Source organism: Streptomyces sp. NPDC050658 (genome assembly GCF_044457025.1).
Lineage (GTDB): Bacteria > Actinomycetota > Actinomycetes > Streptomycetales > Streptomycetaceae > Streptomyces.
In genome coordinates, this window is record NZ_JBITGM010000019.1 from 1 (window position 1) to 57,671 (window position 57,671).

At 70.9% G+C, this 57,671-nt stretch carries 43 protein-coding genes (1 of these 43 running past the window's edge); 22 read left to right on the forward strand and 21 right to left on the reverse strand.

The genetic code is table 11. The features are described from left to right. Window positions 1-284 precede the first annotated feature (284 nt). The gene (locus ACIBKX_RS39365; protein WP_363276695.1) at window positions 285-1,220 is read right to left on the reverse strand and encodes an NADP-dependent oxidoreductase; all 936 of its coding nucleotides are present in this window, start codon (window positions 1,218-1,220) and stop codon (window positions 285-287) included. A 138-nt stretch (window positions 1,221-1,358) separates the two neighbouring features. Here ACIBKX_RS39365 and ACIBKX_RS39370 point away from each other — a divergent pair, with 138 nt between their 5' ends. Continuing rightward, the gene (locus tag ACIBKX_RS39370) at window positions 1,359-2,348 is read left to right on the forward strand and encodes a GlxA family transcriptional regulator (RefSeq protein ID WP_399377246.1); all 990 of its coding nucleotides are present in this window, start codon (window positions 1,359-1,361) and stop codon (window positions 2,346-2,348) included. Window positions 2,349-2,486: 138 nt separating this feature from the next. Here the strand turns inward: ACIBKX_RS39370 and ACIBKX_RS39375 are convergent, their stop codons facing one another. Beyond that, window positions 2,487-6,365, reverse strand: coding sequence for a GH92 family glycosyl hydrolase (locus ACIBKX_RS39375; protein ID WP_363276693.1), 3,879 nt, complete (start codon window positions 6,363-6,365; stop codon window positions 2,487-2,489). Window positions 6,366-6,515: 150 nt separating this feature from the next. On the opposite strand from ACIBKX_RS39375, the gene ACIBKX_RS39380 reads away from it, so the two are divergent. The 9 genes from ACIBKX_RS39380 to ACIBKX_RS39420 all read left to right on the forward strand — a co-directional run bounded on the left by ACIBKX_RS39380 (window position 6,516) and on the right by ACIBKX_RS39420 (window position 20,473). Continuing rightward, window positions 6,516-9,470 (forward strand): serine/threonine-protein kinase, encoded by a 2,955-nt coding sequence (locus ACIBKX_RS39380; RefSeq protein WP_363276692.1) that lies wholly within the window; start codon window positions 6,516-6,518, stop codon window positions 9,468-9,470. Window positions 9,471-9,757: 287 nt separating this feature from the next. After that, window positions 9,758-11,191 (forward strand): N-acetylglucosamine/diacetylchitobiose ABC transporter substrate-binding protein, encoded by a 1,434-nt coding sequence (ngcE, locus tag ACIBKX_RS39385; RefSeq protein WP_363276691.1) that lies wholly within the window; start codon window positions 9,758-9,760, stop codon window positions 11,189-11,191. Between the two features lie 205 nt (window positions 11,192-11,396). Next, window positions 11,397-12,311 carry a sugar ABC transporter permease gene (locus ACIBKX_RS39390; protein ID WP_363276690.1) on the forward strand — a complete coding sequence of 305 codons (915 nt, stop codon included), beginning with the start codon at window positions 11,397-11,399 and terminating at the stop codon, window positions 12,309-12,311. A 21-nt stretch (window positions 12,312-12,332) separates the two neighbouring features. Beyond that, window positions 12,333-13,229 (forward strand): carbohydrate ABC transporter permease, encoded by an 897-nt coding sequence (locus tag ACIBKX_RS39395; protein ID WP_363276689.1) that lies wholly within the window; start codon window positions 12,333-12,335, stop codon window positions 13,227-13,229. Between the two features lie 147 nt (window positions 13,230-13,376). Continuing rightward, complete coding sequence (locus tag ACIBKX_RS39400; protein WP_363276688.1) at window positions 13,377-14,639, forward strand: extracellular solute-binding protein; 1,263 nt, start codon at window positions 13,377-13,379, stop codon at window positions 14,637-14,639. A gap of 50 nt (window positions 14,640-14,689) precedes the next feature. Then, a complete protein-coding gene (locus ACIBKX_RS39405; RefSeq protein ID WP_363276687.1) occupies window positions 14,690-15,637 on the forward strand; it encodes a sugar ABC transporter permease in 948 nt (315 codons plus the stop codon). Continuing rightward, on the forward strand, window positions 15,637-16,515 hold the full coding sequence (locus ACIBKX_RS39410; protein WP_363276686.1) for a carbohydrate ABC transporter permease: 879 nt from the start codon (window positions 15,637-15,639) through the stop codon (window positions 16,513-16,515). The genes ACIBKX_RS39405 and ACIBKX_RS39410 overlap by 1 nt, the downstream gene beginning before the upstream one ends. Before the next feature lie 56 nt (window positions 16,516-16,571). After that, window positions 16,572-17,060, forward strand: a complete 489-nt coding sequence (locus ACIBKX_RS39415; protein ID WP_363276685.1) for a hypothetical protein — start codon at window positions 16,572-16,574, stop codon at window positions 17,058-17,060. A gap of 53 nt (window positions 17,061-17,113) precedes the next feature. Then, window positions 17,114-20,473 (forward strand): CHAT domain-containing protein, encoded by a 3,360-nt coding sequence (locus ACIBKX_RS39420; protein ID WP_363276684.1) that lies wholly within the window; start codon window positions 17,114-17,116, stop codon window positions 20,471-20,473. A gap of 53 nt (window positions 20,474-20,526) precedes the next feature. On the opposite strand, the gene ACIBKX_RS39425 is transcribed toward ACIBKX_RS39420, so the two are convergent. Further along, complete coding sequence (locus ACIBKX_RS39425) at window positions 20,527-22,113, reverse strand: protein kinase (protein ID WP_363276683.1); 1,587 nt, start codon at window positions 22,111-22,113, stop codon at window positions 20,527-20,529. Window positions 22,114-22,419: 306 nt separating this feature from the next. On the opposite strand from ACIBKX_RS39425, the gene ACIBKX_RS39430 reads away from it, so the two are divergent. From ACIBKX_RS39430 to ACIBKX_RS39460, 7 genes are all read left to right on the forward strand, one after another. Next, window positions 22,420-23,619: an ROK family transcriptional regulator gene (locus ACIBKX_RS39430; RefSeq protein ID WP_363276682.1), complete on the forward strand. Its 1,200-nt coding sequence runs from the start codon at window positions 22,420-22,422 to the stop codon at window positions 23,617-23,619. A 120-nt stretch (window positions 23,620-23,739) separates the two neighbouring features. Continuing rightward, window positions 23,740-24,852 (forward strand): sugar ABC transporter substrate-binding protein, encoded by a 1,113-nt coding sequence (locus ACIBKX_RS39435; protein WP_363276681.1) that lies wholly within the window; start codon window positions 23,740-23,742, stop codon window positions 24,850-24,852. A 193-nt stretch (window positions 24,853-25,045) separates the two neighbouring features. Next, entirely contained in the window at window positions 25,046-25,834 is a 789-nt protein-coding gene (locus ACIBKX_RS39440; protein ID WP_363276680.1) for an ATP-binding cassette domain-containing protein, read from the forward strand. Beyond that, the gene (locus ACIBKX_RS39445) at window positions 25,831-27,129 is read left to right on the forward strand and encodes a sugar ABC transporter permease (protein WP_363276679.1); all 1,299 of its coding nucleotides are present in this window, start codon (window positions 25,831-25,833) and stop codon (window positions 27,127-27,129) included. The genes ACIBKX_RS39440 and ACIBKX_RS39445 overlap by 4 nt, the downstream gene beginning before the upstream one ends. Window positions 27,130-27,321: 192 nt before the next feature. Next, on the forward strand, window positions 27,322-29,256 hold the full coding sequence (dxs, locus tag ACIBKX_RS39450; protein WP_363276696.1) for a 1-deoxy-D-xylulose-5-phosphate synthase: 1,935 nt from the start codon (window positions 27,322-27,324) through the stop codon (window positions 29,254-29,256). A 391-nt stretch (window positions 29,257-29,647) separates the two neighbouring features. Continuing rightward, window positions 29,648-31,186: an amino acid permease gene (locus ACIBKX_RS39455; RefSeq protein ID WP_399377254.1), complete on the forward strand. Its 1,539-nt coding sequence runs from the start codon at window positions 29,648-29,650 to the stop codon at window positions 31,184-31,186. 72 nt (window positions 31,187-31,258) lie between these two features. Then, the gene (locus ACIBKX_RS39460) at window positions 31,259-32,749 is read left to right on the forward strand and encodes a glycosyltransferase family 39 protein (RefSeq protein WP_363276677.1); all 1,491 of its coding nucleotides are present in this window, start codon (window positions 31,259-31,261) and stop codon (window positions 32,747-32,749) included. On the opposite strand, the gene ACIBKX_RS39465 is transcribed toward ACIBKX_RS39460, so the two are convergent. Next, window positions 32,725-33,132, reverse strand: a complete 408-nt coding sequence (locus ACIBKX_RS39465; RefSeq protein WP_363276676.1) for an NTP pyrophosphohydrolase — start codon at window positions 33,130-33,132, stop codon at window positions 32,725-32,727. The genes ACIBKX_RS39460 and ACIBKX_RS39465 overlap by 25 nt on opposite strands. Before the next feature lie 131 nt (window positions 33,133-33,263). Between ACIBKX_RS39465 and ACIBKX_RS39470 the strand changes: the two genes are divergently transcribed. After that, window positions 33,264-34,361: a hypothetical protein gene (locus ACIBKX_RS39470; protein ID WP_363276675.1), complete on the forward strand. Its 1,098-nt coding sequence runs from the start codon at window positions 33,264-33,266 to the stop codon at window positions 34,359-34,361. 84 nt (window positions 34,362-34,445) lie between these two features. Here the strand turns inward: ACIBKX_RS39470 and ACIBKX_RS39475 are convergent, their stop codons facing one another. The 3 genes from ACIBKX_RS39475 to ACIBKX_RS39485 form a co-directional block, all read right to left on the reverse strand. Then, entirely contained in the window at window positions 34,446-36,581 is a 2,136-nt protein-coding gene (locus tag ACIBKX_RS39475; protein ID WP_363276674.1) for a 3-hydroxyacyl-CoA dehydrogenase NAD-binding domain-containing protein, read from the reverse strand. Then, window positions 36,578-37,804, reverse strand: coding sequence for an acetyl-CoA C-acyltransferase (locus ACIBKX_RS39480; RefSeq protein ID WP_363276673.1), 1,227 nt, complete (start codon window positions 37,802-37,804; stop codon window positions 36,578-36,580). Before ACIBKX_RS39480 ends, ACIBKX_RS39475 begins: the two co-directional genes overlap by 4 nt. 103 nt (window positions 37,805-37,907) lie before the next feature. Beyond that, window positions 37,908-38,594, reverse strand: coding sequence for a TetR/AcrR family transcriptional regulator (locus ACIBKX_RS39485; protein WP_363276672.1), 687 nt, complete (start codon window positions 38,592-38,594; stop codon window positions 37,908-37,910). A 111-nt stretch (window positions 38,595-38,705) separates the two neighbouring features. On the opposite strand from ACIBKX_RS39485, the gene ACIBKX_RS39490 reads away from it, so the two are divergent. Further along, a complete protein-coding gene (locus ACIBKX_RS39490; protein ID WP_363276671.1) occupies window positions 38,706-39,974 on the forward strand; it encodes an NADH:flavin oxidoreductase/NADH oxidase family protein in 1,269 nt (422 codons plus the stop codon). Between the two features lie 234 nt (window positions 39,975-40,208). Here the strand turns inward: ACIBKX_RS39490 and ACIBKX_RS39495 are convergent, their stop codons facing one another. The 3 genes from ACIBKX_RS39495 to ACIBKX_RS39505 all read right to left on the reverse strand — a co-directional run bounded on the left by ACIBKX_RS39495 (window position 40,209) and on the right by ACIBKX_RS39505 (window position 43,125). Beyond that, complete coding sequence (locus tag ACIBKX_RS39495; RefSeq protein WP_363276670.1) at window positions 40,209-41,486, reverse strand: ribonuclease D; 1,278 nt, start codon at window positions 41,484-41,486, stop codon at window positions 40,209-40,211. Window positions 41,487-41,564: 78 nt separating this feature from the next. Further along, window positions 41,565-42,227, reverse strand: coding sequence for a response regulator transcription factor (locus ACIBKX_RS39500; RefSeq protein ID WP_016643199.1), 663 nt, complete (start codon window positions 42,225-42,227; stop codon window positions 41,565-41,567). Between the two features lie 238 nt (window positions 42,228-42,465). Beyond that, window positions 42,466-43,125 carry a DUF3000 domain-containing protein gene (locus ACIBKX_RS39505; protein ID WP_363276669.1) on the reverse strand — a complete coding sequence of 220 codons (660 nt, stop codon included), beginning with the start codon at window positions 43,123-43,125 and terminating at the stop codon, window positions 42,466-42,468. 121 nt (window positions 43,126-43,246) lie between these two features. On the opposite strand from ACIBKX_RS39505, the gene hemE reads away from it, so the two are divergent. Further along, a complete protein-coding gene (gene hemE / locus ACIBKX_RS39510) occupies window positions 43,247-44,314 on the forward strand; it encodes a uroporphyrinogen decarboxylase (protein WP_363276668.1) in 1,068 nt (355 codons plus the stop codon). A gap of 88 nt (window positions 44,315-44,402) precedes the next feature. On the opposite strand, the gene ACIBKX_RS39515 is transcribed toward hemE, so the two are convergent. Next, window positions 44,403-45,791 carry an FAD-dependent oxidoreductase gene (locus ACIBKX_RS39515; RefSeq protein WP_363276667.1) on the reverse strand — a complete coding sequence of 463 codons (1,389 nt, stop codon included), beginning with the start codon at window positions 45,789-45,791 and terminating at the stop codon, window positions 44,403-44,405. 37 nt (window positions 45,792-45,828) lie between these two features. Further along, window positions 45,829-46,785, reverse strand: a complete 957-nt coding sequence (locus tag ACIBKX_RS39520; RefSeq protein ID WP_363276666.1) for a DUF4349 domain-containing protein — start codon at window positions 46,783-46,785, stop codon at window positions 45,829-45,831. Window positions 46,786-46,912: 127 nt separating this feature from the next. On the opposite strand from ACIBKX_RS39520, the gene hemG reads away from it, so the two are divergent. Together hemG and hemQ are read left to right on the forward strand one after the other, a co-directional pair. Continuing rightward, window positions 46,913-48,370 (forward strand): protoporphyrinogen oxidase, encoded by a 1,458-nt coding sequence (gene hemG, locus ACIBKX_RS39525; RefSeq protein ID WP_363276665.1) that lies wholly within the window; start codon window positions 46,913-46,915, stop codon window positions 48,368-48,370. A gap of 4 nt (window positions 48,371-48,374) precedes the next feature. Beyond that, the gene (gene hemQ, locus ACIBKX_RS39530) at window positions 48,375-49,094 is read left to right on the forward strand and encodes a hydrogen peroxide-dependent heme synthase (protein WP_363276664.1); all 720 of its coding nucleotides are present in this window, start codon (window positions 48,375-48,377) and stop codon (window positions 49,092-49,094) included. A 150-nt stretch (window positions 49,095-49,244) separates the two neighbouring features. Here hemQ and ACIBKX_RS39535 read toward each other — a convergent pair whose 3' ends face one another. The 9 genes from ACIBKX_RS39535 to ACIBKX_RS39575 form a co-directional block, all read right to left on the reverse strand. Continuing rightward, the gene (locus tag ACIBKX_RS39535; RefSeq protein WP_363276663.1) at window positions 49,245-50,876 is read right to left on the reverse strand and encodes an alpha/beta hydrolase; all 1,632 of its coding nucleotides are present in this window, start codon (window positions 50,874-50,876) and stop codon (window positions 49,245-49,247) included. 127 nt (window positions 50,877-51,003) lie between these two features. Next, window positions 51,004-51,765 (reverse strand): TIGR04222 domain-containing membrane protein, encoded by a 762-nt coding sequence (locus ACIBKX_RS39540; protein ID WP_363276662.1) that lies wholly within the window; start codon window positions 51,763-51,765, stop codon window positions 51,004-51,006. A 69-nt stretch (window positions 51,766-51,834) separates the two neighbouring features. Continuing rightward, window positions 51,835-52,668 (reverse strand): DUF4142 domain-containing protein, encoded by an 834-nt coding sequence (locus tag ACIBKX_RS39545; protein WP_363276661.1) that lies wholly within the window; start codon window positions 52,666-52,668, stop codon window positions 51,835-51,837. Window positions 52,669-52,990: 322 nt separating this feature from the next. After that, complete coding sequence (locus ACIBKX_RS39550) at window positions 52,991-54,007, reverse strand: TIGR04222 domain-containing membrane protein (protein WP_363276660.1); 1,017 nt, start codon at window positions 54,005-54,007, stop codon at window positions 52,991-52,993. Window positions 54,008-54,064: 57 nt separating this feature from the next. Continuing rightward, complete coding sequence (locus tag ACIBKX_RS39555; RefSeq protein WP_363276659.1) at window positions 54,065-55,381, reverse strand: DUF692 domain-containing protein; 1,317 nt, start codon at window positions 55,379-55,381, stop codon at window positions 54,065-54,067. A gap of 119 nt (window positions 55,382-55,500) precedes the next feature. Then, complete coding sequence (locus ACIBKX_RS39560) at window positions 55,501-56,268, reverse strand: DUF4142 domain-containing protein (RefSeq protein WP_363276658.1); 768 nt, start codon at window positions 56,266-56,268, stop codon at window positions 55,501-55,503. 89 nt (window positions 56,269-56,357) lie between these two features. Further along, window positions 56,358-56,948: a TIGR03086 family metal-binding protein gene (locus ACIBKX_RS39565; RefSeq protein ID WP_363276657.1), complete on the reverse strand. Its 591-nt coding sequence runs from the start codon at window positions 56,946-56,948 to the stop codon at window positions 56,358-56,360. After that, window positions 56,945-57,385, reverse strand: a complete 441-nt coding sequence (locus ACIBKX_RS39570) for a hypothetical protein (protein WP_363276656.1) — start codon at window positions 57,383-57,385, stop codon at window positions 56,945-56,947. The genes ACIBKX_RS39565 and ACIBKX_RS39570 overlap by 4 nt, the downstream gene beginning before the upstream one ends. A gap of 76 nt (window positions 57,386-57,461) precedes the next feature. Then, window positions 57,462-57,671 carry the 3' end of a TetR/AcrR family transcriptional regulator gene (locus tag ACIBKX_RS39575; protein ID WP_363276655.1) on the reverse strand. 477 nt of this gene lie beyond the right edge of the window, so 210 of the gene's 687 nt are visible here — the last part of the coding sequence; its start codon lies beyond the right edge, outside the window; its stop codon occupies window positions 57,462-57,464.

The window sequence follows — 57,671 nt, forward strand, 5'->3', positions numbered from 1 at the left end:
AGAAGGTCTCTGCGGTGGAGGCGGGCCTGTCAAGGGTGGAGCGCAAGCGGAATCGGCGAAGCCGACGCGTAGCGCAGCGGAGCGCCCTTTACAGGCACGCCGGAAGCGCCACACTCCGCAGAAGCCGGGCGGCCCCGGTGACGATCGAAGGCACCGGGCCACCCCAAGCAGCCGCTCGCGCGTCCGCCCTTGTCGGGCCGCCGTTCGGTCCCCCTGTGCTCCAGAGGACCCGGTAGCCCCGGCAAACATCAGTGCCCCTGGCCCACCCCCCGGCCCCCCGCCATTCAAGGCAGCGTCAGGACGATCTTGCCCGTTGTGTGGTTCGTTTCGCCCAGCGCGTGGGCCTTGGCCGCCTCCGCGAGGGGGAAAGTCGCCTCGACGTGGGCGCGCAGCGCGCCCGCCGTGGCCAGTTCCGCTATCGCGTTCATGCCCGCGTGGTCCGCTTCGACCAGGAGGGTTTCCACGCGGACGCCCCGCGCCGCGGCCCGCTCCGCTTCCTCCGGGTCCGTTCCCGGGAGGAGTGAGACGAGGACGCCGCCGGGGCGCAGGACGTCGAGGGAGCGGGCGCGGGTATCGCCGGAGAGGGGGTCCAGCACCATGTCGACGTCCCGGACGGCATCGCGGAAGTCGGCGGCGCGGTAGTCGATGACCTCGTCCGCGCCGAGTGAGCGTACGAAGTCGTGCTTGGCGGCGCTGGCGGTGCCGATGACGTACGCGCCGCGGGACTTGGCGATCTGGACGGCGAGGTGGCCGACCCCGCCCGCGGCCGCGTGGATCAGGACGCGCTGCCCCGCACGGACCGCCGCCGTGTCGACGATCGCCTGGTACGCCGTGAGGGCGGCGAGCGGCAGGGCGCCGGCCTGGACGTGGTCGATCCCGGCGGGCTTGTGCGCGAAGGCGCGGGCGGGGCCCGTCACGTACTCGGCGTGGGAGCCGACGCCGTGCGGGTAGGGCAGCATCCCGAAGACCTCGTCACCCGGCTTGAACAGGGTGACGCCGAAGCCCACGGCCTCGACCACGCCGGAGACGTCCCAGCCGAGTACCAGCGGCAGACGGCCGCCGAGGAAGAGGCCCGTGGACCGGTGCTTCCAGTCGGTCGGGTTCACGCCCGCCGCGCGGACGGCGACGAGGATCTGGCTCGGAGCGGGCGCCGGGCGGGGCAGGGTGACCTCCGCCAGAACCTCGGGCGTCCCGTGCGTGTCCTGGCTGATCGCGCGCATCGTGGCAGTGGGAGTGGCAGTGGCGACAGCAGCGGTAGTCGTGGTGTTTGTCATGGCACCAGCCTCGCCCTCCGCGCCTCCCCGTACCATGGCATGAATGCCAACTTACAACGGGATCGTGCCATGTGTGATCGTGCCATGTGTGATCGTGCCGTGTGTGATCGAGCCGTGCCTTCCGTCCATCGCGTCGTCGTGCTCGCCCTCGACGGGGTCTACCCCTTCGAGCTCGGTATCCCCAGCCGGATCTTTGGCGCGCTCCAGGACCGGTACGAGGTCCTGACCTGCTCCGTCGACGGCGGTCCCGTCGCCACGAACGCCGACTTCTCGGTGACGGTGGGGCACGGCCCCGAGGTCCTCGCGACGGCGGACACGGTGCTGCTGCCGCCCTTCGACGTCTCCCGGCTCTCCCGCGAGCTGCCGCCCCGCGTGGCCAAGGCCCTCGCGACGGTCCGGCCCGGCACCCGGATCGTGTCCATCTGTACGGCCGCCTTCGTGCTGGCGGCGGCGGGACTGCTCGACGGCCGGCCCGCCACCACACACTGGGCCGTCGCCGACGTCTTCCGGTCCTGGTATCCGACGGTCGCGCTCGACCCGGACGTGCTGTTCGTGGACGACGGCGACGTGCTGACCTCGGCCGGCGCCGCGTCCGGCGTCGACGTCTGCCTCCATCTCGTACGGCGGGATCACGGCGCGGCCGTCGCCAACCATGTGGCGCGGGTCTGCGTCGTGCCACCGTGGCGGGACGGCGGCCAGGCCCAGTACATCGAGCACCCGGTGCCCGAGTCGTCGGCGAACGGCACCTCGGCCACCCGCCAGTGGGCCCTGGAGAACCTGCACGAGCCGTTGACCCTGCCGCAACTCGCCGGGCACGCCCGGATGAGCCTGCGTACCTTCGCGCGCCGGTTCAGCGAGGAGGTCGGGATGAGCCCGGGGCGCTGGCTGATCCAGCAGCGCGTGTCCCGGGCCCAGCACCTCCTGGAGACCACCGACCTGTCCGTCGACGACATCGCGGGACGGGTCGGCTTCGCCACCGGCACCTCCTTGCGCGAGCACCTGCACTCCGCGATCGGCGTCTCCCCGATGACGTACCGCCGCACCTTCCGGGGGACGGCCGCGCAGGTGGGGTGAGTCACAGACTTCCACCCGGCGCGTAGACAAGCGGAAACAAGCGGAAACAAGCGGAAACGAGCGGCCCCGACCCGTCGGCGAAGGGGAAGTCGACGAGTCGGGGCCTGGTGGAGTTCGGCCTGAGCCGTCTCCGGTCCGTCAGCTCAGCAGTTCCACCTCCGCCAGCGTCGCCGAGCCGTCCAGGATCAGGCGGTAGCGGTCGTAGTCGCCGGGATCGGACACGGAGAACGCCCGTGTCTGTCTGTCCCAGGCGAAGGACTCGCCCGTGCGCTTGTCCAACTCGGTCCACTTCTCACCGTCGTCGGACCCCTGAAGGACCCAGCCGCGCGGCGCCTTCGCCTTGTCCGTCGACGACGTCAGCGTGTACTGCACGGCCTTCGTCGGCTTCGTCACCGGCAGTTCCACCGGACCGGACTCCGAAGTGGCCTCCGTCGACGATGAGTTGTCGAACAGCGCGCCCTCGCCGGAGATCGCGTCACCGCGCGGCGACGGCACCTTGTCGTCCTGCGTGATCGACGTCGGCTGGGCGTTCCTGCCCGTGCCCCAGGCCGACGGCTTCGGGCCCATGTCGAACTCCAGGACGCCGCCGCGTGCGATCTCCTTGTGGGGCAGGGCAGTTGACGTCCACTTCTTGCCGTTGACCTTCAGGCCCTGGACGTACACGTTCTTCGCGCTGTTCTTCGGGGCCTTCACCACCAGATCGCGGCCGCCGTCCAAGTGAACGGTCATCTTGGTGAATTGAGGGGACCCGATCGCGTACTCGCCGCTGCCCATGACCAGCGGGTAGAAGCCGAGCGAGGAGAAGAGGTACCAGGCCGACTGCTCGCCGTTGTCCTCGTCGCCGTGGTAGCCCTGGCCGATCTCGCTGCCCGTGTAGAGCCGGGAGAGGACCTCGCGGACCTTCTCCTGCGTCTTGGACGGCTTGCCCGCCGCGTCGTACATGTAGGCGGCGTGGTGGGCGACTTGGTTGGAGTGGCCGTACATGCCCATGCGTACGTCGCGTGCCTCGGTCATCTCGTGGATGACGCCCCCGTAGGAGCCGGCGAACTCGGCGGAGCCCGTCTCCGGAGTGGCGAAGTACTTGTCCAGCTTGTCGGCCAGACCGGACCTGCCGCCGTAGAGATTGGCGAGACCGCGTGAGTCCTGCGGGGCCGTGAAGGCGTAGCCCCAGGCGTTCGTCTCCGTGTAGTCGTAGCCCCATACGCGCGGGTCGAACTTCTCCGACGGGACCCGCCAGTCGCCCTTCTTGTCCTTGCCCTGGAAGAAGCCCGAGCTGCCCGGACCGCCCGCCTTGCCGTCGAAGAGCTTCACGTATTCGCGGGCCCGGTTGAGGAAGTAGTCGGACTCCTCCTTGTAGCGCTTCTCGCCCGTCTTCTTGTGGAGCGCCTTGCCCATGCTCGCGATGCCGTAGTCGTTGAGGTATCCCTCCAGGGCCCAGGACAGGCCCTCGTGGGTCTCGCTGGGCGTGTAGCCGAGGAAGGGTGACGTCTCCATGCCCTTGCGGCCCACGCCCGAACTCGGCGGTACGACCGTCGCGTTCTTCACCGCGGCGTCGTACGCGTCCTTCGCGTCGAAGTCCACGCCCTTGACGTACGCGTCGGCGAACGCGACGTCCGACGAGGTGCCCGTCATCAGGTCGGCGTACCCCGGCGAGGACCAACGCGACGTCCAGCCGCCGTCCTTGTACTGCTGCACGAAGCCGTCCACCAGCTCGCCCGCCTTCTTGGGGGTGAGCAGGGAGTACGCGGGCCAGGTCGTCCGGTAGGTGTCCCAGAAGCCGTTGTTCACGTACGGCTTTCCGTCGACGATCTTCGCGCCGGTGTGGGTGGGGGTGTCGGGACCGGTCTGCGGCGAGAACGGGGACGCGTACCGGTACTTGTTCCCCACCTTCTCGAAGCCCGAGTTGGGGTACAGGTACAGGCGGTACAGGGACGAGTAGAGCGTCGTGCGCTGGCCCTCCGTCGCGCCCTCCACCTCCACCTTGCCGAGGATGTCGTCCCAGCTCTTCTGGGCGCTCCTCTTCACGTCGTCGAAGGAGGTGCCCGACGGGATCTCCATGGCGAGGTTGGCCTTCGCCTGGTCCAGGCTGATGAGGGAGGTCGCCAGGCGCAGGTTGACCGTGCGGTCCGCGCCGGGCTTGAAGCGGAGGTAGCCGGTGACGTCGCCGCCACCGCCGCCGTCGAGCTTGCCGCCCGCCGTGACGGGGGCGTCGAAGGTCCCGTACACGAAGAGGCGCGTGGCACCGGTGGACAGCCCGGACTTCACGTCCGAGAAGCCGCTCACCACGCCGCTCTCCTTGTCGAGGGTGAGGCCGCCCTTCTCCGACACGTTGTCGAAGATGACGCTGGCGTCGTCACCGGGATAGGTGAATCGCATCATCGCCGCGTGGTCCGTCGGCGCCATCTCGGCCTTCAGGCCGTTCTCGAAGGTCACGCCGTAGTAGTGCGGGCGTGCCGTCTCCTTCTCGTGGCGGAAGGGCAGCGCACGCTTGGTGCGGGACGCGGACGGGGTGTCCTTGTCGACCGACGGCATCATCTGGAACGTCTGGCGGTCGCCCATCCAGGGGCTCGGCTCGTGGCTCGCGCTGAACGCCTGGATGGTGGGCAGGTTGTCGCCGTTGTTGCCGCGCGCGTAGTCGTAGAGCCAGCTGAGCGAGCCCGCGTTGGTCACCGGCGTCCAGAAGTTGAAGCCGTGCGGGACGGCCGTCGCCGGGAAGGTGTTGCCGCGCGAGAAGCCGCCGCTGGAGTTGGTGCCGCGGGTGGTCGACGCGTAGTCCGAAGGGTGCGCCTTGGGCTTCTCCGGGGCCTTCTCCTTCAGGGATACGTCGTCCACCCAGCCGCGGAACTTCGCCGGGCCCTTGGGCGCGTCGTACGCGACGAGGACGCGGTCGACGGTCTTGCCGCCCGCGACCTGGCCGATCCGCGCGGCCACGTTGTTCCACTGGTTGACGTAGAGGCCCTTCGCGGCGCCCTGGCCCTGCGGGCTCAGCGGGAAGCCGTGCTGGTCCATGGCCTTGAGGTCACTCAGATAGGTGCCGTCGGTGAAGGCCAGGTCCAGTGACACGTTCGTGGCCTGGTAGTCCAGGTCGCCCTCGGCCATCGACGGGAAGATGCGGTACGACAGCTCGGTGTTCCGGCGCACCTCGACGTTCACGTCGAAGACCTTGTTGTACGAGTAGCCGCGGGCGTCCGCCTTGTGGGTGCCGGCGTAGCGCAGGGCGCGCTTGCCGGTGAAGCCAGCGCCCGACTTCGCGGTCGGGGAGCCGCTGGGGCCCCGGTCGACGAGGGAGAGCATGTCCTCGGGCGGCGGGGCGTCGTCGCCGCCGACGGAGAGCTGGACGTCGGCGAGCTGGAGGGCGTCGGACGCGCCGTTGTTGGCGGTGACGTCCAGGCGGTAGTGCGCGTACGCCTTGGAGTTCGCGCCGTCGATGTCGTACTTCTTCGTCTGGTGGCGCTGGGTGAAGGACTCGCCCTTGCGGGTGTCGAGGTCCTGCCAGGTCTTGCCGTCCGTGGAGCCCTGCAGGGTCCAGTCCTTGGGGTCGCGCTCGGCGTGGTCGTTCGCCGAAGTCAGCGCGTACGTCACGACCTTCGAGGGCTCGTCCAGGTCGAACTCCGCCCAGCCCGTGGGGGCGAACGTCAGCCATTTGCTGGTGGGCTCGGCGTCGACGAGGTTCTCCTTGACCTCGCCGCTGCCCGCGTTCTCACCGCTGGCGCGGACCTCGGTGACGTGGTCGTTCACACTTCCGGGGATGCCCGCGCTGAACTCGCCGTTGACTCCGGAGGCGCGCTTCTTGCCGTCGGGGCCCGTCTCCACGGTGTTCAGCCAGTCCGGCTGGGCCTCGCCCTCCTCGAAGGACGAGACGAACTCCTTTGCCGCCCTGGGCGGTTCCTCCGGCTTCGCGAACGCGGCGCCCTGTGAGGTGGCGACGAGCGTGATGGCGGCGGCGCCGAGGACGCCGGCCGAGCGGTGCCGTCTGAGCCGGGGTCCGCGTGCTGATCTGTGGGATCTGAATGGCATCCCCGAGTCCCTCCCTGCGAGTTGGACAACGTTGTCACATCGCTGCGCAAGGTCCAGTAGGGCGCCAAGTGGCCGGTGGTGTCAAGGCTGTTGGAGTGCCTGGCGGGAGTGACGTAGGGTCTCTCGGCGTAACGGGGGAGGTGGGGCTGGGTGAAGCCGCTGGAGGATGGCGATCCGTCGGCCATCGGCGCGTACGAGTTGCTGGGGCGGCTCGGCAGCGGCGGCATGGGGGAGGTCTTCCTCGGGCGTACGGGGGAGGGGCGGCTGGCGGCGGTCAAGGCGGCGCGGTCCGAGCTGGCCCATGATGCCGAGTTCCGGCGGCGGTTCGCCCGTGAGGTCGATGCGGCGCGGCAGGTCGACGCGCGGTTCACGGCGGCGGTCCTGGACGCCGATCCGGGGGCGCGGCGTCCGTGGCTCGCCACGGAGTACATCCCCGGGGTGTCGGTCACCGAGGCGGTCGTACGGAGCGGTCCGCTGCCGGAGGCTCCGCTGCTCGTGCTGGCGGCGGGGGTCGCGGCGGCCCTCGACGCGATCCACCGGGCGGGTCTGACGCACCGTGACCTGAAGCCCTCGAACGTACTCCTCGCGGAGGACGGGCCGCGCGTCATCGACTTCGGCATCGCGCGCTCGGTCGAGCACTCCCAGATCACCCGCACGGGCCAAGTTCCGGGCACACCGGGCTACATGGCGCCGGAGCAGCTGCGGGGCGGCGAGATCGGGCCCCATACGGACGTGTACGCGCTGGGCGCGACGCTGGTGTACGCGGCGACGGGCGAGGGACCCTTCGGGCACGGCGACGTCTTCGCGATGATGTACCGCACGATCGAGGAGCAACCCCACGTCACCGAGGTCCCCCACCCACTCCGCGAGACGGTGACCCGCTGCCTGTCGAAGGAACCAGCACAACGCCCGACGGTGGCGGACCTAAGACTGGAGTTCGAGGTACCGGCGACGCTGCGCTTGGGCGGCCGGGGCGAGTGGCTGCCAAGGGAGTTCGCGACGTTTCCGCTGGGGGCGGCGGGGGAGACGCCGGGGGTGTCGCCGGACGGGAAGCGGCCTGCGGGGCCGGAGGGGGGTTGGTCTGCGGCGCCTGGCGGGGATGCGCTGGCTTCGTCCGGGGACGGTGCAGCGGCTTCGCCCGGCGGGGACACGCCGGCCTCGTCCGGCGGGGATGCGCTGGCCTCGCTCGGCGGCGACGCATCGGCTGCGGGCGGCGGTGACTCGCTGGCTCCGTCCGGCGAGAGTGCGTCGGCTGCGCCTGATGGGGACGCGTCGGCTGTGTCCGGCGGTGGGGCGCCCGCTTCGTCCGGTGGGGATGCGTTGGCCGGGCCCGGCGGGGAACCGGCAGCCGTGCCCGGACCTGCCCCGCTCGGCGGCGGCACGCCTGCCCTGCCCGGCGACGACGCTCCAGCCCTGCTCACCGGTGACGCGCCTGCGCCGTCCGGCGGACCCGCATCGCCCCCGTCCGGCGGACCCGCATCGCCCCCGTCCGACGATGCTCCACCAGCCGCGTCCGCCGCGCTCACCCCGAACTCGGCCGCCACAGCCCCGATTTCCGCTACCCCGAACTCGGCCGCCACAGCCCCGATTTCCGCTACCCCGAACTCGCCCACCACAGCCCCGATTTCCCCCACCCCGTCCTCATCCTCCGCCTACCCCGAACCGGAAGACGCCGTCCCCGCGGCAACCGCGCAGGACGACGACGCCGCGCCCGCCCCGACCGGCACCCCCGCACCCCGCAACCGCCTCTCCCGCCGAGCCCTTCTCGGTGTCTCCGCCGCCGTCGCGGCTGCCGGGGTCAGCGGCACCGTTGTCGCGCTCCGTGGCTTCGGCGAAGGGGAAGGTGGCCCGGAGGGGGGCGCGCCCTCGTATCCCTTCCAGGTCGGGGATCGGCTGGAAGTGGTTCTGCCCAAGGGAGGGGCCTACTCCACGGATTACCTCAAGGACGCCCTGAACCGGTTCCAGGAGGTGTTTCCGGAGGTCGACCTCAGGCGGACCTGGGCTTCCGACGTCAGCGCCGAAGTCATGCCGCGCTTCACCGCGGACGAGGCGCCCGACCTGATCAACAACGCGGGGTCGAACGCCGCCCACCTGCGGAAGCTGGCCTCCGCGCACCGGCTGCTCGATCTCACGCCGCTCCTCGACGCCCCCGCGTTCGGCGGCCCGGAGCGGAAGGTCCGGGACGCCCTCGCGCCGGGGGTCGTGGAGAAGGGGCGGTTGAGGGAGGGGGAGAAGGCCGTGCATGCCCTGTACTACGAGGTCAATGCCTATGGCTTCTGGTACTCGCGTAAGGCCTTGGAGAAGCTCGGTGCCGGGTATCCGAAGACCTGGGACGACCTGCTCGACGTATGCGGGCGGGCCAAGGAGACGGGCATGGCCGGGGTGGTCTATCCGGGGAAGTATCCCTACTACTTCTGGTACGTGATCGCCGCGTCCATCGGCAAGCGCGGGGGGCGGGAAGTGCTGGACGCGCTCTACTCCGGTGACCCCGAGGCGTGGGACGCGGAATCCGTGCTGGACGTGTTCGAGAGCTACCACGAGCTTGCCGTCAAGGGACACCTGTGGAAGGCGTCGCAGGGGTACGACTTCGCGCAGGCCCAGCAGGCCTGGGTGCAGGGCAAGGCACTCTTCATGCCGAACGGCAGCTGGGTGGAGGGCGAGGTCGCCGACCTGACGCCGGCCGGCTTCGACATGGCGGTCGGGCCGCCGCCCTCCGTCGACGCGAGCGACAAGCTGCCCTTCGGCGCGCTGTCCGTCGGGTACGCGAACCCGTTCGTCGTCCCGCGCGACGCCGAGCACCCCGACGCCGCCCTGGAGCTGCTGCGGATCATGCTCGGCCGTAAGGCGGCAGGGCGGTACGAGGCCAGGAACAAGGCGGTTGTCGCCACCCGGACCACCCTGCGGAGCACTGAGCGGTCCGCTCCCGGCACCGCCTCCGCGCGGGCCGCCTTCGAGGCGGCCGGCGGCGACACCTTCGTACTGAAGGAGTTCGATCCGCCGCGGCTCCAGGACCGGATCACCGTCCTGATCGGGGAGATGCTCGTCCCCCGCGCCACTCCCGGCGAGACGGTCGAGCGGATCCAGAGCGCCGTCCTCAACCCATGACCGAATTGTTCACGCGGTGAACGAACCACTCCACGTCTCCGCGAGGTCTCAACTCGGGAAAGACTGCTGGCCGAAGCTGTGTTCGATCTTGCTCTGGCGCCGAAGAGTGGACTATACCTATCGGCACCCTGAGTGGCGGGTGCGAGCCCTTGCCATGGAGTTGTCGCACGTTCAGTACCACCCAAGCTTCAACTGACCCGCGATGTCGGGCCCTTCGCCCCCGGAGCATCGGGTGAGCCGGCGGAGCCCCGCACCGCCTGAGTCCTGGAGAAGGCGAGGACTTGAGCATGGGATCCACCAGCTTCAACCGTCGTGACGTGATGAAGAAGGCGGCGGTCACCGGCCTTCTCGCGGTGCCGGCCGTCGGCGCGCTGACCTCCTGCGCCAGCGGCGGCGGGGACGAGAACAAGGCCGAGAAGGGCGAGAAGTCCAAGAAGAACCCGCTGGGCGTGAAGACCGACGCCGCGCTCGGGGTCTACATCTTCAACGGTGGATACGGCGACAAGTACGCCCAGTTCGTCACCGACATGTACAAGAAGAGGTACCCGAAGTCGGACCCGGAGCAGAAGGCGACCACGAAGATCGCCACCCAGCTCCAGCCGAAGATCGTGCGCGGCAAGCCGACCGCGGACGTCGTCAACAACTCCGGCGCCGACCAGATGAACATCGGCAAGCTGGTGCACAACAAGCAGGTCGCCGACCTCGGCGAGGTGCTCGACGCCCCCTCGTGGGACGACCCGAACGTCAAGGTGCGCGACACCCTGGTGCCCGTGGTCGAGACGATGGGCCAGTTCGGCGGCAAGGAGTGCTACCAGCTCAACATCGCCGTGACCGTCTACGGCAACTGGTACTCCAAGAAGCTGCTCGAGGAGGGGCTCGACTCCGAGTATCCGGAGACCTGGGACGCGATGCTCGCGGTCTGCAAGAAGGCCAAGGCGAAGGGCATTCACGGCTGGAGTTACCCCGGCGGCCACCCCCGCTACATGTTCTTCAGCATGTACGCGATGTTCGCCCAGCGCGGCGGCCGTGACGTCATCACCGCCATGGACTACCTGGAGCCGGACGCCTGGAAGAACGACGCGGTCAAGGACGTCTTCGAGGCCTGGGAAGAGCTCGTCGCCAAGAAGTACGTGCTGACGGGCTTCGACGGCACCGAGGCGCACACGGAGATGCAGACCGCCTGGACCGAGGGCGGCAAGTGTCTCTTCGTACCCAATGGTTCCTGGGTGGAGAACGAGGCGAAGGAGACCACGCCCAAGGACTTCCAGATGACGGTGGGCGCCACCCCGTCGCTGGACTCGGGCGACAAGATGCCGTTCGGCACGCTCTACGCCCCGGCCGGTGAGCCCTTCATCGTCCCGTCCAAGGCACAGAACGTGCAGGGCGGCCTGGAGTGGCTGCGGATGATGTACAGCAAGGAGGCCGCCCTGAACCTGTTCAAGGAGGTCGGCTCGATCCCCGCGGTCAAGGGAGCCATCGACGGCCAGAAGCTGCCGTCCGGTACGGCGAGCGCGCAGAAGGCCATCGACGCGGCCGGCGAGAACGTCGTCATCCCCAAGTTCTACGACTGGTACAACGAGCTGTTCCGCGAGGACTTCAACAACATGATCGCCAAGTTCATGCTGGGCCAGATCGGCACCAAGCAGGCGATGGACACCATGCAGAAGGCGTCCGAGCGGATCCTGAAGGACCCCGACATCACCAAGGTCAAGAAGGCCTGACAGGCAACGGAACCGGGTACGCGGGCGCGTGAGCGAGGCGGGGCGGAGCAGCATGAAGACGGACGGCCGGGTCGACGAATCCCCACCCCCGGGACCCCCGGGGCCTTCGAAGGAGACAGCGGACCGGATACGCCGACCCGAGGCGCCCGGACGGCTGTTGTTCCTCCTTGCGGTGCTGCTGCCGCCCCGCTTCACACCGGAACGCGTGCGCTACGACAGGCGCTACCGGACCCTCGACAAGTACCGCTTCATCGCGGGCTTCCTGGGACTGCCGCTCGCGTTCTACGCCCTGTTCGTCATCTCGCCCTTCGTGCAGGCGATCTACTACTCGTTCACCGACTGGTCCGGCGGCCCGGTCGCGAACTTCATCGGCTTCGACAACTTCACCAAGATGTGGAACGACGAGCGCTTCTGGGAATCCCTGGAGGCCAGCACCTTCCTCGCTGTCGTCGCCCCGCTGCTCACCCTCGTGCTCGGCATGTTCTTCGCCTACATGATCACGTCGGGCGGCCGGCACCGTAAGGGCCAGGCCATCGCGGGCGTCGCGGGCTCGTCGTTCTACAAGGTCGTCTACTTCTTCCCGCAGGTCCTGTCGGTGGCCATCATCGCCGTCGTCTGGGGGCGCGTCCTCAACACCAACAGCGGCCTGATCAACGGCGGGCTGGGCAAGATCGGCATCGACGGGCCCGCCTGGCTCGGCGGCGACCGCAACCTCGGCCTGATCGCCGTACTCGTCGTCCTGTGCTGGAGCTTCGTCGGCTTCTACGTGGTGCTGTTCTCCGCCGCGATGGGCGCGATCCCCAGGGACATCTACGAGGCCGCGCTGCTCGACGGGGCCGGCCGGGGCCGGACCTTCTTCAGCGTGACGCTCCCGCTGATCTGGGACACCGTACGGACCGGCTGGATCTATATGGGCATCCAGGCGCTCGACTCGTTCGCGATCGTCCTGGTGATGGTGCCCGAACACGTCCTGAAGGTGACCCCGGTCTTCCTCTACGAACGGTTCCGGGACGGCCAGTACGGCTATGCCACCTCCATCGGCGTCGTCCTCCTCGTCCTCAGCATGGCGTTCTCGCTGATCGTCATGAGGATCGGGAACCGCGACCGGATCGAATACTGAGACCGCGGGAGCCACAGGATCATGACCACCTCCACCACCGAGCCCCGCACCAAGTCCGCCGACTCGGCCCGCCGCGACGGGAGTTCGACGGGCGGCGCCGCGCTCAACGTCTTCTCGCACGCCTTCCTCGTCCTGTGGGTGGTCCTCGCCGCGGGGCCCCTCGTCTGGGTCGCCCTCACCGCGTTCCGCCCCTCGGTGGAGATCCTCAGCGATCCGATGGGCTGGCCGGCCTCCTTCCACTGGGAGAACTTCACCAACGCGTGGACCAAGGCCAGCATCGGCCAGTACGCCCTCAACTCGCTGATCATCCTGGCGGGTTCGCTCACCGGGACGATGCTGCTCGGCTCGATGGCCGCCTATGTCATCGCCCGCTTCACCTTCCCCGGCAACCGGTTCGTCTTCCTGCTCTTCGCGGGCGGCATGATGTTCCCGGTCATCCTCGCGCTGGTCCCGCTCTTCGCGGTGATGGAGAACTTCGGGCTGTTGGACACCCGGCCAGGTCTGATGATCGCGTACATCGCCTACTCGCTGCCCTTCACCGTCTTCTTCCTGACCTCCTTCTTCCGTACGTTGCCGACGGGCGTCCAGGAGGCGGCGATGGTCGACGGGGCCTCGCACACCCGCACCTTCTTCCAGATCATGCTGCCGATGGCCAAGCCGGGCCTGGTCAGCATCGGCATCTTCAACTTCCTCGGCCAGTGGAACCAGTACCTGCTTCCGCTGCTGCTCAACAACGAGGAGGAGAGCAGCTATGTGCTGCCCCAGGGACTCGCCAACCTGGCCGTGACACAGGGCTATCGGGGCGACTGGGGTGCGCTCTTCGCGGGCCTGACGATCGCCATGCTGCCGGTGCTCGTCGTGTACGCGGTCTTCCAGCGACAGGTGCAGGCGGGGCTCACCGCGGGCGCCCTCAAGTGACCTCCACAGCGGGTGATTTCAGCTTGGCCACGAAAGTGGTCTAGGCCTGTCGCGCCAATTCCGGCCGTGAGTAATGTCGGCGCAACGGCGCCGCGGGGGGCCTTTGCCCGCGTTCAAGTCGACACCGATGTCGAAGGGTTGAACAGCATGAGGAATCGATTGATCGCCACCGGTGCGGCAACGCTCGCGATGGCTCTGGGACTTACCGCCTGCGGCGGTGACAGCGACAGCGGCGACGGCAAGACCATCAAGCTGGTCGCCGCCGACTACGGCGACAAGGCCTCGAACGCCTCCAAGATCTACTGGAACGAGGTCAAGAAGGAGTTCGAGAAGGCCAACAAGGGCTACAAGGTCGACGTCCAGGTCATCAACTGGAACGAGATCGACAAGTCCGTGAAGAACATGATCCAGGCGGGCAACCAGCCCGACCTGCTGCAGACCGGCGGCTACGCCGACAAGGTCGCCGACGACCTGCTCTACAAGGCCGACGAGGTCCTCTCGCCCAAGACGCGCGAGAACCTCATACCCTCCTTCGCCAAGGCCGGCGAGGTCGACGGCACCCAGTACGGCATCCCGTGGGTCTCCTCCAGCCGCGTCATGTTCTACAACAAGGACGTCCTGAAGAAGGCCGGTGTGAAGACGCCGCCGAAGACCTGGGACGAACTCGCCGCCGCGGCAAAGAAGATCAAGGACTCCAAGGCCGCCGAGACCCCCTACGCCCTGCCGCTCGGCCCCGAGGAGACCCAGGGCGAGACGATGATGTGGGAGCTCGGCAACGGCGGCGGCTACACCGACTCCAGCGGCAAGTACACGCTGGACAGCGCCAACAACGTAGAGACCTTCGAGTGGCTCCAGAAGAACCTGGTCAAGCCCGGCCTCACGTACTCCAACCCGGCCTCCACCGACCGCAAGACGGCCTTCGCGGACTTCGCGGCCGGCAAGGTCGGCATGCTCAACGGCCACCCGAGCCTCATCCAGATGGCCAAGGACGGCAAGGTCGACTACGGCGTCACGCCCATCCCCGGCAAGACCGGACCGCTCGACAGCACGCTCGGCGTGGCCGACTGGATGATGGCGTTCAAGGACGGCGGCGCGGAGAAGGAAGGCGTGAAGAAGTTCCTGGACTTCACGTACTCCAAGAAGATGCTGGCCTTCGACGAGATGTACAACCTCATGCCGGTCACCCAGGACACCCTCAAGGAGATGCAGTCCAGCGGCAAGCACAAGGACCTGGAGCCGTTCTTCGAGGTCCTGCCGAACGCCAAGTTCTACCCGCTGGGCGACACCGCGTGGGACGTCATCTCCGCCGAGATGAAGAAGACCGGCGGCAAGGCGGCGTCCGACGACCCGAAGTCGGTCCTCGGTGACCTGCAGAAGAAGGCGGAGGACGCGGCGGCCGCGGCCAAGTAGCCGAAACCCGGGCCCCGTTCACCTCTCGTACGCGTACGCAAGGAGTCCTTGTGTCACTGAAGGCCCCTCCGCCCCCGGCCGACACCGGCCGGGGACGGGGCGGGCGCGCACCCAGGCCGGTCAGCCGCCGCAGCGGTATCGCACGGCTCGGCCCGCTGCCCTGGATAGCGCCCGTCATCCTGCTGATCCTCGCCGTGGTCGTCTGGCCGGTCGTCGAGCTGATCCGCACCTCGTTCCTGAACGTGTCCATCGCGGGCGTCGTCCGCGGCAGCGCGGGAACCGACAAGTTCAAGAAGCTCTTCGAGGAGAGCGACTTCGGCTCGGTCCTGTTCTGGACGACCGTCTGGACCGTCGTCGTGGTGAGCGTCACGATGCTGCTCTCGCTCGCCCTCGCCCAGCTGTTCAACCAGAAGTTCCCCGGTCGGCGCATCACCCGCTGGGCGCTCATCGCCCCCTGGGCGGCGTCCGTCCTGATGACCGCCATCGGCTTCAAGTGGATGCTCAACCAGACCGCGGGCGTCCTCAACACGGTGATGCTGGACCTCGGCCTCATCGACAAGTCGAAGGACTGGCTGGGCGACGCGGACACCGCCTGGCCCTGGATGATGGCCGTCGCCGTCTTCGTCTCGCTGCCCTTCACCACGTACACGCTGCTCGCCGGACTGCAGACCATCCCGCAGGACGTCTACGAGGCCTCGCGGATCGACGGGGCCGGCGGCTGGCAGACGTACCGGCACATCACGCTGCCGATGCTGCGGCCCGCGTTCCTCGTCGGCGTGGTCATCAACCTCATCAACGTCTTCAACTCCTTCCCGATCATCTGGGCCATGACCCAGGGCGGACCGGGCTACGACACCTCCACGTCGATGGTGTTCATGTACAAGCTGAAGGAGACCGACATCGGTGAGTCCGCCGCCATGTCGGTGGTCAACTTCGCGATGGTCGTGGTGCTCGTGCTGATCTTCCTGAAGGTCAGCCGGTGGAACGAGGAGGACTGATGGCCACCGCGACAGCGGCCCGCCCCGGGTCGCAGAAGGGCCACAAGCCCAAGCCCAAGCGCACGTTCCGGCCGCGCACCCTCGTCATCACCGTCGTCGCCTGGGCGCTGGCGGCGCTCTTCCTGGCGCCGTACCTGGAGATGGTGATCACCGCGCTGCGTCCCAAGGACGAGCTGCGGGACCGCACCTATCTGCCCTCGGACTTCGAGTGGGCGAACTTCATCGACGTATGGAAGGAGTCCGAACTCGGCCAGAACCTCCAGGTCACCCTGTTGGTCGCGGGCGGGGCGACGCTCCTGGTGCTGCTCGTCTCGCTGCCTGCCGCCTACTACACGGCACGCATGCGCTACCGGGGGCGCAAGGCCTTCCTGCTGCTCGTCCTGGTCACCCAGATGTTCCAGCCGACCGCGCTGCTCGTCGGCCTCTACCGCGAGTTCCACCAGCTGGACATGCTCAACTCGGTCTGGACGCTGATCATCACCAACGCGGCGTTCAACCTCGCCTTCGCGGTATGGATCCTGACCGCCTACATCAGCTCGATCCCGCCGGAGCTGGAGGAGGCCGCCATGGTGGACGGCACCAGCCGCTTCGGCGCCATGATCAAGGTCACGCTGCCGCTCGCGCTGCCCGGCGTGGTCACCGCGGTGATCTTCACCTTCATCACCTCGTGGAACGAGTTCGTGATGGGACTCACGCTCACCACCGAGCCCGACAAGCAGCCGCTGACCGTGGGCATCAACAATTTCATCGGCGCCTACACCGTGGAGTGGAACTACCTCTTCGCCGCGTCGGTGGTGGCGATCGTGCCGGTCATCGTGCTGTTCGCGTTCATCGAACGGCATGTGGTGTCGGGGCTTACGGCGGGGTCGGTGAAGTGACGGCCAGGTCGGTGAAGTAGCCCCCGAACGGCCGGTCACCCGGTCAGAATTGGGGCATGCAGATGCGAGATCAGCTGGCGCGTGACATCCGGGAGCTCCCTGATGAGGCCGCCGTGCGCGCCCTTGAGGTCGTGGTCGAGGAGCAGGGACTGCTTCCCCGGGCGCGCGCGGCCGACTGGGACGGCGGGGAGCTGGCGGAGACGCTGGAGAGCGCGGACATCGCGGAGTACCTCGGGCCGGACCGGCCCGAGGCGTCCGAAGGGGATCTGGCGCGCGCCGCGCTGGAGTACGCCGCCTCCCTCGACGAGAACCTGTCGCGCACGGTCGGCGAGGCCGTCGACTACGCGCGCTCGCCGATGGAGCGCTTCGACCCCGTCGGGCTCTCGGTCACGGTGCTCGTCGTCGTACTCCTGCAGACCGAGGTCCGCGTGAAGCGGGACACCCAGGGCAAGTGGAGCCTGATCATCCATAAGCGGGCCATGAAGGAGGCCGCTCTCGGACGGGTCTTCACGGCCCTGCTGTCGCGAATCGGCGGAGGCAAGTAGGCGGTCGGCAGCTCCGGCGGGCGGTCCCGGCCGGGCGTACCCACGGAGGCAGGATGGCGGTCTCGGCGAGGGCGACGCACGCGTGGCGGTGCGAGGAGTGCGAGCAGGAGCGCACGGCCGTCGTATGGCGCATCGTCGACGCCCGCGAACGCGCCGACATCCTGACGGCCGAGACGCCCGGCCTGTCGTGGGCGCAGTGCCCCGGATGCGGCGCGAAGGCGACCGTGGACGCGCCGCTGCTGGTCCTGCGGCCCGGGGCGACGGCGCCGCTGCTGCTCGCGCTCTCCCTCGCGGAACTCCGGTCGGGATCCCTGCCGTCCGCGCCCGTCCTCCTGGAAGAGGCAAGGCAGGCCGGGGCCTTCCGCGACACCGTCTTCCACGGCCAGGTGCTCCCGCTGCCCCGCAGACTGCTCCCTGTCGTCCTCACCCGCGACCTCGACCGGGACCTGGCCGACCCCGAGGCGGCCCGCGCGCAGCTGGCGCCGCAGGGGGAGCCGACGGCCGACAACTACGAGACCTTCCTCCACTACCTCGCGGAGGACCGCGAGGAGGCCGAGGTGAGCGGGCTGCTGTACGCCGTACTGACCAGCCTCCCGGACCAGCTCAGGGAACTCCTGTGTACGCACCCGGAGCTGACCCGTGACACAAAGGTGCGCGACGCCGGCCGGGCGGAGCTGGAGGACGCCACGGGCGCCCCGTACGAACCGGATCTGCGACGGCGCCAGCGGCTCCTGGACGACCTCTGCGACGGCCGCACCCCACAGGAGGAGGCGCTGAAGCGCTACTTCGACTCCCTGAGCGCCCTGGGCGGCGAGCTGCGGGGACGGCTGTACGCGCTGTACGAGAGGGCTCGCGCCACCGAAGGAGTCGAGTCCGTCGCAGCGGCCCGCGAGGCACTGGACCTCGCCGCCGACCTCGGCGAGCGGGAGCTGGAGACCGAGCTGGCCGCCCTGCTCGGCGAGAGCCTGGTGGCCGCCGCCCACGCCAGGCCCGACGCCGACCTGTCCGAGGCGGTCACACTCCTCGAACGCGCCCTGGACCGGCTCCCCGAAGGCAGTCCGGAATGGGTGCACACGGCCAACAACCTCGCCAGCGCGCACTACGCGCGCGATGACGGCGACCGCCTGGAGGTCTGGGAGACCGCCCGCGACCTGCTCGCCCGCGCGAGCACCCTCGACCGGCGCGAACACCCCGAGTACTGGGCGCGCATCCAGACCAACTACGGACTGCTCCTGTCGGCGCGGCCGGGCGGCGACGCCGGGGACCTCACTCTCGGCATCGACCGCATCAGGGCCGGGCTCGAAGAACGCTCCCCCGAGCGCTCCACCGTCAACTGGTCCTACTCCATGGTCAATCTGGGCCTGCTCCTCCAGCGCCGAGCCGAGCCGGACGACCTGCGCGAGGCCGAGCGCAGCTACCGCGACGCCCTGCTCCACCTCGGCCCCGGCGACGACCCCGCCCTCTGGTCGCAGGCCCAGTGCAACCTGGCCGACCTGCTGCTCACCCGAGACCCCCCGGACGCCCGTGGCGCACGGGCCGCCGCGACCGCCGCACTCGACCTGGCCACGGCACGCCCCGGCCTCCTCAACACCGGCCGCGTCACCTGGCTGCTGGCTCTGGCCGGGGACCTCATCGACGGGCCGGACAACGCCGAGAGCCGTCGGCTGCGTCATGCGGCCCTCGCCGCCACACCGCCCGCCCTCGCGCCCTCCCTGCACCTCAACATCGCCAGGGAGCTCCTCAACTCCTGCGCGGATGACGGGCAGTGGGAAGAGGCGTCGGACATCGCGTCCGACATGCTGACCGCAGTGAGCGCGCTCTACGACGCCCAAGTGACCGTCGCCGGCCGCCGCGACGTCCTCGTGCAGGTCGACCGGCTCGCCCGCTGGACCGCCTTCCTGCTGGCCCGAGCGGGCCGCCCCGAGCGCGCGGTGGAAGCGCTCGAACGCGGCCTCGCCTGCGAGCTGTCGGTGGTGACCGGGCGCGGCGCGGCCGACCTCACGGAACTCGACCGCGTCGACCCCGTCATGGCCCGCCGCTACCGCACCGCCTGGAGCCGCTACGGCACCTCCATCACCGGACCCGCCGCGACAGCGCCCGGCGGCCCCGCCCCCGTGACCCGGGTGCAGGCGGAGGCGGAACGCGCCCTGCGCGCCGTGGTCGAGGAGATCCGCGAGATTCCCGGCTTCGAAGACTTCCTGCGTACCACCGAACTGCGCGACATCGTCAGAGCCGCGGGCGGCGTACCGCTCGCCTACCTGGTCAACGCGCCCTGGGGCAGCTACGTCCTCGCTGTCACCGGAACTGTCACCGGCGCCGTCACCGGAGCTGTCACCGGAGCCGTCTCAGACGCCGCCCCTGCCGTACGGGCCGTGCACGTCCCGGAGGTCAGCAGCGTCACCCTGCTGCACCTCCTGGTCAGCGACCCGGACGAGGGCACCGTCGGACTCTGGCTCGCGCAGCACGGCACGAGGCTGGCGCGACGGCGTACCTTCCCCTCGACCCTGGAGCGCCTCACGGTCCTCGAACCGCTCCTGCGCCCCCTCGCCGAGCTCTTCGCGGACGACCCGAGCAAGGAGGCGGTACTCGTCCCGACCGGTCTGCTCGGCCTGGTCCCCCTGCACGCCGTGCCGCTCGGCCCCGGCCAAGGCCGCGTGGTCGACGACCTCGGCACCCTGACCCTCGCCCCGTCCGCGGCGGTCTACGCATCCTCCCGCGCACGGGCCGCCCGCCCGCCGCTTGCCGCGCCGCGCCTGGTGGCCGTCACCGACCCCGACGGCTCACTCCCCGGTAGCCGCAGCGAACTCGCCGAGATCCAGGCGCTGTTCGCGCCGCGCGGTCGGCTCAGCCGGGCGGTGGGGGAGGAAGCCACGGTGAGCTGGACCCTCGACCACCTCGCCGACGCGTCGTATCTGCACCTGAGCTGTCACGGCACCGCGGGCTCCGACAGCCGGGGCGGCTCACTCGTGCTCGCCGACGGCCACCTGGACATGGACACCCTCGTACGCCACCAACTGCCGCACTGCCGACTGGCGGTGGCCAGCGCCTGCCAGTCGGGGCACTACGGCATCATCGAGGCTCCCGACGAGTTCCTCGGACTTCCGGCCGCTTTCCTCCAGGCGGGCGCCGCCTGCGCGGTGACCAGCCTGTGGCAGGTGGACGACATGGCGACCGCGTTCCTGATGACACGGTTCTACGAGATCCTGTGCGAAGCCGGTGAACCGGTGCCGGCGCTGCGCCGCGCGCGCCGCTGGATGCGCTGCCTCACCTGGGACGAGTTCGCGAGCTTCACGGACACCCACCCGCACCTCGCGGCCCTCGGAGAGCGGTACGCCGCCCACGCGAGGGCGACCAAGGACCGCCCGTTCGCTTCGCCGGTCTACTGGGGGGCGTTCACGGCGTGGGGCGTGTGAGGGGTGCATCAGCGGCATCGCGGGGCGGGTGAGGGGCGGGTGAGAGGCGGGTGTCAGTCGCGGCTCGTCGGTCCGTACGCGTCGAGTGAGTACGAGCGGACCCGGTCGTCCGGCGATTGCGGAGCGTCGACCCGCATGGACGTGTAGCGCCCGCCGACCAGTCCGGTGACGGTCACTGTCACCGCGTACTTGGCCTCCCAGCCACTGGCGCAGTTCGGCTCGCAGATGACGTGCCACCCACGCCCGGTGGCGCGGGCGGTGGGCTCGCCCCAGCCCGACCACGACAGACCCAGCAGGCCCACCTTCCCGTCGCCGCAGGCGAGGAGGAGATCGTTCGGCCTGTCCAGCGCCTTCCCGCCGCAGTCGGCGATGGCGGCGGGCCGTGTGCTCGGCCGTGTCCCGCTCCTCGGCGGGGGCTGCCGGGAGGGCTCGGTCACGGCGGAGGTCCCGGCCGTGGGTGTCGCTTCCTTCTCGGCGGGCGGCGACGGCTGGACGGTCGGCTCGGGGGGCCGCTGCGCGGGAGTCCGCTCCACCGTCTCGGTCACCCGTGGCGGCGGGTCGGTGGTGATGGTGTCGCCGTCGCCCCCGGAGAACAGGGCGATGAGGGTCGTGGCGGTCAGCGCGGCGACCACGACGGCCGTCACCGCGAGGGCGGCGTACCCGCGCCGGGGCCGGGGCGCCGGACCTGTGGGGCCTTCCGCGCCGGGCGGCGGCCCTTGGACGACGACCGCGGCCTCCAACTCCGCCCGGAGCCGGGTGATTTCGGCCTGCTGTGCCGCGATGAGCTCGTGCACCTCGGCGGGCCAGGGCCGCTCCCGCGCCGTGATCCGGCCGATGTCCGCCAGGAGCCGGGCAGGCGTCGGCCGCTCCTCGGGGTTCTTCGCCAGGCAGCGGGTCACGAGCGGGCGGACCCTCGCGGGCAGCCCGCCGAGGTCGGGCTCGGTGTGCACGATGTTGTACAGCGTCTGCGGCATGGAGGGCCCGACGAACGGGCACGTCCCCGTGCACGCCATGACCAGTACCGTCCCCAGCGAGAACATGTCGCTGGCCGGTCCGAGCGGCTGCCCCTGCGCCTGCTCCGGTGACATGAAGCCGGGCGAGCCGACCAGCCGTCCCGTGTGGGTCAGCTCCGTGGTGCCGGTACCGGTCTCGGTGTCGGTCGCCCGCGCGATGCCGAAGTCGATCACGCGGGGCCCGTCGTCGGCGAGCAGCACATTGGACGGCTTGAGGTCCCGGTGCACCAGACCGGCCCGGTGGATGTCGACCAGCGCCGAGGCAAGCCCCGCGGCCATGCGCAGGACCGCCTCCTCCGGCAGCGCGCCGACGGTGGACACCGCCTGCTGCAGCGAGGGGCCGGGCACGAACTCCGATGTCAGCCACGGCTCTTCCGCGTCCGCGTCCGCGTCGATCACGGCCGACGTGTGGGCGCCGGACACCTTGCGGGAGGCCGCCACCTCGCGGCGGAACCGGGCCCGGAAGCCGTCGTCCTCGACGAACTGCGGGCGCACCTGCTTCAGCGCGACCAGGCGGCCGTCCGGGGCGCTGCTCAGCAGGACCCGGCCCATGCCGCCCCGGCCGAGCTCCGCGATCGAGCGGTACCGCCCCACCTCCACCGGATCGGTCACCGTCAACCGTTTCACCGCGCCCCCCGTGCCGGACCGTACGACAGAACACACAGAGCGTCTCGTGCCCTTCGAACCCCGGACAAGAGCCCGGGGGCTCTGCCGATGCCGCCCAAACGCATTCACGCCAAGTCCGTCGGGCCGACCGGTAGGGGTCTGCGGGGTCGGGCAGGTCACCTCGGCGGATTTCCGTCAACGACTTGACTGCGGCATCTCCTTCAGCAGAGTTTGGAGTTCACAACTTGTACATGGCCCGGTAGTCGTTCCGGGACCGGCGTCGCGGGGGGCCTCGGGTCGTCCGTAAAGAGGGCAAAGGGTGAGTCAATGGAGACTCCTGGGTCGCAGTCGTCGCTGCACCGGGCCAATCTCGAGCGGGTCGTGCGTGCCGTGCGTCTCGCCGGTTCGCTCACTCAGGCGGAGATCGCGAGGACGACCGGGCTCTCGGCGGCCACGGTCTCCAACATCGTCCGGGAGCTCAAGGACGGCGGAACGGTCGAGGTCACGCCCACCTCGGCAGGCGGCCGCAGGGCCCGCAGCGTCTCGCTCAGCGGCGACGCGGGCATCGTCATCGGCGTCGACTTCGGCCACACGCACCTGCGGGTGGCCGTCGGGAACCTCGCGCACCAGGTGCTCGCCGAGGAGTCCGAGCCGCTGGACGTGGACGCGTCCGCCGCGCAGGGCTTCGACCGGGCCGAGCAGCTGGTCAGCAGGCTGATCGCGGCCACCGGCGTGGACCGCTCGAAGATCGCCGGGGTCGGGCTCGGTGTGCCGGGGCCCATCGACGTGGAGTCCGGGACGCTCGGCTCGACGTCGATCCTGCCGGGCTGGACCGGCACCAAGCCAGCCGAGGAGCTGGGCGGCCGGCTCGGGGTGCCCGTGCACGTCGACAACGACGCCAACCTGGGCGCGCTCGGCGAGCTGGTCTGGGGCGGCGGCCGCGGGGTCAAGGACCTGGCGTACATCAAGGTCGCGAGCGGTGTCGGCGCCGGTCTCGTGATCGACGGGCGGATCTACCGCGGCCCCGGCGGCACGGCGGGCGAGATCGGCCACATCACCCTGGACGAGTCGGGCCCGGTCTGCCGCTGCGGAAACCGCGGCTGCCTGGAGACCTTCACCGCGGCCCGCTATGTGCTGCCCCTGCTCCAGTCCAGCCACGGCACCGATCTGACCATGGAGCGCGTGGTGGCCCTCGCGCGCGACGGCGACCCGGGATGCCGCCGGGTGATCGCGGACGTCGGGCGGCACATCGGCAGCGGTGTGGCGAATCTCTGCAACCTCCTGAACCCCAGCCGGGTCGTCCTCGGCGGCGATCTCGCGGAGGCCGGTGAGCTGGTCCTCGGGCCGATCAGGGAGTCCGTGGGGCGCTATGCGATCCCCAGCGCCGCGCGTCAACTCTCCGTGCTTCCGGGGGCACTTGGCGGCCGTGCCGAGGTGCTCGGGGCGCTGGCCCTCGCCCTCAGCGAGATGGGTGATTCAACCCTTTTGGACGGATCGCTGCCCGCGGTCGCACCTGCCTTCACTTAGATAACGCATGGCACCGTTGTCATCTCGTTAAGGATTTACTCCTTGACGCTGGTGTGGCGGCCGAGTTGACTTCGAGCCACCTCGGCCGCAACGACGCGGCCACGTCAGGGAGGTTCCCGAATGAACACGCGTATGCGTCGTGCCGCCGTTGCCGTAGCCGCCACCACCATGGCCGTCACCCTCGCCGCCTGTGGCAGCGCCAAGGAGTCCGGCGGTGACAAGGACAATGAGTCCGCCAAGAAGGGCGACGCGCTGAACATAGGTCTGCTCCTGCCGGAGAACCAGACCGCGCGTTACGAGAAGTTCGACAAGCCGCTGATCGAGAAGCACATCAAGGAGCTGACCGACGGCAAGGCGAAGGTCACCTACGCCAACGCCAAGCAGGACGCCTCCGTCCAGAACCAGCAGGCCGACACCATGATCACCAACAAGGTGGACGTGCTGATCGTGGACGCCGTGGACTCCAAGGCGATCGCCGGTTCGGTCAAGAAGGCCAAGGACGCGGGCATCCCCGTCGTGGCGTACGACCGCCTTGCCGAGGGCCCCATCGACGCGTACACCTCGTTCGACAACGAAGAGGTCGGCCGCGTCCAGGGCAAGGCCCTCCTCGAGGCCCTCGGCGACAAGGCCAAGGGCGGCCAGATCGTGATGATGAACGGCGCGATCACCGACCCGAACGCCAAGCTCTTCAAGAAGGGCGCCGAGTCCGTCCTCAAGGGCAAGGTCAAGGTCGGCAAGTCGTACGACACCAAGGAGTGGAAGCCGGAGAACGCCAACGCCAACATGGAGGGCGCGATCTCGGCCCTCGGCAAGGACAAGATCGACGGCGTCTACTCCGCGAACGACGGCATGGCGGGCGGCATCATCACCGCCCTCAAGGCCGCGGGCCTCTCCAAGCTCCCGCCGGTCACCGGCCAGGACGCCGAGCTGGCCGGCGTGCAGCGCATCGTCGCGGGCGAGCAGTTCATGAGCGTCTACAAGTCCTACCCGGCGGAGGCCAAGGTCGCCGCGGAGATGGCCGTCGCGCTCGGCAAGGGCGAGAAGCTCGACTCCATCGCCAAGACCACCGTCGACAGCCCCACCACCAAGAGCGTTCCCACGGTGCTCGTGCCGGTCGTCTCGCTGACCGACAAGAACATCAAGGAGACCGTCATCAAGGACGGCATCTACTCCGTCGACGAGATCTGCACGGCCAAGTACAAGGCCGACTGCGGCAAGGTCGGCCTGAAGTAAGTCCTGCCCTCCGCGCGGGACTTCACCACCATTGAGGCCTGTCCGGTGCCTCGCTCCAACAGCCCCGCAGCTCTGCGGGGCGCCGGACAGAAACACCCTCTGGTCACTTCTCGGGCCGGCCCGTCCGTCCCGTACCCCTCGTTCTTCTCGTTCTCTTCTGTTCAACCTCCCGCCGGGTCAGGCGGCGAAGGAGATGGTTCACGTGTCCGCTACGCCCGTGTTGGCGTTGCGCGGGGTCTCCAAGCGATTCGGTGCCGTCCAGGCGCTCACCGACGTAGAGCTTGAGGTCCACGCCGGCGAGGTGGTCGCCCTCGTCGGCGACAACGGCGCAGGAAAGTCCACGCTGGTCAAGACGATCGCCGGCGTGCACCCCATCGATGACGGCGTCATCGAGTGGGAAGGCAAGGCCGTATCGATCAACAAGCCGCACGACGCCCAGAACCTGGGCATCGCGACCGTCTACCAGGACCTCGCGCTGTGCGACAACATCGACGTCGTCGGCAATCTCTACCTCGGGCGTGAGCTGCGCAGGCGCGGCGTGCTCAACGAGGTCGAGATGGAGCGCCGCGCCCGCGAGCTGCTCACCACGCTGTCGATCCGCATCCCCAGCGTCCGCATCCCCATCGCCTCGCTCTCCGGCGGCCAGCGCCAGACCGTGGCGATCGCCCGCTCGATGCTCGGCGAGCCGCAGCTCGTCATCCTCGACGAGCCGACCGCAGCCCTCGGCGTCGAGCAGACCGCCCAGGTCCTCGACCTCGTCGAGCGGCTGCGCGAGCGCGGCCACGCGGTCATCCTCATCAGCCACAACATGGCGGACGTCAAGGCCGTCGCCGACAAGGTGGCGGTGCTCCGGCTCGGCCGGAACAACGGAGTCTTCGACGTGAAGGCCACCTCGCAGGAAGAGATCATCTCCGCCATCACGGGCGCCACGGACAACGCCGTGACCCGTCGCGCGGCGCGCAATGGGGAGGCCCAGAAGTGAGCATCGACAAGACCTCCACGCCCGGCGACGCATCCGACGCCCCCGTCGACGCCCCGGCCGCCGCGGCCGACGCCGTCACCGCCGTCGACCCCCGCCTGCTCGTCCGCGAACAGGGCTTCGCCGGATACCTCACCGAGTTCAAGCGCAAGATGCGCGCCGGTGACCTGGGATCCATCCCGGTCGTCGTGGGCCTGATCATCATCTGGGCGATCTTCGCCTCGATGAACTCGCGCTTCATGACCGCGGAGAACCTCAGCAACATCTCCGTCGCCATGGTCGGCACCGGCATGATCGCCGTCGGCATCGTCTTCGTGCTGCTGCTCGGCGAGATCGACCTGTCCGTCGGCTCCGTCAGCGGTGTCGCGGGAGCCGTCGCCGCCGTGCTCGCCGTCACCCACGGCATGTCCGAGTGGCTGGCCCTGATCGTCGCCATCCTCACCGGTACGGTGATCGGCACCATCCACGGCTTCTTCTTCGCGCGCATCGGCGCCCCGGCGTTCGCCGTCACCCTGGCCGGCCTGCTGTTCTGGCAGGGCTTCATGCTCCAGATCCTGGGCGACAACGGCACGATCAACCTGGACTCCGAAGGCCTGATCGCCAAGCTGACCTCGTACTACTTCACGGACGTCGCCGCGGCCTACGGCCTCGCGATCGTCGCGGTCGCGGCCTTCTTCCTCTCCTCCTTCCTGGACAGCCGCCGCCGTGACGCGGCCGGCGTCCCGTCCAGGCCGCTGAGCGAGATCGTGCTGCGCACGGTGGCCCTGGCGATCGTCGCCTTCGCCGCAGCGATCATGTTCAACCAGTACAAGGGCCTCCCGCTGGCCCTGGTGATCTTCCTGGTGGTCCTGGTCGGCACCGACTTCACGCTGCGCCGCACCGGCTACGGCCGCAAGATCTTCGCGCTCGGCGGCAGCGTCGAGGCGTCCCGCCGCGCGGGCATCAACGTCACGCTGATCCGTACGTCGGTCTACGCCATCGCCGGTACCTTCGCGGCCGTCGGCGGCCTCTTCATGGCCTCCAAGATCGCCGCCGCCAACCAGGGCGCCGGCACCGGTGACCTCCTGATGAACGCCATCGCGGCGGCCGTCATCGGCGGCACCAGCCTCTTCGGCGGCCGGGGCCGCACCTGGAACGCCCTCCTCGGTGTCATGGTCATCACGTCGATCCAGTACGGCTTGGCTCTCGAGGGAATCGCGACGCCGGTCCAGTACATGATCACCGGTGGCGTACTGCTCGCCACGGTCGTGATCGACTCCGTCACCCGCAAGACCCAGAAAACGGCAGGCCGCGCCTGACCTGCCAGAACCCCGATCGGGGGCTGCCCGGCACCGCAACGGCGCGGTGCCGGGCAGCTCTCTGTCTACCGCCGATCGCGTGACGCACAACTCCCGGCCCGGACGCCGCCGTCAACGGCGGAACATTAGACTCGGGCGGGCCCGGGCAACATCCGGTCAATGCTCGAACAGCTCTACTGCAAGGAGGCACGGGTGCCGCTGCTGACCCGCATCAGGGGACCGCGCGATCTGGACCGGCTCAGCCAGGAGGAGCTGATCCAGCTGGCGGGCGAGATCCGTACGTTCCTCGTCGACGCAGTCTCCAAGACAGGCGGCCACCTCGGCCCCAACCTCGGCGTGGTCGAGCTCACCATCGCCATGCACCGCGTCTTCGAGTCCCCCCAGGACAAGATCCTCTTCGACACCGGCCACCAGGGCTATGTGCACAAGCTGCTCACCGGCCGCCAGGACTTCTCCGGGCTGCGCACCAAGGGCGGCATCTCCGGCTACCCCTCGCGCGCCGAGTCCGACCACGACGTGATCGAGAACTCGCACGCCTCGACCGTCCTCGGCTGGGCCGACGGGCTCGCCAAGGCCAACCAGGTGCGCGGCAAGGACGACCACGTCGTCGCCGTGATCGGTGACGGAGCGCTCACCGGCGGCATGGCCTGGGAGGCCCTGAACAACATCGCGGCCGCCAAGGACCGCCCGCTGGTGATCGTCGTCAACGACAACGAGCGCTCGTACGCCCCCACCATCGGCGGCCTCGCGAACCACCTGGCGACCCTGCGCACCACCGACGGCTACGAGCGCTTCCTGGCCCGCGGCAAGGACCTCCTGGAGCGCACGCCGGTCGTCGGCAAGCCGCTCTACGAGACGCTGCACGGCGCCAAGAAGGGCCTGAAGGACTTCATCGCGCCCCAGGGCATGTTCGAGGACCTCGGCCTCAAGTACGTCGGACCGATCGACGGCCACGACATCGAGGCCCTGGAGTCCGCCCTGCAGCGCGCCAAGCGCTTCGGCGGCCCGGTGATCGTGCACTGCATCACGGAGAAGGGGCGCGGCTACAAGCCCGCCGAGGAGGACGAGGCCGACCACTTCCACGGCATCGGCCCGATCCACCCCGACACGGGGCTGCCGATCGCCGCGGGCGGCATGGACTGGACGTCCGTATTCGGCGAGGAGATGGTCAAGCTCGGCCGCGAGCGCGAGGACATCGTCGCGATCACCGCGGCCATGCTGCAGCCGGTCGGCCTGCAGAAGTTCGCCAAGGCGTTCCCGGACCGGGTCTACGACGTGGGCATCGCCGAGCAGCACGCGGCGGTGTCGGCGGCGGGCCTCGCCACCGGCGGCCTGCACCCCGTCTTCGCGGTGTACGCGACCTTCCTCAACCGCGCCTTCGACCAGCTCCTGATGGACGTGGCGCTGCACAAGTGCGGGGTCACCTTCGTCCTGGACCGCGCGGGCGTCACCGGCTCGGACGGTGCCTCGCACAACGGCATGTGGGACATGTCGATCCTGCAGTGCGTGCCGACCCTGCGGATCGCCGCGCCGCGCGACGCCGACCAGGTCCGGATGCAGCTGCGGGAGGCCGTCGAGGTCAAGGACGCCCCGACCGTCGTGCGCTACTCGAAGGGCGCGGTCGGCCCCGCAGTCAAGGCGGTCGGCAAGGTCGGCGGCATGGACGTGCTGCGCAAGGCGGCCACGACCCGTCCGGACGTGCTCCTGGTCTCCGTGGGCGCGCTGGCTCCCATGTGCCTGGAGATCGCCGACCTCCTGAACAAGCAGGGCATCACGACGACGGTCGTCGACCCCCGCTGGGTCAAGCCCGTCGACGAGGCGATGGCCCCGCTCGCGGAGCAGCACCGCGTGGTCGTCACCGTCGAGGACAACTCCCGCGCGGGCGGCGTCGGCTCGGCGATCTCGCAGGCGCTGCGGGACGCGGGCGTCGACGTACCGCTGCGCGACTTCGGCATCCCGCCCCGCTTCCTGGACCACGCCTCCCGCAAGGAGGTCATGACGGAGATCGGCCTGACGGCCCCGGACATCGCCCGCCAGGTGACAGGTCTGGTGGCGAAGCTGGACGGCCGCTTCGAGCGGGCGGCGGCGGTGGACTCGGTGGACGCGGTGGAGCCTGCACGGGACTGACACCTCGGGCGTTCACCACGACCTGCGGGCCGGGGTGAACGCCCGCTGCGGTGCGCTGCCCGGCGGCACCGTGTGCTGGCCACGGCCCGCCACGGCTGACCGTTCCGGGCGCCGGCTTCGGCCTGAGGATCGGGGCGAGCGCCCACGGCCGGGCATCACAGGTCGGTCGTCACCGTCGAGGGCAACTCCCCGCCGGCGGAACCGGCCCGGCGATCTCGCGGGGCGTCGCAGGGCGCGGGCAGTGTCCCGCGAACGGCGGAGCCGCTCGCGGCTGATGCGTCAACCAGCAGCCCCTCTGGGCCGGTCCCCCCACCCTGTACGGGTGGTGGCACCGGCCCATTCGCGTGAATACCCCCGTGCCGGAGCTTGCGGCTTACCCCCCGTCTCGATCATGTCGAGGACGACAAAGCGTGGAGGTACGCCCGTGACAAGCACCCTTTTCAGAACGAAGAGCGTCGAGCAGTCCATCCAGGACACCGAAGAGCCCGAGCACGCGCTCAAGAAGTCGCTCTCCGCCCTCGACCTCACGGTATTCGGCGTCGGTGTCATCATCGGCACCGGCATCTTCGTCCTGACCGGCAAGGTGGCCAAGGAGAACGCGGGACCCGCGACCGCGCTGGCGTTCGTCGCCGCCGGCATCGTCTGCGCCCTCGCGGCCCTGTGCTACGCCGAGTTCGCCTCGACCGTCCCGGTGGCCGGATCGGCGTACACCTTCGCGTACGCCTCCATCGGTGAGCTGCCCGCCTGGATCATCGGCTGGGACCTCGTCCTCGAATTCGCCCTCGGCACGGCCGTCGTCGCGGTCGGCTGGTCCGGATATGTGCGCTCCCTGATGGACAACGCGAACTGGCATCTGCCGAACGCGCTGGAAGGTCCCGATGTGGCCGGCGGCACCTTCGACATCCTGGCCTTCGTGCTGGTCCTGGTGCTGACCGCGGTCCTGGTGGTCGGGATGAAGCTGTCCGCCAACATCACCGCGGTCGTCGTGGCCATCAAGGTGACGGTGGTCATGATCGTGATCGTCGCGGGTCTCTTCTTCATCGTCGGTGACAACTACTCGCCGTTCATCCCCGACGCGGTGACCCCCGAGAGCGGTCTCGGCTGGGAAGACGCCCCCATGGCTCAGCTGATCTTCGGCTACGAGCCCACCAACTTCGGCGTCATGGGCATCTTCACCGCGGCCTCCGTCGTCTTCTTCGCCTTCATCGGCTTCGACGTGGTGGCCACCGCCGCCGAGGAGACCAAGAACCCGCAGCGCGACATGCCGCGCGGCATCCTCGGCTCGCTCCTCATCTGCACGGTGCTCTACGTGGCCGTCTCGCTCGTGGTCACCGGCATGCAGCACTACACCAAACTGTCCGTCAGCGCTCCCCTCGCCGACGCCTTCAAGGCCACCGGCCATCCCTGGTACGCAGGCGCCATCAGCTTCGGTGCCGCCGTCGGCCTGACCACCGTGTGTCTGATCCTGCTGCTCGGGCAGACGCGTGTGTTCTTCGCGATGAGCCGCGACGGACTCCTGCCGCGCTTCTTCTCCGTCACGCACCCCCGCTTCAAGACCCCCTACCGCCCGACCATCCTGCTCGGCGTCCTCATCGCCGTCATCGCGGGCTTCACCAGCATCAACGAACTCGCGACCCTGGTGAACATCGGCACCCTCTTCGCGTTCGTCGTCGTGGCCATCGGTGTGATGGTCCTGCGCCGCACCCGCCCCGAACTGCACCGCGCCTTCCGCACCCCGCTGGTGCCGCTCGTGCCCATCCTGTCGGTGGCCGCCTCGGTGTGGCTGATGCTGAACCTGCCGGGCGAGACCTGGCTGCGGTTCGGCATCTGGATGGTGCTCGGCTTCATCGTCTACTTCGTGTACGGGCGCTCGCACAGCCGGTTGGGCCGCGGCGCGCAGCCGACGCCGCCGGCCGGTGACGTCCAGTAGCCGTTCTCTCCGCACCCCGGCCCCGTATGTCCCGCTCTATCGCGGACTGCGGGGCCGGATAGCGTGCACCCTATGCTCGCCGAGCCCACCGCGCCCCTACGCTCCGTGCACGCGCTCCGGGTGCCGCGCCCGCGCACGGAGCAGCCCACGGCCCCCGGCGGCCCGTACTGGAGACGCCTGCTCCCGCTCCTCGCCGCGCTGGCCGTCCTCACCCGCGTCCCCTCCTTCCGTCTGCCGCTGTGGAGCCCGGACGAGGGCTATCTCGCCGTCCAGGCGCGGATGTTGGCCGACGGGGGAGCGCTCTACGAAACGGTCGTCGACCGCAAGCCGCCCCTCGTTCCCTGGTTGTACGAGGCTGCCTTCGCGCTCTGCGGCGACGCGACCCTGCTCCCGCTGAAGGCACTCGCGGTCGCGGCCCAGCTCACCACCGCCGTCCTGCTGGTGTGCGTCGCCCGGCGCCGCTGGGGCGACGGCGCGGGCCGCACGGCCGGAGTCCTGTATCTCCTCGTCTCGGCCGGCCTCAACCCGGAGGACACACAGGCGGCCACCTTCGAGGTCTTCATGCTGCCGTGCACGGCCGCCGCCCTGTGCTGCGCCGACCGGCGCCGCTGGGGTCTCGCGGGCGCCGCGGTGGCCTGCGCGTTCCTGGCCAAGCAGACCGGGGGAGCGACGCTGGTGCCGGTGGCGTGGCTGCTGTGGCGGTCGGGCGCCCGCGGAAGTGACGTACTGCGGCTGGGAGTCGGGCTGTGCGGGCCGGTCCTCGGGGCGGCCCTGGCCACCGACCCGGCGGGGTTCCTCTTCTGGACGGTCACCGGCTCCGGCGCCTACGCCTCCTTCACCGGCTCCGAACTGCACGTGCTCACCCGGGGACTGACCAACGCGGCGATCCTCGGTGCGGCCTGCGCCGGGATCGTTCCGCCCGTCGTACGCGTCCTGCGCATCGCCCGCACCGGCTCGGCCGAGCTGTGGCTCTGGCTCGCTTCGGCGGCCGGCGCGGTCCTGGCCGGATTCCACTTCTTCGGCCACTACTACCTTCAACTCGCCCCGCCGCTCGCCCTGTTGGGCACTGCCGCGCTGCAGATCCTGCCCCGCGAGCGGACCGTGACGGCGTTGTCCGTGTCGGCCGGGGCCTGCGCGCTGTTCCTGGCCTGGGGGATGCTCGCGCCGCGCCCCGAGTTGGCGCACGCCGAGCGGCTCGCGGGCGAGGTCCGGGCCCGCACCGCGCCGGACGACCGGGTCCTGGTGTGGGGGATACACCCCGAGACGTACTGGCTCGCCGAGCGGACCCCCGTGAGCCGCTATCTGACGGCAGGGCTCCTCACGAACTACAGCGGCGGCCGCGACGGGCCCCAGGTGGGCGAGAAGTACGCCGTGGACGGCGCCTGGCCGGTCTTCCGCGCCGAACTCGCCGCCCGGCCGCCCGCGTTGATCGTGGACTACTCACGGGGCAAGCCGTACGCCCCCGAACGCGTGCCGTCACTGCGCCGGGTGCTGGCCGCCGGGTACGAGCGGGCGGGGGCGGTGGACGGGGCGGTGTTCTACTCGCGTGTGCGGCCGGGCTGACCCCGCTCCTCCGACGGACGGCGCACCGAGCGCGGCCCCAACTGCTCGGCGCCCAACTCGCCGACCCTGCGGCGCAGTTCGCGGTCGGCGGTGACGACCACGCAGTGCCGCGGCGCGGACTCGGCGACCAGCTCCACGATCCGGTCGTCCCCGCTGCCGGGCGCGGAGACCACGCGTACGCCCTCGACGGACTCCACGCCCCGCGCCGCGCCCTCGACGACGAGGACGACGTCGAGCGGTCCCGGATGCTCCGGGAGCCCTTCGCCGGCGTACGCGACGAGCCGGTCCCGCAGTCGCTCGGCGGCCCCGCGCCGGTCGTGCCACCAGCCGTCGGGTACGGATCCGACGACGTTGGCGCCGTCGACGACGAGGAGAGTTCGCATGGGATCAGCCTGGCATACGAGGGCCGGGGTCCGGCCAGCGGTTGATCCAGGCAAACGTAGACTAAAGGGGGGCTGAAGAACCCGTGGCAGCCCCGGAAGACGCACGCTCGTAGGAAGGCCGGCGCCGACTCATGCCGCAGAGGTCCGCTCCCAGGCCCGGACGGGAGTCCGCCGACCCGGCCGCCGCAGGCCGCGTGGCGACGGGCACCCCCGAGACCGCCCGCTGGCTGCTGCGCGGCAAGGACGGCCGGCTCACCGCGTACGCCCGCACGGACGGCGGGCTGCTGCGCTGGACGGAGATCCGCCCCGGCGGCCCCGACTGGACGGGCCCCGACTTCTTCGAGGCGCCGGACGTCACGCACCTCACGCTCGCCCAAGGGGCCGACGGATACGTCCACTTCGTCGGGCTGCGGCGGCGCGGCGCGGACGTCGACGTCGTACACAGCATCCAGTACCAGTCGGGACGGCCCCTGATGGACTGGCGCTCGCTCGGCAATCCGCACACCAAGATGGTCGAGCGGGCCCCGCGCCTGGGCGCCCCCGCGGTCGCGGTGGACGCGGCGGGCACCGTCCATGTCTTCGTGCGGGACGCCGTGAACAGCGTCCGGCTGCGGCGCGAGGGCAAGGGCGGCAAGTGGGAGGGCTGGAAGGACTTCAAGGTCCGCCAGGTCCTCGACGGCATCGTCGCCGTCGCCACGTCGACGGGCCGTGTGGAGGTCTTCGGGCCCGCGAAGGACAAGACGCTGCACTGGTCCCAGGAGAAGCAGGGCGGCGACCTGGTGCGCGGGGACGACATCCCGCTGGCCCCGGCCCCCGGCTCGGGCGCGGCCCTGGAGACCGCCGAGGACACCCTCACGTACTACGCGGCCGACGCGACCGGCACGGACGTCCTGGCCCACCGCCCCGGCGCCGCCGCGATCCCGCTGGGCGGCTCCCCGGACACCGGCCCCACGGCCGCCCTGCGCACGACGATCGACGGCCACGACTGCACGGTCCTCGCCCACCGCACCCGGACGGGACGCCCGGCGCTCGCGGGGTTCCCCACGGAGCGCGAGGAGGCGGGCCTGTGGTGGTCCGAGACCGGCGAGCCCTGTCTGGGCTCCCCGTCGGCGGCCCTGGATGCCCGGGGCCGGGTGGTGCTCGCGGCGATCGGCGTGGACGGCGCGCTGTGCCTCGCGCGGCAGAAGGCGGAGCCGGGGCTCGCGTTGGGGGCGTGGGAGCGGGTCTGACCCGCTGCCCGGACGGACCCGGGAACGGCGAAGGGGGCCCGGTCGGCAGCTGCCGACCGGGCCCCCTCTCTCAGCACGAGGTGGTTACGCGGGAACGCTGGCCACGCCCTGCGCGAGGAACTTCTTGCCGATGACCCGCTCGCTGACGCCGGCCCGGTCCAGGTACGGCGTGATGCCGCCCAGGTGGAAGGGCCAGCCCGCGCCGGTGATCAGGCACAGGTCGATGTCCTGCGCCTCGGCGACGACGCCCTCGTCGAGCATGAGCCCGATCTCCTGCGCCACGGCGTCGAGCACGCGGTCGCGGGTCTGCTCCTCGGTCAGGACGGAGTCGCCCTGCTTGAGGAGGGCGGCGACCTCGGGGTCCAGCTCCGGCTTGCCGGAGTCGTACACGTAGAAGCCGCGCTTGCCGGCCTTGACGACGGCAGCGAGGTTCGGGGAGACGGTGAAGCGCTCCGGGAAGGCGCGGTTCAGGGTCTCGGAGACGTGCAGACCGATGGCGGGACCGACCAGCTCGAGCAGAACCAGCGGCGACATCGGCAGACCGAGCGGCTCGACGGCCTTCTCGGCGACGGCGACCGGGGTGCCCTCGTCGATGACGTTCTGGATCTCGCCCATGAAGCGGGTGAGGATGCGGTTCACGACGAACGCCGGGGCGTCCTTGACCAGAACGGCGGTCTTCTTCAGCTTCTTGGCGACACCGAAGGCCGTGGCCAGCGAGGCGTCGTCGGTCTGCTCGCCGCGGACGATCTCCAGGAGCGGGAGGATCGCGACCGGGTTGAAGAAGTGGAAGCCGACGACCCGCTCGGGGTGCTTGAGCTTCGACGCCATCTCGCTCACCGACAGCGAGGAGGTGTTGGTGGCGAGGATGGCGTGCGCCGGAGCGACGGCCTCCACCTCCGCGAACACCTGCTGCTTGACGCCGATCTCCTCGAAGACGGCCTCGATGATGAAGTCCGCGTCGGAGAAGCCCTCGGCCTTGTCGAGCACACCGGAGACAAGACCCTTGAGGCGGTTGGCCTTGTCCTGGTTGACGCGGCCCTTGAGGAGCAGCTTGTCGATCTCGGCGTGGACGTAGCCCACACCCTTGTCGACGCGCTCCTGGTCGATGTCGGTCAGGACGACCGGCACCTCGAGTCGGCGCAGGAAGAGCAGCGCGAGCTGCGAGGCCATCAGACCGGCGCCGACGACGCCGACCTTGGTGACCGGACGCGCCAGGTTCTTGTCCGGCGCACCGGCCGGACGCTTCGCGCGCTTCTGCACGAGGTTGAACGCGTAGAGCCCGCTGCGCAGTTCGCCGCCCATGATGAGGTCGGCGAGCGCGACGTCCTCGGCGTCGAAGCCCTTCTGCAGGTCGCCGTCCTTGGCGGCCTCGATGATCTCCAGGGCGCGGTAGGCGGCCGGGGCCGCGCCGTGCACCTTGGAGTCGGCGATGCCGCGGCCGCGCGCGACGGCGGCGTCCCAGCCCTCGCCGCGGTCGATCTCGGGGCGCTCCACCGTGAGCGAGCCGTCCAGGACGGAGGCCGTCCAGATCAGCGACTGCTCCAGGAAGTCGGCGCCCTCGAAGAGCGCGTCGGCGATGCCGAGCTCGAAGACCTGCTTGCCCTTGAGCTGGCGGTTCTGGTTCAGCGAGTTCTCGATGATGACCGAGACGGCCTTGTCGGCGCCGATCAGGTTGGGGAGCAGCGCGCAGCCGCCCCAGCCCGGGACCAGGCCGAGGAAGACCTCGGGCAGCGAGAACGCGGGCAGCGCCTTGGAGACGGTGCGGTACGAGCAGTGCAGACCGACCTCGACGCCACCGCCCATCGCGGCACCGTTGTAGTACGCGAAGGACGGCACGGCGAGCCCGGACAGACGCTTGAAGACGTCGTGACCGCTCTTGCCGATGACGAGCGCGTCCTCGTGGCGCTTGAGGATCTCCACGCCCTTGAGGTCGGCGCCGACGGCGAAGATGAACGGCTTGCCGGTGATGCCGACGCCGACGATCGTGCCCTCGGCGGCCTCCTTCTCGACCTGGTCGATGGCGGCGTTCAGGTTCGCCAGCGAGCCGGGGCCGAAGGTGGTCGGCTTGGTGTGGTCGAAGCCGTTGTCGAGCGTGATGAGCGCGAAGCGCCCGGCGCCGGCCGGCAGGTCGAGGTGGCGTACGTGCGCCTGCGTGACGACCTCGTCGGGGAACAGCTCGGCTGCGCCCTTCAGAAGCTCAGCGGTGGTGGGGGTGCTCACTTCTCGCCTCCGGCGTCCTTGTGGTTCGGGTTCTCCCAGATGACCGTGGCGCCCATGCCGAAGCCGACGCACATCGTGGTCAGGCCGTAGCGGACCTCGGGCTGCTCCTCGAACTGCCGCGCCAGCTGCGTCATCAGACGTACGCCGGAGGAGGCGAGGGGGTGGCCGTAGGCGATGGCGCCGCCGTACTGGTTGACGCGCGCGTCGTCGTCGGCGATGCCGTAGTGCTCGAGGAAGGCGAGCACCTGGACGGCGAAGGCCTCATTGATCTCGAAGAGACCGATGTCGGAGATGGACAGGCCCGCCTGGGCGAGCGCCTTCTCCGTGGCCGGGATCGGGCCGTAGCCCATGACCTCGGGCTCGACACCCGTGAAGGCGTACGACACGAGGCGCATCTTCACCGGGAGGTTGTTCTCGCGGGCGAAGTCCTCGGAGGCGATGATCGAGGCGGTGGCGCCGTCGTTCAGGCCCGCGGCGTTGCCGGCGGTGACGCGGCCGTGCGTACGGAACGGCGTCTTGAGGCCCGCGAGGCTCTCCAGGGTCGTACCCGGGCGCATCGGCTCGTCGGTGGTGGCGAGGCCCCAACCGGTCTCACCGGCCTCCGCGTTGGTGCGACGCACCGAGACCGGCACCAGGTCCTGCTGGATCTTGCCGTCGGCGTACGCCTTGGCGGCCTTCTCCTGCGAGCGCACGGCGTACTCGTCGGCGCGCTGCTTGGTGATGGTGGGGTAGCGGTCGTGCAGGTTCTCGGCGGTCATGCCCATGAAGAGGGCGGACTCGTCGACGAGCTTCTCGCTCACGAACCGCGGGTTCGGGTCGACGCCCTCGCCCATGGGGTGGCGGCCCATGTGCTCGACGCCACCGGCGATGACGGCGTCGTACGCGCCGAACGCGATGGAGCCCGCGGTCGCCGTCACGGCGGTCAGGGCGCCCGCACACATGCGGTCGATGGAGTAACCCGGCACGGACTGCGGGAGCCCGGCGAGGATGCCCGCCGTGCGGCCCAGCGTCAGACCCTGGTCGCCGATCTGCGTGGTCGCGGCGATGGCGACCTCGTCGATCTTGGCGGGGTCGAGGGCCGGGTTGCGGCGCAGCAGCTCCCGGATGGCCTTCACGATGAGGTCATCCGCACGGGTCTCGTGGTAGATGCCCTTCGGGCCCGCCTTGCCGAACGGGGTGCGGACGCCATCCACGAAGACGACGTCCCTGACGGTACGAGGCACGATGGCTCTCCTCCAGGGTGCGGGTGCGCCTGCGGCGCGCTTCCGCTTCCCATGCTACTTGTCGGTAACTAGGCTGCCCAGTCCCGCTCCGGGGAGGCGAAGGTCACACTTGGGGTGGGGTGGCTGAATGTCGCTGCGGTGCCCCGGGCGCTGAGCGGCCGTCCCCCTCGCCGGCCGACGCACTCCCGGGCCCCGTGGCGCTCGCCTGCGGGAGTGCCGGAGCGGCGCTGAACAGTGCGAGGACCGCGGTGTGGACCTGGTCGGCGACCGCCTGGGGGGTGGCGGCGTCGAACTTGCCGTCCAGGTGCAGGAACGCCAGGCCGTGGGCGAGCGCCCACACCGATGTCCACAGGGCGTCCGGGTCGGCGCCGGGGAAGGTGCGGCGGACGATGTCGCGGACGTACTCCGCGATGGCCGCGGTCGCGGCGATCCGCTCCTCGTTGGCGGGGTCGCAGGGCTCGGCGAACATCGCCCGGAACAGCGCGGGATGGTCCAGTGCGAAGCGGACGTAGGCGACGGCGACCGCCGAGAGCTCCTCGGGGGTCGCGGGTGAGGGGTGGGCCGCGGCCAGGTGCTCGGTGAGTTCGCGGTAGCCCTCGGCCGCGACTGCGGAGACGAGCGCTTCGCGGTCCGGGAAGTGGCGGTAGGGAGCGGTCGGCGATACGCCCGCGCGCCGCGCGACGGCCCGCATCGACAGGGCGGCGCTGCCGTCCTCCTCCAGTAGTTCGCGTGCGGCACGCAGGCAGGCGGCATGCAGGTCGCCGTGGTGGTACGCGGTTGCCTGTGGCACAGGTCACGCCCTCTCGTGTATGCACTGCTTACATTCTCTGATTAATGTGAGCAGTGCATACACAGTCTACGTGACCGCTCCGAGCGGTCGAGCGAGCAGAGAGGGATTCGGATGACCAGCGAGCTGTTCTCGCCGTTGGCCCTGCGTTCCGGGCAGGTGCTGGGCAATCGGATCGCGAAGGCGGCCATGGAGGAAAACCTGGCCGACGAAGGGCAGTTGCCCGGCCGGCACCTGTCGGCGCTGTACCGGCGCTGGGCCGCGGGTGGCGCCGGACTGCTGATCACCGGCAATGTCATGGTGCACGCCGAGGCGCTGACCGGACCCGCGGGAGTCGTGCTCGACGAGGCGGCGCCGCTGAAGCCGTTCGCCGAGTGGGCCGAGGCCGGCAAGTCGGGTGGTGGGGCGATCTGGATGCAGCTCAACCATCCCGGCCGCCAAGTGCAGGCCGGTATGCCGGGAGTCGTATGGGGGCCGTCGGACGTGGGCGTCGACCTGGGCCGGCACAGCGGCCGGTTCGGCCGCCCCCTCGCCATGACCCCCGCGCAGATCGACGCGACGGTGACCCGGTTCGCGGTGGCGGCCCACCGCGCCGAGCAGGCGGGCTTCGACGGTGTGGAGGTCCACGCCGCGCACGGCTACCTGCTGTCGCAGTTCCTGTCCCCGCTGGTCAACACGCGCACCGACGCATGGGGCGGGTCGCTGGAGAACCGGGCCCGCATGCTGCTGGACGTCGTCCGTGCCGTGCGTGCCGCCGTCTCGCCGTCGTTCGGGGTCGGGGTGAAGCTCAACTCCGCCGACTTCCAGCGCGGCGGGTTCGACGCCGACGACGCGCGCCAGGTGATCGAGATGCTGGAGCCGCTCGGTGTCGACCTGGTCGAACTGTCCGGCGGCAGCTATGAGAGTCCGGCGATGACCGGCCGCCCCGCGGATGGGCGCACCCGGGCCCGGGAGGCCTACTTCCTCGACCTGGCCAAGGACTTGGTCACGGTGAGCCCGCTGCCCCTGATGCTCACCGGCGGCATCACCCGCCGCGAGACCGCCGAGGCGGTGCTCGACGGCGGGGTGGCGCTCGTCGGCGTGGGCACCGCCCTCTCCGTCGCCCCTGACCTGCCCGACCGCTGGCGCGGCGGCCGCGAGGCCGACCGGCAACTGCGGCCGGTGACCTGGTCCGACAAGGCCCTCGCCTCGGCCGCCACCATGGCCCAGGTCCGCCACCAGATGCGCCGCGTCGCCCGCGGCAACACCCCCAGGCCCGGCGTCCACCCGGCGCGCGCCCTGCTCTCCGAGCAACTCCAGCAGCGCCGCGCGCTCCGCCGCTACCGCACCTGGCTGACCGCGTCCCGGCGCACCGGCACGACGACGAGCCGGGCGGCCGATTGACCGCCGCGCGCCCGCAAGCCCACCACCGCCCGCGGCGAAGAAGCGGCGCCGACCACCGCAAGGGACGCCTGCCCTGCGCCCCTTCATGGAAGTCGACCGCAATCTCTGCACCGGACAGAACCCCGCCTCCTCCGAACTGCTCGCGAAGCGGCTCGTGGGAGACCTGGACACCACCCGCCCCCCGGGCCGCGGGGTGATCGGGTGGGTGGCAGAGGCCCGGCGTCGGGCCGCGGCTCAGGTGAGAGCCGTGACCAGATCCGGTGTGACCCGGGTGATCTGCCAGGCGCGGGCGCCGTGGGACGCGAGGGCCGCGGCGACCGTGTCCGGGTTCACCTGAGCCGGCGGCTCCCAGCAGACGCGGCGGACCGTGTCCGGAGTGATCAGGTTCTCCTGGGGCATGTTCAGCTCCTCGGCCAGCGCCGAGACCGCCGCGCGGGCGGCGGAGAGGCGGGCCGCTGCCGCAGGGTCGCGGTCCGCCCAGGAGCGCGGCGGCGGCGGGCCCGCGACGGCCTGTCCCGGCTGCGGAAGCTCCGAGTCCGGCAGCGCCTTCGCGCGGTCCACCGCGGACTGCCACTGCTCCAGCTGGCGCCGCCCCATGCGGTGCCCGAACCCGGAGAGCCCGGCCAGCGCGTGCACGTTCGGCGGCAGCGACAGCGCCGCCTCGACGATCGCCGCGTCGCTCAGCACCTTGCCCGGCGACACGTCACGCCGCTGGGCCACCTTGTCGCGCGCGGTCCACAGTTCCCGTACGACCGCCATCTGGCGGCGACGGCGCACCTTGTGCATCCCGGACGTACGCCGCCAGGGATCCTTGCGCGGCGGCGCGGGCGGCGCGGAGGCGATCGCGTCGAACTCCTCGCGGGCCCACTCCAGCTTGCCCTGCCGGTCGAGCTCCTTCTCCAGGGCGTCGCGCAGGTCGACGAGGAGTTCCACGTCCAGCGCCGCATAGCGGAGCCACGGCTCGGGCAGCGGACGCGTGGACCAGTCGACGGCCGAGTGGCCCTTCTCCAGGACGAAGCCGAGCACGCTCTCGACCATCGCGCCGAGGCCGACGCGGGGGAACCCGGCGAGCCGCCCCGCGAGCTCCGTGTCGAAGATGCTGGTCGGGATCATGCCTATTTCGCGGAGGCACGGAAGATCCTGAGTGGCGGCGTGCAGCACCCACTCCACGCCGGAGATCGCCTCGCCGAACCCGGAGAGGTCGGGGCAGGCCACGGGGTCGATCAAGGTGCTGCCCGCGCCTTCGCGGCGCATCTGCACGAGGTAGGCCCGCTGGCCGTACCGGTAGCCGGACGCGCGCTCGGCGTCCACGGCCACGGGGCCGCTGCCTGCGGCGAAAGCGGCGATCACCGCGGCGAGCGCGGCCTCGTCGGCGACCACCGGCGGGATGCCGTCACGGGGCTCCAGCAAAGGGATCGGCAGCCCTTTGGAAGAGAGGCCGTCGTCTTCCGGAGGGCCGCCTCCGGTGGTTCGCAGTGAACTGTCTGCTGCGGTCTCTTGGGCGTCGGTCACCTGTCAAGGGTATCTGTGTATGCACAGCACCCGTCGACGGAACGTTCCGTCGACGGGTGTGCGAGGGGTGTAAATGAGTCAGTGGATGATTCCGGTGCGCAGCGCCACCGCCACCATCCCGGCCCGGTCACCCGTGCCGAGCTTGCGCGCGATACGGGCCAGGTGACTCTTCACGGTCAGGGCGGAGAGCCCCATCGAGACGCCGATGGCCTTGTTCGACTGGCCCTCGGCGACGAGGCGGAGCACCTCCACCTCGCGGCCCGACAGCTCGCGGTAGCCGCCGGGGTGGCTCGGGGTGCCGGGCGGCCGGCGGTGCATTCGGGCGGCGGCCGAGCCGATGGGCGCGGCGCCGGGACGGGTGGGGAGACCGACATTGGTACGGGTACCGGTGACGACATAGCCCTTCACGCCGCCCGCGAGGGCGTTGCGTACGGCACCGATGTCGTCGGCGGCGGAGAGCGCGAGGCCGTTGGGCCAGCCGGCCGCGCGGGTTTCGGACAGGAGCGTCAGGCCGGAGCCGTCGGGGAGGTGGACGTCTGCGACGCAGATGTCACGGGGGTTGCCGATGCGGGGACGAGCCTCCGCGATCGACGAGGCCTCGATCACGTCGCGCACACCGAGCGCCCACAGGTGGCGGGTGACGGTGGAGCGGACACGTGGGTCGGCCACGACGACCATGGCGGTCGGCTTGTTCGGGCGGTAGGCGACCAGGCTTGCGGGCTGCTCGAGGAGAACGGACACCAGGCCTCCTGGGGTGCGGGACGGAACCGGCTCGGGGATGAAGCCGGGACGAACCGTGCTTTCAAGGTCACCCACCTCTTCGGCACCAAACCCGCCCGCCTTTAGGGAATGATCACGATTTGGTGAGTAACAATTCGGACCATTCGGACACATGATCGATCATCCGAAGATCAACCCGAATCGGAGTCCGGCCGGAGTCGTTCAGAAGCGATCCTTGAGGGTGGATCAGAAACGATCCTCAAGGACTCTGTGGGCCCCGTCGCTGCGGCAGCGACACCACCGATCCGTCGCCCTGCGCCGCCGGCGGCAGCCCCGCCACCTGGCAGAGCAGATCGCACCACGCCGCCAGATGCGCCGCCGTGTCCGGCACCCCGCCGAGCCCCTCGCGCGGTGTCCACGAGGCCCGGATCTCGATCTGCGAGGCGGGCGGACGCTGGGCGAGCCCGCCGAAGTAGTGCGACCCGGCGCGCGTGACCGTGCCGCTGGGCGCCCCGCAGAACAGACCGCGCGCCTGCAGCGCACCCGTCAGCCACGACCAGCACACCTCGGGAAGCAGCGGGTCCGCCGCCATCTCCGGCTCCAGCTCCGCGCGCACCAGCGTGACGAGACGGAACGTGCCCTGCCAGGCGTCGTGCCCCGCCGGGTCGTGCAGCAGCACCAGGCGGCCGTCCGCCAGATCGTCGTCGCCGTCGACCACCGCCGCCTCCAGCGCGTACGCGTGCGGGGCGAGGCGCTGCGGCGGCCGCGTCGGGTCGATCTCGATCTCAGGCCGAAGCCGTGCCCCGCGCAGTGCGTCGACCGCCGCGCGGAAGGGCAACGGAGCCGATTCCGCCACCTTCCCCTCCGTACTTTCCATCTCGCCAGCGCCGTCCGACCGTTGTCCCTGAGCCGCAGCCATGCGGGGAAGATTAAGGGGAACGGCGGCTTCGCGCAGGGAGAGACACCCGTGAGAGGGGGCCCGGTCAAGGCAGGGTGTCCCTCGGGGCGGGGGCCGCGCGGGCCCGTGCGAGACTTTGCGCGTGAGTGCCAACAACAGCCCCGCGGGCCAGAAGAACGCAGCGACGTACGACTCAGCCTTCATGAAGGCCTGCCGGCGTGAGGCCGTGCCGCACACGCCGGTCTGGTTCATGCGGCAGGCGGGGCGCTCACTTCCCGAGTACCGCAAGGTGCGCGAGGGCACGGCCATGCTGGAGTCCTGCATGATGCCGGAGCTGGTCACGGAGATCACGCTGCAGCCCGTGCGCCGCCACAAGGTCGACGCCGCGATCTACTTCAGCGACATCGTCGTACCGCTGAAGGCCATCGGCATCGACCTCGACATCAAGCCGGGCATCGGCCCGGTCGTCGCCAACCCGATCCGCTCGCGCGCCGACCTCGCGCAGCTGCGGGACCTGACGCCCGAGGACGTGCACTACGTCACCGAGGCGATCGGCCTGCTCACCGCCGAGCTGGGCTCGACGCCGCTCATCGGATTCGCCGGTGCGCCTTTCACCCTCGCGAGCTACCTGGTCGAGGGCGGTCCGAGCCGTAACCACGAGCACACCAAGGCGCTCATGTACGGCGACCCGGAGCTCTGGGCCGAGCTGCTCGACCGGCTCGCGGAGATCACCGGCGCCTTCCTGAAGGTGCAGATCGAGGCCGGCGCGAGCGCCGTGCAGCTCTTCGACTCGTGGGTGGGCGCGCTGGCCCCCGCCGACTACCGGCGCTCCGTGATGCCCGCGTCGAAGAAGGTGTTCGACGCGGTCGCCTCGTACGGAGTGCCGCGCATCCACTTCGGTGTCGGTACGGGCGAGCTGCTCGGGCTGATGGGCGAGGCGGGCGCGGACGTCGTGGGCGTCGACTGGCGGGTGCCGATGGACGAGGCGGCCCGCAGGGTCGGCCCCGGCAAGGCGCTGCAGGGCAACCTGGACCCGGCGGTCCTCTTCTCCTCGCGCGAGGCGGTCGAGGCCAAGACGGAGGAGGTGCTCGCCGCCGCGTCCGGCCTGGAGGGGCACATCTTCAACCTCGGTCACGGCGTCCTGCCGTCGACGGACCCGGACGCCCTGACGCGGCTCGTGGAGCACGTCCACACGCGCACAAGCGTCTGAAAAGATGTCTGAAAACGGTCCCTGCCCGATCGGGCAGGGACCGTTTCTGTACGAGGGGCCGCTCTGGTCCCCTCCGTACAAGGACGGCTCAGACCCCCGCCGCCCGCACCGCCGCGACCGCCTTGCGGGCCGCCACCAGGACCGGGTCCCACACCGGTGAGAACGGCGGGGCGTACCCGAGGTCGAGCGCGGTCATCTGCTCCACCGTCATCCGCGCCGTCAGCGCCACCGCCGCGATGTCGACGCGCTTGGCGGCGCCCTCGCGGCCCACGATCTGCACGCCGAGCAGCCGCCCCGAGCCCCGCTCGGCGAGCATCTTCACCGTCATCAGGGCGGCGCCGGGGTAGTAGCCCGCGCGGCTCGTCGACTCGATGGTCACCGTCACGTACCGCAGGCCCGCCGCCCGCGCGTCCTTCTCGCGCAGGCCGGTGCGGGCGATCTCCAGGTCGCACACCTTGCTGACGGCCGTGCCGACGACTCCGGGGAAGGTCGCGTAGCTCCCGCCCACGTTCGAGCCGATGACCTGGCCGTGCTTGTTGGCGTGCGTGCCGAGCGCGATGTGCCGCTCGCGGCCCGCGACCAGGTCGAGCACCTCCACGCAGTCGCCGCCCGCCCAGATGTCGTCCTGGCCGCGCACCCGCATCGCGAGGTCCGTGAGCAGCCCGCCGTGCTCGCCGAGGGGGAGGCCCGCCGCACGGGCCAGCTCCGTCTCGGGGCGTACGCCGATGCCGAGCACCACCACGTCCGCCGGATACTCGGCGTCCTCCGTGGCCACCGCCCGCACCCGGCCGTCCTCACCGGTCAGGATCTTGGTGACCTCGGCGCCGTTCACCATCTCGATGCCCAGTCCGGTCATCGCCTCGTGCACCAGGCGGCCCATGTCCGGGTCGAGCGTCGACATCGGCTCGGCGCCCCGGTTCACGACCGTCACCTCGTAGCGCCGCTGGATCAGCGCCTCCGCCATCTCGACGCCGATGTAGCCCGCGCCGATGACCACCGCCCTGCGGCCCGGTGTGTCCGCGAGGGTGTTCAGGAGCGCCTGGCCGTCGTCCAGGGTCTGCACCCCGTGCACGCCGGGCGCGTCGATGCCCGGCAGCGGCGGACGGATCGGCCGCGCGCCGGTGCCGATCACGAGTTTGTCGTACGTGGTCCAGTCCTCGGCCCCCGACTCCAGGTCCCGGGTGCGGACCCGGCGGCCCGCCGGATCGATCTCCGTGACCTCCGTCCGCATCCGCAGGTCGATGTCGCGTGCCCGGTGCTCCTCGGGCGTACGCGCGATCAGCTCGTCCCGCGAAGGGACGTCGCCGCCCACCCAGTAGGGGATGCCGCAGGCCGAGTACGAGGTGAAGTGGCCGCGCTCGAACGCGACGATCTCCAGCTCCTCCGGGCCCTTGAGCCTGCGTGCCTGCGACGCGGCGGACATGCCCGCCGCGTCGCCCCCGATGACCACCAGTCGCTCTCTCGCGCTACTCCTCATGTGCACACGCTACGGCGCGCGGTCAGTTGACGGCGGGTCAGTCGTCGTCGCCCTCCGAGGCCGGTGCCGGTGCCGGAGACTGTGCCGCCGGTGTCACCGCGGGGCGGCGCGGCAGCCGGGGCCGCAGCAGCCGCTGCCACAGCACGAGCAGCAGCGCCGCCACCGCCACGAACGGCAGGACCGCGCCGAGCGCGACCGCCAGCCAGCGCAGCATCGTCACGAAGGCGTCCCAGCCGCCGGACAGCGCGTCCACGAACGTCGGATCGTCGTCGTCCCCGGCGCCCGCCTTCTGGGCGGTCTCACTGAGCGACAGCGTGATCGTCGACATGCTCGTCCGGTCCTTCAGCGAGGCCTGCTGTGCGAGCAGCGACTCCAGCTCCGCCTGCCGGCTGCTCAACTCCCCTTCCAGGGTGACCACATCGCTCAGCTTCGTCGCCTTGTCCATCAGCTCCCGCACCCGCGCCACGCTCGCCCGCTGCGACTTGACGCGGCTCTCGACGTCCACGACCTGGTCCGTGACGTCCTGCGCCTTGGCGTTCCGCTCGATCAGCTTCCCTGTCCCCTCAAGGGACTTGAGGACATCCTCGTACCTGTCCTGCGGGACCCGCAGGACGATGCGGGAGCGCTCGTGGCCGCGCCCGTCGCGGTCCGTCGTCTCGTCGCCGACGACACCGCCCGCGTCCGTGGCCGCCGCCCGCGCCTCGTCGAGCGCCTTCGGTACGTCCTTGACCCGGACGGTCAGCGTCGCGGTGCGGATGATGTGCGTGCCGGTGAGCTTCGGAGGCTTCTTGGCGCCGGACTTGTCCGCCTGCCCGCCGCCCACCCCCTTGCCGTCCGACGCCGCCGCCTCGTCCCGGGCGGCACCGCCCGCCGCCTTGTCGCCGCCGTCGTCGTCGCCGGACGCGCTGCACCCGGCGAGCGCGAGGGCGAGGGCGATCAGGAGGGCCGAGAGCGCCCGGACGGCGCGATGCCTGGACGTGCTGGACGTGTGCATGTCGACGTACCCCCGAGGGTCGTGGTGACTGTTGCTCCTTTGACGCCGGAGGGGACCGGAACGATGGTTGCCGACCGGTCCCGATGGGGTCACGGTCGGGACTCGCGCGGCTCGTAGAGTGGGGGGCATGCGCGAAACGGACACACGTACGGGTACGGGCCATGTCGTCGTCATCGGAGGCGGGATCGCCGGTCTCGCCGCCGCCCACCGATTGCTCGGCACCGGAGCCCGCGTGACCGTCCTGGAGGCCTCCGGCCGGCTCGGCGGCAAGCTGCTCCCCGGCGAGATCGAGGGCGTCCGCGTCGACCTCGGCGCCGAGTCGCTGCTGGCCCGCCGCCCGGAGGCCGTGGCCCTCGCCCGCGAGGTGGGCCTCGCCGACCGCCTTCAGTCGCCCGCGACCGCGACCGCCGCGATCTGGACCCGCGGCGCCCTGCGCCCGATGCCCAAGGGCCACGTCATGGGCGTGCCAGGCGACGCCTCCGCGCTCGCCGGGGTGCTCTCCGACGAAGGACTGCACCGCATCGAGCAGGACCGCGAGCTTCCGGCCACCGACGTCGGCGACGACGTGGCGGTCGGCGAGTATGTCGCCGCGCGCCTCGGCCGCGAGGTCGTCGACCGCCTCGTGGAGCCGCTCCTGGGCGGGGTCTACGCCGGGGACGCCTACCGCATCTCGATGCGCTCGGCCGTACCGCAGCTCTTCGAGGCGGCCCGCCGCCATGCCTCGCTCACCGAGGGCGTACGCGAGATCCAGGCGCGCGCCGCGAAGAACCAGCAGACCGGACCCGTGTTCATGGGCATCGAGGGGGGTGTCGGCACGCTGCCGCTCGCCGTCGCGGACTCGGTGCGGGCGCGGGGCGGCGAGATCCGGATGGAGGCAGCGGTCACCGAGCTGCGGCGCGCCGAGGACGGCTGGCGCGTCGTCGTGGGGGACGAGGTCATCGCCGCCGACGGCGTGATCGTCGCCGTGCCCGCGTACGCCGCCGCCGCGCTCCTCGGCGTCGAGGCCCCCGCTGCCGCCGCCGAGCTGGCCGCCGTCGAATACGCCTCCATGGCCCTGATGACGCTCGCCTACCGCCGCAGCGAAATCGACCTCCCCGAAGGCAGCGGTTTTCTCGTGCCGCCCGTCGACGGGCACACGATCAAGGCGTCCACCTTCGCCTCGCGCAAATGGGGCTGGATCGCGGACGAGGACCCCGGTCTGCTGGTCCTGCGCACCTCAGTGGGCCGCTACGGAGAGAGCGCCGTCCTGGAGCGGGACGACACCGAGCTCGTCGAGCTGTCCCGGCGGGACCTGCGCGCCGCCACCGGCCTGGCCGCCGCCCCCGTCGCCACCCGCGTCAACCGCTGGCACGACGGACTCCCGCAGTACCCCGTCGGCCACCACGCGCGCGTGGCCCGCGTCCGCGAACACGTGGCCAAGCTGCCCGGCCTCGCCGTGTGCGGAGCGGCGTACGACGGAGTGGGCGTCCCCGCGTGCATCGCGAGCGCGTACGCCGCGGTGGACCAGCTGGGCGGCGATCTTGCGGGGGTGGACGAGCTGACCCGCAACCCGGTGCAGAGTCTGCACGGCGGCGGAGGAGAATAGAGCCATGAGTGACGACGCCCCCGCCAAGACCCCCAACGCCGGCAAGAAGGCCAAGGACCTCAACGAGGTCATCCGCTACACGCTGTGGTCCGTCTTCAAGCTGCGCGATGTGCTGCCCGAGGACCGGAGCGGCTACGCCGACGAGGTCCAGGAGCTGTTCGACCAGCTCGCCGCCAAGGACATCACCGTCCGCGGCACGTACGACGTGTCGGGGCTCCGCGCCGACGCCGACATCATGATCTGGTGGCACGCGGAGACGAGCGACGAGCTCCAGGAGGCCTACAACCTCTTCCGCCGCACCAAGCTGGGCCGCACCCTGGAGCCGGTCTGGTCGAACATGGCGCTGCACCGCCCCGCCGAGTTCAACAAGTCGCACATCCCGGCCTTCCTGGCCGACGAGACGCCGCGCAACTACGTCAGCGTCTACCCCTTCGTGCGCTCCTACGACTGGTACCTGCTGCCCGACGAGGACCGTCGCCGCATGCTCAAGGACCACGGCATGATGGCCCGCGGCTACCCCGACGTGCGCGCCAACACCGTCGCCTCCTTCTCGCTCGGCGACTACGAGTGGATGCTGGCCTTCGAGGCCGACGAGCTGTACCGCATCGTCGACCTGATGCGTCACCTGCGCGCTTCCGAGGCCCGGATGCACGTCCGCGAAGAGGTGCCGTTCTACACCGGTCGCCGCAAGTCCGTGGCGGACCTGGTGGCGGGTCTCGCCTGAGCCGAGCCCGCCACCGCCGTGGGCTAGGGCCTGTCCGGCGGATCTTGCCTGGGACGCGGTGGTCTGGCACGCGCGTCTGCGGCGTTGTCGTCAGTTGCCGACGCTCCGCGCCGCCGCCCACAGGAGTCGGCCAGATCCGCCGGACGGGCCCTAACGCTCCCTGGGCAGTGCCGCCGCCCGCTCGCCGGACAGCGGCTCGGGCTCCTTGTGCGGTGCGCACGCCGCGCGCCGCACGGGGAGCCTGCCCTCCAGGAGGTAGGCCTCCAGGTGCCCGTTGACGCATGGGTTGGGGCCGCCCGCGATGCCGTGCGTGCCCGCCTCCCGTTCGGTCACCAGGACCGAACCCTTCAGCCTGCGGTTCAGCTCCCGCGCTCCCTCGTACGGCGTCGCCGCGTCCCGCTCGGCGGCCAGGATCAGTGTCGGGGGCAGCTCGCCCTCGCTGGTGCGGACGTCCACCGGGCGCTGCCGGGGCGCCGGCCAGTACGCGCAGGGCAGGTTCATCCAGACGTTGTCCCACGTCTCGAACGGCGCGAGGCGCGCGAGGCGTGAGTTGTCGCGGTTCCAGGTCTTGAAGTCCGTCGGCCACGTCGCGTCGTTGCACTCGACGGCCGTGTAGACCGCGTTGCCGTTCTCCTGCTCCTTCGCCGCCTTCGGCTCGGGCGACGCCTGCTCGATCAGCTGCTTCGGGTCGCCCTTCAGATACGCGGAGAGCGCCGATGCGCGGGACGGCCAGTAGTCGTCGTAGTACCCGGCCTGGAGATACGACGACTGCAGCTGGCCGGGGCCGACCTTGCCGCCCGCGGGCTTCTTTGCCAGCTCGGCGCGGACCTTCTCGTAGTTGTCGAGGACTTCCTGCGGCGTCTTGCCCAGGTGGTACGTCTTGTCGTGCTTGGCCACCCAGGCGCGGAAGTCGCCCCAGCGCTGCTCGAACGCCGCCGACTGGTCGAGGTTGTTGTGGTACCAGATCTGCGCCGGGTCGGGGTTGACCGCGGAGTCGAAGACCATGCGGCGTACGTGCGAGGGGAAGAGCGAGGCGTACACGGCGCCGTAGTAGGTGCCGTACGAAGCACCCATGAAGGTCAGCTTCCGCTCGCCGAGCGCGGCCCGCAGCACCTCCAGGTCACGGGCGTTGTTGATGCTGTTGAAGTGCCGCAGCCCCGCGCCCGAGCGCTTGGCGCAGCCCTGCGCGTAGGCCTTCGCCTCCGCGACCCGCTTCAGCTTGTACGCGGCGTCCGGGTGGGTCGGCGACTCGGTGGGCGCCTTGCCGTGGTCCTTCGGGTCCTGGCAGGAGATCGGCGCCGAGCGGCCGACACCGCGCGGGGCGTAGCCGACGAGGTCGTACGCGGCGGCGATGCGCTTCCACTCCGGCATCATCCCGACCACCGGGAAGTACATGCCGGAGCCGCCGGGGCCGCCGGGGTTGAAGACGAGCGCGCCCTGGCGCTTCACCCCCTTCGCGCGGCCCGCCGCCTTCTGGGTCGCCTTGACGCGACTGACCGTCAGCTTGATCTGCTTGCCGTCCGGTTCGGCGTAGTCGAGCGGCACGGTGACGGTGCCGCAGCGGACGGACGGCGGCAGGCCCTCCGCTTCGGCGCAGGCGCCGAAGCGGATGCCGGCCGCCTTGGCGCGCCGGGCGGCGACGACGGTGCCGTGCGCCTGGGGGTAGGGGGAGGTGACGTGGGGAGAGGTGCCGGCCGCGGACGCGCTTCCCGTGGGGGCGGCGACGAGTGCGGTCAGGACCAAGGATCCGGCGGTTCCGTAGAGGGCGGCTGCTGCTCTCATCGCTCTTCTGCATCCCTTCATTCGGCCGTGCGTTGATCGAAGTGATCGAACAACGAGCGTTGATCGAACAAAAGGGATGATTCGTTCGGTAATTGGCGAAGTAAAGCACCGGCCCGGCGGTGTCGGCTCAATGCCCCCGATGCGCCGTATCCCGGTGCGCGAACGCGGCCCGCAGCTCCGGGTCGGCCAGCGCGCGGGTGCCGCGCACGGCGACCGCGGCGAGATCGCCGCCGCGCGCCGGCAGCGCACCCAGCAGTCGCTGCCCGGCGGGCGAGGCCCAGCGGGGGTAGGGGTGGATCTCGAAGCGGGCCACGGCGAGACAGGCCAGGTCGACCACGAGGGGCAGCGCGAACCACACCGGCACGGGCACATCCGGGGCGTCCGCCTGCTGAGTGGGCATCAGGACCGCGGTGGTGCCGAGCGCGACCACCGCCACGGCCGTCGCCCACACCTGCCGGACCGCTCCCGCCGCCCCCGACCAGGTGCCGTCCGGCAGTGCGAGCCCCGCCGCGACCAGCCGGTCCGCCAGGGCACGCATCGCCTCGGTGGCGGCTGTCGCCTTGCGCACCGGCGCTATCGGCGACTGCCCCGCGGGCCCTATCGCGTCGAGCACGCACCGCTCCAGGTCGTCGCCGCCCACCGGGTCGACCACCGTGGCCCAGCCGGTGCGGGCGAGCAGCAGCCGCCGGGCGCGGGCCATCGACACCAGGGTGAGGTCGGTGACGCGGGCCGGGCCGCCGGAGAGGAACGCGGCCTCGTACAGCGTCAGTTCACGGCCGTGCTCCGCGGCCGCGTCGCGCGGGGCGGTGCGGTACGCGACGAGGCAGAGCCGGGCACAGGACAGGGCCGACACGGCGCAGGCCAGCAGAAGCAGGGGGAGCCAGAACATGCCGGTGTTCTATGCGAGGGGGCGGGATCGCGCCACGCCTTATTCACCATGCGGACGCCGGGTGGCCTGCTACCTGCCCTTCTTGTCCCCCTTTTCATCCTTGCTCCCCTTGCTCCCCTTGTCCTCCTTGTTCTTCTCCTTGGAACTCGACGGCTCCGGGGGCTTCGTCGGCTTGGGGCGGGACGCCGGTGGTGGCAGCGGGAACGTGGGCGAGGGGGAGACCGGGGTGGCCGGGGACGGGGAGTCCGTCGGGCCCGGCGGGGCGGGGGAGCGGGTCACCGGGTCGGGGCGGGTCCGCGCGGAGTCCCGCGCCAGATCGTCGAAGTCGACCAGGCCCGTCCCTTCGAGCACCGTGATGTGGTCGAGGACGGTCGTGTTCGCGTCGTCCGCGAGCGCGCGCACCAGCGAGTTCCGGGTGGTCGCACGGACCTCGGCGACCACCGAGAAGACCTTGCCGTGCGCGGCGCGCAGGATGTTCGCGAATCTCTCGTCGTACGTCCCGCCGCGCGCGTCGCTCAGTTCGTCGAGCCAGTCGCGCTGCTGCGAGGTCGGCTGGTTGGGCAGTTCGAGGTCGAGCCGCGCCGCCACCTCGCGCACCCGCGCGTCCAGGAACGTGTGCCCCTCGACGAGATGCTCGCCCGCGGTCTGTACGGCCTTGGTGGTGCCGCGCTCCTCAGCCTGCTGCCCCGCGGGCAGTTCCCACAGGCCCGCGAGCCGGACCTTGGTGATGAAGTCGCGGTCGAGCGCGGAGAGCGGGCCGAAGTCGGTCGACACGGTCTCCGCGTCGAGTCTGTCCAGGGCGGTGCCCGAGCGGTCCTCGTACGACCAGAGGGGGAAGAGCAGCGCGGCCAGGGTCGCGACGAGCCCCGCGACGATCAGGCCGGTGCCGTTGATGGATCGCATGACGCCTCCTGTTGCGGCACCGCACGCCAGGCCCTGCCCGGCGGATCTTGCCTGGGACGCGGTGGTCTGGCACGCACATCTGCGGCGTTGTCGTCGGTTGCCGGCGCTCCGCGTCGCCGCCTTCCTCCGCCTTGCAGCTGCACGCACCAGACCACCGCTCACCGGCATCGAGCGGGCAACGCCCCGCAAAGGCGGCCAGATCCGCCGGACAGACCCTAGTGCGCCGCGAGGAGGCTCTTTCGGGATACGCCACCGAGTACGTCAACTGCCGTACGGGTAAGGGGTATCGCGGGCGGGCGTGTGCCGTGCCCGTGGTGGCGGGTCAGAAGCCGCCGCCTCCGCCACCTCCGCCGCCGCCCCCGCCGCACGAGGAACCGCCGCCGCCCCCGCCGCCTCCGCCGCACGACGACCCGCCGCCGCCCCCGCCGGAGCTTCCGCAGCTGCTGCCCCCGCATGCCGAGCCGCCGCCCCCGCCGCCTCCGCCGCCGCACCACGCGGGGCTCGCCGAGCACACGAACACCGAGCCGCCGGAAGGCGACGACGAAGCAGTGGTGGAGGTGGTCGTCGTCCGGCCCGGCCGGATCCGGTGCGCGGCGATCAGCTGGGACCGCAGCTCGGGGTCGAGCACGCCGTTGAGGCCGTTGAACGCCACCCGGTGCGCCGCGTCGAACGCGTGCGCGTGGTGGTGGCGGTACTCGCCGAGCGCGCCCCTGCCCTTGCCGGTGATCCGGCTGCCGGCGGTCCTCGCGCAGATCGAGGCCGTGATGCTGCCGACGACGAACCCCGCGAACAGCGGGATCATCGAACCGGTCACCGAGTCGCCCGAAGCGCCGTTGCCCGCCCCGGCGTAGGCGATGATCGCGGTGGAGAAGAACCCCGCGAACGTCACCACGTAATGCAGCCTCGCCCGGACCCGCCACCGGGCCAGCGCCTCGGGCCGCACCATCAGACCGCGCGCGGCCAGCGTGTCGCCGAGCGCCTGCACGGCGGGGCTGCGCATCACCCCGATCCGCAGCCAGTGCAGGGCGCCGCTGGGCGCCGCGGCATGGGCCTGGAGCACCGCGCCCTCCACCGCGTTGCGGGCCTCCGCGCGCTGGATGCCCACGATGCCGGGTCCCGCGACGACCAGGCGGCCGTCCTCGTGCAGGGCGGTGATCGCGGCGTCGGCGACCCTGCCGGGCCCGCCCGCGAGGAACGCGGCCTCCAAGGGGTCGTACACGGCTGCGTACCGGGCGTCCGGCTGCCGGACGCCGGACTGCAACGCCGAGACGAGGCCGACGGAGACCACCGTCGACGAGGCCGCGACGAGGACGAAGTAGATGATCGTCAGGACTTCCACGGCACTCTCCTGCTCCCCGTTTATGCCTTATCCCTGTCTATCCCTGTCTATCTCCGTCTATCCCCGTCGCAGCGCGAACCGCGCCGCCCGCAGCCAGCGCGTGACCGGGCGCCCGTCCAGCGGCGCGGGCCCCGACCGCTCCAGCCACCACTGGGTCAGCCGCCCGCGCACCTCCGAGTCCTCCGGCCGCCCGGCGAGCAGCAGCCGCTCGGCGAAGTCCAGGGCGTCGCGCCGGTATCCGGCCGTCATCGGGCGGGCCTGCGCGTACGCGACGAACTCCGCGCGGAACGCCTTGCCGAGGATCTCCGGCAGCTCCGGGGCGACCTTGGCCACGACGTCGGCCCGCTTGCCGAGCAGCGCCCGGCTCTGCACCGCGAGCCGCGTGCGGTCGAAGCCTTCCGGTACGGGCGTGCCCGCCACCAGGGCGGACAGGAGTGCGGTCTGGGCCAGGGCGAGGCGCTGGCGGGCACCGTCGTTCGGGGCGGGGACCTCAAGGGCGTCGGGGATGTCGGGCAGGCCACTCGCCGCCGCGTCGCCGCCCGCCGCCGCAGCCCCGCCCGCGACCGTCTCCCTGATCGCGTCCAGCTCCCGCTCCAGCTCCGCGGGCTCGGGGAAGTTCTCGTCGCGTTCGAGGAGTACGCCGGGCGGACGCACCCGCGAGGTCAGGTCGGCCAGGATCGCGAGGACCGGCTCGGGGACCGGGTGGGCGTGGCTGTCGTGCCAGACGCCGTCGCGCTCGAAGCCGCCCGCGACATGGACGTACGCGATGGCCTCGACCGGCAGCTCGTCCAGTGCCTTGGCCGGGTCCTCGCCGCGGTTGACATGGTTGGTGTGCAGGTTGGCGACGTCGATGAGAAGGCGGACCCCGGTGCGCTCGACGAGTTCGTAGAGGAACTGGCCCTCCGTCATCTCCTCGCCGGGCCAGTTGACCAGCGCCGCGATGTTCTCCACCGCGAGCGGTACGGGCAGCGCGTCCTGGGCGATGCGGACGTTCTCGCACAGCACGTCCAGGGCGTCGCGGGTACGCGGCACCGGCAGCAGATGGCCCGCCTCCAGCGGCTGCGAGGCGGTCAGCGGGCCACCGGCGCGTACGAACGCGATGTGCTCGGTGACGAGCGGCGAACCGAGGGCCTCCGCGCGCTCGGCGAGCGCCGTAAGGCGGCCCTCGTCCGGGCGGTCCGCGCCGCCGAGGCCGAGCGAGACGCCGTGCGGCACCACGGTCACGCCGCGCTCGCGCAGCCGGAGCAGGGAGTCGGGGATGTGCCCCGGACACAGGTTCTCCGCCACGGCCTCGACCCAGTCGATGCCGGGCATCCGTTCCACGGCGTCCGCGATCTCCGGACGCCACCCGATTCCGGTTCCCAGGTGCTTCATTCTCCCCCTCCTCCGCCATGACCCCGCGTCGTGGTCGATCCACCCGACCCGTCGTGATCGTGTGTCGGAGTCATGACCCCGACAGCCGTGGGCGAACCCCTGGAGAGGGACGTTCAGAGCTACATTTGAGGTTCCGGCCGGTCCGTGTTGACCTCTCCCGGCGGCGCGGGCGACGGCTCGGACGTGGTCGAGATGTCACCCGTGGGACCCGCCGGGGGCGCCTCGGGCGGCAGCTGGCCGGAGGGCGGGGGAGGCCCGCTGGGGCTGGCGGTCGCGGTGGCAGCGCCGCCGTTCGCGATGTCGTCGAAGTCGACGAGTCCGGTCGCCTCCAGCATGGTGATGTGGTCGAGGACCGTCTGATTGGAGTCCGTGGCCAGCTGCCGGATCAGCGAGTTGCGGGTGCTGTCGCGGACCTGGGCGATCACGCTGAACACCTTGCCGTGCGAGACGCGCAGCAGATTCGCGAACTTCCGCTGGTACGTCTCCCCGCTGGCCTCGGTCAACTCCTGGAGCCAGCCCTGCTGTTCGGCCGTCGGCTGGTTCGGCAGCTCCACTCCGAGCTGGCCCGCGACGGCGCGTACCCGCTTGTCGAGGTCGGTGTGGCCGACGATCAGATGGTCGCCTGCCTCCTTGATCGCCTCGGTCGGCGCGCGCTCGACGGCCTGCTGGCCCGCCGGTATCTCCCAGAGCCCGGCGAGCCGCACCTTCACCAGCAGATCGCGGTCGGCCGCCGAGAGCGGGCCCCACTGGGTGGCCACCGAGCCGGCGGCGAGATTGGCGGGCCCCGTGCCCGAGCGGTCGGCGTAGGACCACATGGGGAACGCGAGCGCGCCCAGTGTGGCCACGAGTGCCGCGATGATCAGAGCCGTGCCGTTGATGCGCCGCAATGTGCCGTGCCTCCCGTGCCCGTTCAGCCTGCCGTGGAGGGCAAGCTACTTCCTGGTACCGGGAGGTACGGAAGAGGCGTGCGTGATGTTCAACGGGCGGGCCGCCGGGGTGAACGTCCCAGCAGGGTCAGCATCTCCTCCATCGGCGACGCGTCGGCCGGTGCCGGGAGCACCGGCGCGAACGCGGCGCCGGGGCCCCGCCGTCCGGGATCCGCGGGCACCTTGCGGGCGACGTCGAGCGCGGCCCGGACCACCGGTTCCGGCAGGTCGACCCCGGTGCCGAGGGTGGTCGCCACGTCCCAGGAGTGCACCACGTAGTCGAGCAGATGGAAGCCGACCGCGAGGTGCCCGGTGAACGTCCCGCCCAGCTCGGGCAGCGCGAACCCGCGCTCCTCGACGCCCTCTTCGGCGAACGCGGCCAGCACGTGCCGCACCGACTCCTCGTACAGCTGGAGCGGCCTGCGCGTGAGATCCGGCTCGATCCAGTACGTACGGTCGTCACCGGCGCCCCGCGCCGCCGCCGCGAAGCCGTGGTGCTGCGCGGTCATGTGCGCCACGAGCGTGCGCAGCGTCCAGCCGGCGCAGGGCGAGGGCCGCTCCCAGTCGGCGTCCCCGGCGGTCCGCAGGAGGCGCAGGGACTCCTGGACGGCGGTGCGGTCGAGCGCGACGAAGTCGGTCATGAGGTGCCCTCCGGGGTGTGAACGGCCGGGGTCGGCCAGGGAGTCGCGCCGGTCAGCAGGGTGTGGGCGGCGGCCCACACGGCGTCCGTGTCGAGCAGGTCCACCGGCCAGGCGGTGGCGCGCAGCGTGCCCCGGTCCCGGTGCGAGCGGACGGTCCGCATGTGGTCCGGGCGCCCGACGAAGCCGTACAGGGACCGCTCGTCGGCCCACACCGAGACGGAGCCCGAGCGTCTGCGCGGCGGATCGGCCCAGAGCCACATCCCGACGGCGCCGGGAGTCGTCGGCCAGCTCCGGCGCAGGCGCAGCCCTGCCAGGGCGATCGGGAGGAACTGGCGGTGGCCGTCGGCGGTGAACTCGGTGACGCTCACCAGGGCCGGGTCGGGGGTGTGCGCTTCGGGGCCGGGCTGCCAGGACGTACGGAAGATGGGTGGAGGCATGGAGCGAGCATAAAACTGTGCGAACGGTCGTGCTACTTGTTTCTTGCGGCTGGGGGGCGATCAATTGCCGAACCGATCAAGGAAGTTGAGGGACCGCCGAAGCGTCCGTCGCCGCCGACCGCAGACGTGCCGTGATGGCGGTGGCCGCCCTGCGATAGGCGAGTGCCTCGTCGTGCAGCACCGAGTGGGCGTTCGCCGTCTCCATGAGGGCGATCAACTCGAAGGCCAGCTGCGGGACATCGGTGTCCGGGCGCAGGCCGCCGGTGTCGCGTGCCTCGGCGAGACA

Coding starts and splice junctions, on each gene's coding strand:
- ACIBKX_RS39460 (WP_363276677.1), top strand. CDS start 31,259: ATGCTCGCCGAGCCCACCGCGCCCCTACGCTCCGTGCACGCGCTCCGG.
- ACIBKX_RS39545 (WP_363276661.1), bottom strand. CDS start 52,668: ATGCGATCCATCAACGGCACCGGCCTGATCGTCGCGGGGCTCGTCGCG.
- hemQ (WP_363276664.1), top strand. CDS start 48,375: ATGAGTGACGACGCCCCCGCCAAGACCCCCAACGCCGGCAAGAAGGCC.
- ACIBKX_RS39555 (WP_363276659.1), bottom strand. CDS start 55,381: ATGAAGCACCTGGGAACCGGAATCGGGTGGCGTCCGGAGATCGCGGAC.
- ACIBKX_RS39515 (WP_363276667.1), bottom strand. CDS start 45,791: ATGAGGAGTAGCGCGAGAGAGCGACTGGTGGTCATCGGGGGCGACGCG.
- ACIBKX_RS39410 (WP_363276686.1), top strand. CDS start 15,637: ATGGCCACCGCGACAGCGGCCCGCCCCGGGTCGCAGAAGGGCCACAAG.
- ACIBKX_RS39375 (WP_363276693.1), bottom strand. CDS start 6,365: ATGCCATTCAGATCCCACAGATCAGCACGCGGACCCCGGCTCAGACGG.
- ACIBKX_RS39415 (WP_363276685.1), top strand. CDS start 16,572: ATGCAGATGCGAGATCAGCTGGCGCGTGACATCCGGGAGCTCCCTGAT.
- ACIBKX_RS39565 (WP_363276657.1), bottom strand. CDS start 56,948: ATGACCGACTTCGTCGCGCTCGACCGCACCGCCGTCCAGGAGTCCCTG.
- ACIBKX_RS39465 (WP_363276676.1), bottom strand. CDS start 33,132: ATGCGAACTCTCCTCGTCGTCGACGGCGCCAACGTCGTCGGATCCGTA.
- hemG (WP_363276665.1), top strand. CDS start 46,913: ATGCGCGAAACGGACACACGTACGGGTACGGGCCATGTCGTCGTCATC.
- ACIBKX_RS39365 (WP_363276695.1), bottom strand. CDS start 1,220: ATGCGCGCGATCAGCCAGGACACGCACGGGACGCCCGAGGTTCTGGCG.
- ngcE (WP_363276691.1), top strand. CDS start 9,758: ATGGGATCCACCAGCTTCAACCGTCGTGACGTGATGAAGAAGGCGGCG.
- ACIBKX_RS39490 (WP_363276671.1), top strand. CDS start 38,706: ATGACCAGCGAGCTGTTCTCGCCGTTGGCCCTGCGTTCCGGGCAGGTG.
- ACIBKX_RS39540 (WP_363276662.1), bottom strand. CDS start 51,765: ATGTTCTGGCTCCCCCTGCTTCTGCTGGCCTGCGCCGTGTCGGCCCTG.
- ACIBKX_RS39470 (WP_363276675.1), top strand. CDS start 33,264: ATGCCGCAGAGGTCCGCTCCCAGGCCCGGACGGGAGTCCGCCGACCCG.
- ACIBKX_RS39520 (WP_363276666.1), bottom strand. CDS start 46,785: ATGCACACGTCCAGCACGTCCAGGCATCGCGCCGTCCGGGCGCTCTCG.
- ACIBKX_RS39455 (WP_399377254.1), top strand. CDS start 29,648: ATGTCGAGGACGACAAAGCGTGGAGGTACGCCCGTGACAAGCACCCTT.
- ACIBKX_RS39535 (WP_363276663.1), bottom strand. CDS start 50,876: ATGAGAGCAGCAGCCGCCCTCTACGGAACCGCCGGATCCTTGGTCCTG.
- ACIBKX_RS39505 (WP_363276669.1), bottom strand. CDS start 43,125: ATGGCTGCGGCTCAGGGACAACGGTCGGACGGCGCTGGCGAGATGGAA.
- ACIBKX_RS39420 (WP_363276684.1), top strand. CDS start 17,114: ATGGCGGTCTCGGCGAGGGCGACGCACGCGTGGCGGTGCGAGGAGTGC.
- ACIBKX_RS39395 (WP_363276689.1), top strand. CDS start 12,333: ATGACCACCTCCACCACCGAGCCCCGCACCAAGTCCGCCGACTCGGCC.
- ACIBKX_RS39440 (WP_363276680.1), top strand. CDS start 25,046: ATGGTTCACGTGTCCGCTACGCCCGTGTTGGCGTTGCGCGGGGTCTCC.
- ACIBKX_RS39430 (WP_363276682.1), top strand. CDS start 22,420: ATGGAGACTCCTGGGTCGCAGTCGTCGCTGCACCGGGCCAATCTCGAG.
- ACIBKX_RS39400 (WP_363276688.1), top strand. CDS start 13,377: ATGAGGAATCGATTGATCGCCACCGGTGCGGCAACGCTCGCGATGGCT.
- ACIBKX_RS39435 (WP_363276681.1), top strand. CDS start 23,740: ATGAACACGCGTATGCGTCGTGCCGCCGTTGCCGTAGCCGCCACCACC.
- ACIBKX_RS39370 (WP_399377246.1), top strand. CDS start 1,359: ATGTGTGATCGTGCCGTGTGTGATCGAGCCGTGCCTTCCGTCCATCGC.
- ACIBKX_RS39570 (WP_363276656.1), bottom strand. CDS start 57,385: ATGCCTCCACCCATCTTCCGTACGTCCTGGCAGCCCGGCCCCGAAGCG.